Annotated in this window: 51 protein-coding genes and 1 riboswitch (2 of these 52 only partly in view); of the genes, 27 read left to right on the forward strand and 24 right to left on the reverse strand. The window is 45.2% G+C overall.

Features of this window, described 5'->3' with window-relative positions; translation table 11 throughout:
- Nucleotides 1-1,675: the 5' portion of a M16 family metallopeptidase gene (locus JCM16456_RS05495; protein WP_068713117.1), read on the reverse strand. It extends 1,061 nt beyond the left edge of the window; the window shows 1,675 of its 2,736 coding nt (coding positions 1-1,675); its start codon is at nt 1,673-1,675; its stop codon lies beyond the left edge, outside the window.
- A gap of 143 nt (nt 1,676-1,818) precedes the next feature.
- On the opposite strand from JCM16456_RS05495, the gene JCM16456_RS05500 reads away from it, so the two are divergent.
- Complete coding sequence (locus JCM16456_RS05500; protein ID WP_068713119.1) at nt 1,819-4,269, forward strand: TonB-dependent receptor plug domain-containing protein; 2,451 nt, start codon at nt 1,819-1,821, stop codon at nt 4,267-4,269.
- A 62-nt stretch (nt 4,270-4,331) separates the two neighbouring features.
- Here the strand turns inward: JCM16456_RS05500 and JCM16456_RS05505 are convergent, their stop codons facing one another.
- The 7 genes from JCM16456_RS05505 to JCM16456_RS05535 all read right to left on the reverse strand — a co-directional run bounded on the left by JCM16456_RS05505 (nt 4,332) and on the right by JCM16456_RS05535 (nt 10,368).
- Nucleotides 4,332-4,754 carry a hypothetical protein gene (locus tag JCM16456_RS05505; protein ID WP_068713121.1) on the reverse strand — a complete coding sequence of 141 codons (423 nt, stop codon included), beginning with the start codon at nt 4,752-4,754 and terminating at the stop codon, nt 4,332-4,334.
- 223 nt (nt 4,755-4,977) lie between these two features.
- Nucleotides 4,978-5,859, reverse strand: coding sequence for an L-ribulose-5-phosphate 3-epimerase (locus tag JCM16456_RS05510; protein ID WP_068713123.1), 882 nt, complete (start codon nt 5,857-5,859; stop codon nt 4,978-4,980).
- A 9-nt stretch (nt 5,860-5,868) separates the two neighbouring features.
- Complete coding sequence (locus JCM16456_RS05515; protein ID WP_068713125.1) at nt 5,869-6,519, reverse strand: 3-keto-L-gulonate-6-phosphate decarboxylase UlaD; 651 nt, start codon at nt 6,517-6,519, stop codon at nt 5,869-5,871.
- 4 nt (nt 6,520-6,523) lie between these two features.
- Entirely contained in the window at nt 6,524-7,345 is an 822-nt protein-coding gene (locus JCM16456_RS05520; protein ID WP_068713127.1) for a Cof-type HAD-IIB family hydrolase, read from the reverse strand.
- 5 nt (nt 7,346-7,350) lie between these two features.
- The gene (locus tag JCM16456_RS05525) at nt 7,351-8,043 is read right to left on the reverse strand and encodes an L-ribulose-5-phosphate 4-epimerase (protein WP_068713129.1); all 693 of its coding nucleotides are present in this window, start codon (nt 8,041-8,043) and stop codon (nt 7,351-7,353) included.
- 9 nt (nt 8,044-8,052) lie between these two features.
- Nucleotides 8,053-8,532, reverse strand: a complete 480-nt coding sequence (locus JCM16456_RS05530; protein WP_068713134.1) for a PTS sugar transporter subunit IIA — start codon at nt 8,530-8,532, stop codon at nt 8,053-8,055.
- Nucleotides 8,533-8,607: 75 nt separating this feature from the next.
- Nucleotides 8,608-10,368 carry a PTS ascorbate-specific subunit IIBC gene (locus tag JCM16456_RS05535; RefSeq protein ID WP_068713137.1) on the reverse strand — a complete coding sequence of 587 codons (1,761 nt, stop codon included), beginning with the start codon at nt 10,366-10,368 and terminating at the stop codon, nt 8,608-8,610.
- A gap of 362 nt (nt 10,369-10,730) precedes the next feature.
- Between JCM16456_RS05535 and ulaR the strand changes: the two genes are divergently transcribed.
- The 3 genes from ulaR (at nt 10,731) to JCM16456_RS05555 (ending at nt 13,510) form a co-directional block, all read left to right on the forward strand.
- Nucleotides 10,731-11,486 (forward strand): HTH-type transcriptional regulator UlaR, encoded by a 756-nt coding sequence (gene ulaR / locus JCM16456_RS05545; RefSeq protein ID WP_068713141.1) that lies wholly within the window; start codon nt 10,731-10,733, stop codon nt 11,484-11,486.
- A gap of 135 nt (nt 11,487-11,621) precedes the next feature.
- Nucleotides 11,622-12,689, forward strand: coding sequence for an L-ascorbate 6-phosphate lactonase (gene ulaG / locus JCM16456_RS05550; protein WP_068713143.1), 1,068 nt, complete (start codon nt 11,622-11,624; stop codon nt 12,687-12,689).
- A 188-nt stretch (nt 12,690-12,877) separates the two neighbouring features.
- The gene (locus JCM16456_RS05555; protein WP_156430453.1) at nt 12,878-13,510 is read left to right on the forward strand and encodes a sugar O-acetyltransferase; all 633 of its coding nucleotides are present in this window, start codon (nt 12,878-12,880) and stop codon (nt 13,508-13,510) included.
- Here the strand turns inward: JCM16456_RS05555 and JCM16456_RS05560 are convergent.
- Entirely contained in the window at nt 13,504-14,277 is a 774-nt protein-coding gene (locus tag JCM16456_RS05560; protein ID WP_068713147.1) for a BUD32 family EKC/KEOPS complex subunit, read from the reverse strand. The two genes, JCM16456_RS05555 and JCM16456_RS05560, sit on opposite strands and share 7 nt — an antisense overlap.
- Nucleotides 14,278-14,685: 408 nt before the next feature.
- On the opposite strand from JCM16456_RS05560, the gene JCM16456_RS05565 reads away from it, so the two are divergent.
- The 3 genes from JCM16456_RS05565 to JCM16456_RS05575 all read left to right on the forward strand — a co-directional run bounded on the left by JCM16456_RS05565 (nt 14,686) and on the right by JCM16456_RS05575 (nt 17,139).
- The gene (locus JCM16456_RS05565; protein WP_068713149.1) at nt 14,686-15,150 is read left to right on the forward strand and encodes an Lrp/AsnC family transcriptional regulator; all 465 of its coding nucleotides are present in this window, start codon (nt 14,686-14,688) and stop codon (nt 15,148-15,150) included.
- 135 nt (nt 15,151-15,285) lie between these two features.
- Nucleotides 15,286-15,927: a YitT family protein gene (locus JCM16456_RS05570; RefSeq protein ID WP_068713151.1), complete on the forward strand. Its 642-nt coding sequence runs from the start codon at nt 15,286-15,288 to the stop codon at nt 15,925-15,927.
- A gap of 18 nt (nt 15,928-15,945) precedes the next feature.
- On the forward strand, nt 15,946-17,139 hold the full coding sequence (locus JCM16456_RS05575; RefSeq protein WP_269450965.1) for an amino acid aminotransferase: 1,194 nt from the start codon (nt 15,946-15,948) through the stop codon (nt 17,137-17,139).
- A 322-nt stretch (nt 17,140-17,461) separates the two neighbouring features.
- On the opposite strand, the gene JCM16456_RS05580 is transcribed toward JCM16456_RS05575, so the two are convergent.
- Together JCM16456_RS05580 and JCM16456_RS05585 are read right to left on the reverse strand one after the other, a co-directional pair.
- Entirely contained in the window at nt 17,462-18,424 is a 963-nt protein-coding gene (locus JCM16456_RS05580; protein ID WP_068713155.1) for a transposase, read from the reverse strand.
- A 232-nt stretch (nt 18,425-18,656) separates the two neighbouring features.
- Entirely contained in the window at nt 18,657-19,586 is a 930-nt protein-coding gene (locus JCM16456_RS05585; protein WP_068713157.1) for a LysR family transcriptional regulator, read from the reverse strand.
- Nucleotides 19,587-19,900: 314 nt separating this feature from the next.
- On the opposite strand from JCM16456_RS05585, the gene JCM16456_RS05595 reads away from it, so the two are divergent.
- The 8 genes from JCM16456_RS05595 (at nt 19,901) to JCM16456_RS05630 (ending at nt 28,406) form a co-directional block, all read left to right on the forward strand.
- Entirely contained in the window at nt 19,901-21,427 is a 1,527-nt protein-coding gene (locus tag JCM16456_RS05595; RefSeq protein WP_068713161.1) for an ABC transporter substrate-binding protein, read from the forward strand.
- Nucleotides 21,428-21,459: 32 nt separating this feature from the next.
- A complete protein-coding gene (locus tag JCM16456_RS05600; RefSeq protein ID WP_068713163.1) occupies nt 21,460-22,377 on the forward strand; it encodes an ABC transporter permease in 918 nt (305 codons plus the stop codon).
- 14 nt (nt 22,378-22,391) lie between these two features.
- Complete coding sequence (locus JCM16456_RS05605; protein ID WP_156430456.1) at nt 22,392-23,294, forward strand: ABC transporter permease; 903 nt, start codon at nt 22,392-22,394, stop codon at nt 23,292-23,294.
- A gap of 16 nt (nt 23,295-23,310) precedes the next feature.
- The gene (locus tag JCM16456_RS05610; protein ID WP_068713165.1) at nt 23,311-24,318 is read left to right on the forward strand and encodes an ABC transporter ATP-binding protein; all 1,008 of its coding nucleotides are present in this window, start codon (nt 23,311-23,313) and stop codon (nt 24,316-24,318) included.
- Nucleotides 24,318-25,145 carry an ATP-binding cassette domain-containing protein gene (locus JCM16456_RS05615; RefSeq protein WP_068713168.1) on the forward strand — a complete coding sequence of 276 codons (828 nt, stop codon included), beginning with the start codon at nt 24,318-24,320 and terminating at the stop codon, nt 25,143-25,145. Before JCM16456_RS05610 ends, JCM16456_RS05615 begins: the two co-directional genes overlap by 1 nt.
- Nucleotides 25,146-25,245: 100 nt before the next feature.
- Nucleotides 25,246-26,658, forward strand: coding sequence for a M20 family metallopeptidase (locus tag JCM16456_RS05620; protein ID WP_068713170.1), 1,413 nt, complete (start codon nt 25,246-25,248; stop codon nt 26,656-26,658).
- Entirely contained in the window at nt 26,655-27,821 is a 1,167-nt protein-coding gene (locus JCM16456_RS05625) for a M20 family metallopeptidase (RefSeq protein ID WP_068713172.1), read from the forward strand. Before JCM16456_RS05620 ends, JCM16456_RS05625 begins: the two co-directional genes overlap by 4 nt.
- A gap of 114 nt (nt 27,822-27,935) precedes the next feature.
- Nucleotides 27,936-28,406: a YhcH/YjgK/YiaL family protein gene (locus JCM16456_RS05630; RefSeq protein WP_068713174.1), complete on the forward strand. Its 471-nt coding sequence runs from the start codon at nt 27,936-27,938 to the stop codon at nt 28,404-28,406.
- Between the two features lie 106 nt (nt 28,407-28,512).
- Here the strand turns inward: JCM16456_RS05630 and JCM16456_RS05635 are convergent, their stop codons facing one another.
- The gene (locus JCM16456_RS05635) at nt 28,513-29,604 is read right to left on the reverse strand and encodes an ABC transporter substrate-binding protein (RefSeq protein ID WP_068713176.1); all 1,092 of its coding nucleotides are present in this window, start codon (nt 29,602-29,604) and stop codon (nt 28,513-28,515) included.
- Between the two features lie 160 nt (nt 29,605-29,764).
- On the opposite strand from JCM16456_RS05635, the gene JCM16456_RS05640 reads away from it, so the two are divergent.
- The 5 genes from JCM16456_RS05640 (at nt 29,765) to JCM16456_RS05660 (ending at nt 35,245) form a co-directional block, all read left to right on the forward strand.
- On the forward strand, nt 29,765-30,817 hold the full coding sequence (locus tag JCM16456_RS05640; RefSeq protein ID WP_068713178.1) for a FecCD family ABC transporter permease: 1,053 nt from the start codon (nt 29,765-29,767) through the stop codon (nt 30,815-30,817).
- On the forward strand, nt 30,818-31,594 hold the full coding sequence (locus tag JCM16456_RS05645) for an ABC transporter ATP-binding protein (RefSeq protein ID WP_068713181.1): 777 nt from the start codon (nt 30,818-30,820) through the stop codon (nt 31,592-31,594). It begins immediately after the preceding gene.
- Nucleotides 31,595-31,712: 118 nt separating this feature from the next.
- Nucleotides 31,713-32,897, forward strand: a complete 1,185-nt coding sequence (locus JCM16456_RS05650; RefSeq protein ID WP_269450966.1) for an MFS transporter — start codon at nt 31,713-31,715, stop codon at nt 32,895-32,897.
- 410 nt (nt 32,898-33,307) lie between these two features.
- The gene (locus JCM16456_RS05655; RefSeq protein WP_068713183.1) at nt 33,308-33,850 is read left to right on the forward strand and encodes a glutathione peroxidase; all 543 of its coding nucleotides are present in this window, start codon (nt 33,308-33,310) and stop codon (nt 33,848-33,850) included.
- 204 nt (nt 33,851-34,054) lie between these two features.
- On the forward strand, nt 34,055-35,245 hold the full coding sequence (locus JCM16456_RS05660; protein WP_068713185.1) for a sugar transporter: 1,191 nt from the start codon (nt 34,055-34,057) through the stop codon (nt 35,243-35,245).
- A 264-nt stretch (nt 35,246-35,509) separates the two neighbouring features.
- Here JCM16456_RS05660 and JCM16456_RS05665 read toward each other — a convergent pair whose 3' ends face one another.
- From JCM16456_RS05665 to JCM16456_RS05690, 6 genes are all read right to left on the reverse strand, one after another.
- Nucleotides 35,510-36,514 carry a LacI family DNA-binding transcriptional regulator gene (locus JCM16456_RS05665; RefSeq protein WP_068713188.1) on the reverse strand — a complete coding sequence of 335 codons (1,005 nt, stop codon included), beginning with the start codon at nt 36,512-36,514 and terminating at the stop codon, nt 35,510-35,512.
- Between the two features lie 163 nt (nt 36,515-36,677).
- Complete coding sequence (locus JCM16456_RS05670; RefSeq protein WP_068713190.1) at nt 36,678-38,111, reverse strand: 6-phospho-beta-glucosidase; 1,434 nt, start codon at nt 38,109-38,111, stop codon at nt 36,678-36,680.
- Nucleotides 38,112-38,368: 257 nt separating this feature from the next.
- On the reverse strand, nt 38,369-39,064 hold the full coding sequence (locus JCM16456_RS05675; protein WP_068713192.1) for a pirin family protein: 696 nt from the start codon (nt 39,062-39,064) through the stop codon (nt 38,369-38,371).
- 146 nt (nt 39,065-39,210) lie between these two features.
- Nucleotides 39,211-40,125 carry a hydroxyethylthiazole kinase gene (locus JCM16456_RS05680; protein ID WP_068715912.1) on the reverse strand — a complete coding sequence of 305 codons (915 nt, stop codon included), beginning with the start codon at nt 40,123-40,125 and terminating at the stop codon, nt 39,211-39,213.
- 5 nt (nt 40,126-40,130) lie between these two features.
- Nucleotides 40,131-41,003 (reverse strand): bifunctional hydroxymethylpyrimidine kinase/phosphomethylpyrimidine kinase, encoded by an 873-nt coding sequence (gene thiD / locus JCM16456_RS05685; protein ID WP_068713194.1) that lies wholly within the window; start codon nt 41,001-41,003, stop codon nt 40,131-40,133.
- A 91-nt stretch (nt 41,004-41,094) separates the two neighbouring features.
- Nucleotides 41,095-41,192: riboswitch (TPP riboswitch) on the reverse strand.
- Between the two features lie 114 nt (nt 41,193-41,306).
- Nucleotides 41,307-41,906, reverse strand: a complete 600-nt coding sequence (locus JCM16456_RS05690) for a TetR/AcrR family transcriptional regulator (protein ID WP_068713196.1) — start codon at nt 41,904-41,906, stop codon at nt 41,307-41,309.
- 105 nt (nt 41,907-42,011) lie between these two features.
- Here JCM16456_RS05690 and JCM16456_RS05695 point away from each other — a divergent pair, with 105 nt between their 5' ends.
- Genes JCM16456_RS05695 through JCM16456_RS05705 form a run of 3 tightly spaced genes read left to right on the forward strand, consistent with a single transcriptional unit; the run spans nt 42,012 to nt 46,225 of the window.
- Nucleotides 42,012-43,463: an AdeC/AdeK/OprM family multidrug efflux complex outer membrane factor gene (locus tag JCM16456_RS05695; RefSeq protein WP_068713198.1), complete on the forward strand. Its 1,452-nt coding sequence runs from the start codon at nt 42,012-42,014 to the stop codon at nt 43,461-43,463.
- Nucleotides 43,464-43,483: 20 nt separating this feature from the next.
- Nucleotides 43,484-44,674 (forward strand): HlyD family secretion protein, encoded by a 1,191-nt coding sequence (locus JCM16456_RS05700; RefSeq protein ID WP_068713199.1) that lies wholly within the window; start codon nt 43,484-43,486, stop codon nt 44,672-44,674.
- 15 nt (nt 44,675-44,689) lie between these two features.
- The gene (locus JCM16456_RS05705; protein WP_068713201.1) at nt 44,690-46,225 is read left to right on the forward strand and encodes a DHA2 family efflux MFS transporter permease subunit; all 1,536 of its coding nucleotides are present in this window, start codon (nt 44,690-44,692) and stop codon (nt 46,223-46,225) included.
- A gap of 101 nt (nt 46,226-46,326) precedes the next feature.
- Here the strand turns inward: JCM16456_RS05705 and JCM16456_RS05710 are convergent, their stop codons facing one another.
- A complete protein-coding gene (locus tag JCM16456_RS05710; RefSeq protein ID WP_068713203.1) occupies nt 46,327-46,578 on the reverse strand; it encodes a helix-turn-helix domain-containing protein in 252 nt (83 codons plus the stop codon).
- Nucleotides 46,579-47,237: 659 nt separating this feature from the next.
- On the opposite strand from JCM16456_RS05710, the gene JCM16456_RS05715 reads away from it, so the two are divergent.
- A complete protein-coding gene (locus JCM16456_RS05715) occupies nt 47,238-49,253 on the forward strand; it encodes a fibronectin type III domain-containing protein (RefSeq protein ID WP_068713205.1) in 2,016 nt (671 codons plus the stop codon).
- Between the two features lie 247 nt (nt 49,254-49,500).
- Entirely contained in the window at nt 49,501-49,959 is a 459-nt protein-coding gene (locus tag JCM16456_RS05720; protein ID WP_231894421.1) for a DUF3574 domain-containing protein, read from the forward strand.
- Between the two features lie 149 nt (nt 49,960-50,108).
- On the opposite strand, the gene JCM16456_RS05725 is transcribed toward JCM16456_RS05720, so the two are convergent.
- The 5 genes from JCM16456_RS05725 to JCM16456_RS05745 all read right to left on the reverse strand — a co-directional run bounded on the left by JCM16456_RS05725 (nt 50,109) and on the right by JCM16456_RS05745 (nt 55,713).
- Entirely contained in the window at nt 50,109-51,293 is a 1,185-nt protein-coding gene (locus tag JCM16456_RS05725; protein WP_068713207.1) for a NupC/NupG family nucleoside CNT transporter, read from the reverse strand.
- A 200-nt stretch (nt 51,294-51,493) separates the two neighbouring features.
- On the reverse strand, nt 51,494-52,120 hold the full coding sequence (locus JCM16456_RS05730; RefSeq protein ID WP_068713209.1) for a PqiC family protein: 627 nt from the start codon (nt 52,118-52,120) through the stop codon (nt 51,494-51,496).
- Nucleotides 52,120-53,775: an intermembrane transport protein PqiB gene (gene pqiB, locus JCM16456_RS05735; RefSeq protein ID WP_068713211.1), complete on the reverse strand. Its 1,656-nt coding sequence runs from the start codon at nt 53,773-53,775 to the stop codon at nt 52,120-52,122. Before pqiB ends, JCM16456_RS05730 begins: the two co-directional genes overlap by 1 nt.
- Nucleotides 53,768-55,084, reverse strand: a complete 1,317-nt coding sequence (locus JCM16456_RS05740; RefSeq protein WP_082712227.1) for a paraquat-inducible protein A — start codon at nt 55,082-55,084, stop codon at nt 53,768-53,770. The genes pqiB and JCM16456_RS05740 overlap by 8 nt, the downstream gene beginning before the upstream one ends.
- A 344-nt stretch (nt 55,085-55,428) precedes the next feature.
- A complete protein-coding gene (locus JCM16456_RS05745) occupies nt 55,429-55,713 on the reverse strand; it encodes a putative quinol monooxygenase (RefSeq protein ID WP_162266528.1) in 285 nt (94 codons plus the stop codon).
- 533 nt (nt 55,714-56,246) lie between these two features.
- Between JCM16456_RS05745 and JCM16456_RS05750 the strand changes: the two genes are divergently transcribed.
- Together JCM16456_RS05750 and JCM16456_RS05755 are read left to right on the forward strand one after the other, a co-directional pair.
- Nucleotides 56,247-56,912, forward strand: a complete 666-nt coding sequence (locus tag JCM16456_RS05750) for a response regulator transcription factor (RefSeq protein WP_068713218.1) — start codon at nt 56,247-56,249, stop codon at nt 56,910-56,912.
- Between the two features lie 9 nt (nt 56,913-56,921).
- Nucleotides 56,922-57,671, forward strand: the 5' portion of a protein-coding gene (locus JCM16456_RS05755) for a sensor histidine kinase (RefSeq protein ID WP_068713220.1). 567 nt of this gene lie beyond the right edge of the window; the window shows 750 of its 1,317 coding nt (coding positions 1-750); it begins with the start codon at nt 56,922-56,924; the stop codon falls past the right edge of the window.

Here is a 57,671-nt window from a genome sequence, read left to right on the forward strand (position 1 = left end):
TTAAGGTAGCAGCCGTTGATTGAGAAAGTAGACGAAGATAAATTTTGCCCTGTGCGCTTTGATCTAACCAAGTCACAGTATCGCCATTTTTTAAAGTCCAACGCGTTACATGATCACTTGACCACGTTTGTTTGCTGGCGATGTTTAGCTCCGATTGTTTAAGATCTGGCACAGTAGGTAATTGTTTCGCCTGTTTTGGCGCCGCCTTTTTTGTCACCACAGTTAACGCTGGCGCTTTTGCTAATTTCGTGTTGCTCAACGCTCGCTGTTGGTGACGAACTTGCTCTTTGCTTGGTAGCTCTGCGTTGCGATTTCCTGGAACTTGATAAAACAAAAACTGATCTTGGCTTGCAAGTAGCTCACGCATACGAGTGTTTAAGCTTTCAACTGTTTGTTCGGAAATGATTTTGCGTAGTAACGGTTCGTTATCTTCATAGCTGGTCAGTACGCCATTTTGCATCACCGCAGAGGTAATTTTATCTTCCCATTGGGTGTATGTACGATGAGCACTGGCAATGCGATTGTTATCCAGCTTGCGTAATAAAGAGTGTTTGAGTTTGGCTAACTCTTGTTCATCTACGCCATTTTGCATTAAACGTTGCCATTCGGTTAGAGCAATAGTTAATCCACGTTGATGATCAGACGTACGCACTTGGAACGCAATAATTCCACGTTCAGGGGTCGGCTCTTTTGAGGTCACCAAAATCGATTTGATGTTCGTTTCATTTTTATACAGTTCTTTTGCGCGTGACAGTTCTGCTTTCATTAACTTACGTAGCATGTTCTGTTGTAATCGCTGTTCGATGCCTGCATCGGTTGCTCGACTTAATAGGGGAAATCTTAGGCCAAATGTGGTGAATGATGAGGTGCCTTGTGGGTCTTGTACTTTACCAATATAAAGATCGTTAACTAGCGGAAAATTTACATAATCTCGCTTGGCTACCTGAGTTTCTTTACCTTGACCAAATGTCTTTTTAATCGCAGCTTTGACGTTTTCTGCAGTAATGTTGCCACTCACAATCAAGGTCATATTGGCCGGGACATAATAGGTATCATGAAATGCGCGAATATCGTTAGCGGTAGTTTTTTTTATGGTTTGGGCGAAACCAATCGTAGGTCCATTGGTATATTGAGAGTCGTGACGAATAATGGCTTTCTTTTGATCGTTGATGCGGCTTGCCACACCTTCACCAAGGCGTAACTCTTCTAAAATAACTTTTTTCTCAATGTTCCATTCATCTGGTTGAATACTTGGATGCAACGTCAAATTTGCTAATAGCGCAATCGATTGTTCCAAATTTAATACATCATTAGGGCGGGTTCGCACCATAAATTGCGTTTCAGTTTGGCGAGTTAATGCATTTATTTGCAGACCGGATTTCCAACCAATCTGATTTAAAAATTGATGGATACTCATGTCATAAATGTCATTATGACGAAACACCATATGTTCAACAATATGCGCAATCCCAGGAATAGTGTCGTCAATTGAACCTGCGTGAACAATCAGGCGTAAATTAAAGGGTTCGCTGCTGTTTTTACTCGGATAAATAATATAGTTGAAACCGTTAGGCAGTTCGCCGACGGTTAATTTTTCATCCCATTGTTGGGCTGAAAACACGGTAGCAGAGAAAAAGTAGCAGATGCTAATCAAGCATATCGATAGAGTGCGCATTATTTTAACCGATTAAAAAAAGAGTATTACAAAATGTAACTATGAATTGCTGATGAGAATTAATTTCATTATCATTGCTGTTTACTTCATGTGAATAATACAGAGTTCTTGCTCTGAAGAAAACAAAGAAATAATCACAAATTATGAAATTCACTCATTTTAGTTTGGCAGTGGTAGCCATAACTCCTTGTTCTAATATGGTTTATGCAGAACCAATTGATTTAGGAGAGTTAGAAATTGTTGAATCAACAGTGCAGGATGAGCCGGCAGTACAACAGCACAAAGCGGCCGACATTTATAAAAGTTATGACCCGATAGACTCTGGCAAGTCTGTCATTGGCAAAGAGATGATCAGTCAAAGTCAAGCGGGGGATAATGATACAACGCGACTTATTCAAGATTTGCCTAATGTGCAAATTGATATTGACCAAGAAGAAGTCAGTCTGCAACGAATTCAGTCGGTAAGACCATCGGATTTTTCTATTTCTGGTGGTGCTACGTTTGAAAACAATATCATGATTGATGGAATAGGCGTCAATTCAGTTCAAGATACATTGAGTAACTCCTTTTCTGATGATGACCAATTAGAGTTTAATGCGGGCGTGACTGCTCAATCCGTCTATGTTGACCCATCTTTACTTGAATCAGCGGAAGTAATGGACTCGAACGTTTCTGCAAAATATGGGCAGTTTTTAGGTGGGGCGGTGAACTATAAAATTCGCACCCCTTCCAAACAGTTTCATATGAATATGAGTGGTGGTTATCAAGCCGATGAAATGGTTCATTACAAACGTGATAACTCTGATATGGAAGAGGGGGAAGAGCCAAGTAGCAAACCTAACTTTTATAAATACAATGGTTCAATTAGTTTTGACTTGCCACTCACTGAAAATCTATTGACATTAGTTTCATACAGTCGCTCCGCTTCTAAAGTGACTTACACTAATGATGAAACCTATGGTGGCGATAATGTTCCTAATCGCGATATCTCAGAAAATTACCTTATTAAAGGGGTTTATACCTATAGTGATAATCTCTCCTTTATTGGTCAGTTAATCTATAGTCCTTATATTCATCAATATACGTCGAGTAATGTAATCAATAGTTTTCAGGAAACCAGCTCATCAGGTATGCAGGGATATATTGCTGCCGAGGGCTATCAAGGCTTAACTACATGGAATTCTAAGTTTTCTATCACCACAAATGATTCAAGCAGAGATGCTGCAGACACTAAGGTTCGCTATGTAGGTTCTTCGGTTGATTGGTGTTCTAAGTCTAACTGTTATGAAGGTTCATTGGGTGATTTAGACTTTTTGCAAAAGGATTATCGTTGGTCATTTGATATGACCACGCCACTATGGTCTGGGGATTTTCGTTGGGGGGCGGATCTAAGTTATACCCAAGCTGAGCGTAATCGTCCTAATGACGTATATTCATACACCACTAGTAAGAAATGGACAGGAACCTGTGAAGATGGGGATATTACATGTAACGGCGGGAGTATAGGGACCGGTTATACATACTATCCAGCCAATTTTGCCGAGGTCACCTATTCTAGCCAAGCACTTTGGTTAGAATATGAACGCCAGATTGCGAACGTGAATATTCGTGCTGGTTTGCGTGGTGAACACAATGAATTTCTCAATAATTACAACGTTGCACCAAGGCTAACTGTGAACTGGGAGTTTTTGACAGATACCTATCTCACTATAGGGGCGAACCGTTATTACGCGAATAATATGGTGAGTTATGCGCTACGTTCTCAAGATGCCAGCACCTATGCTTATAAACGTACTGTCAATTCATCCACCGGTGAGGTCAGTGACTGGGCACTCAAGAAAACGACATCTGCCTATTTGTTTGATACTGATACATTAAAGACACCTTATAGTGATGAATTGACTGCAGCGTTGACGTTCCCTACGCCGTTGCAAGGAAATTTGAGGCTTAAAACTGTATATCGTCAAAATCGTGACCGATTTTCTGTTTCTGATACCAATACTGGGACTGATTATTACCGTAACATGGAAAACGAAGGGAAGTCAGATTACTTGGCTTATACCTTGGAATGGAGTGGCGGGTTTGAGCATCATCGATTTAATGCTAATGTGACTTGGTCAGAAACGCATTATTTTGGTCAGAAAACATATACTGGTTACGAAGATACTTCTGATGAGGTTTATTACAAAGGCTCAGTGATGACAACGGATGAAATCAATGAGTTGAGTGACATTGACAACTACGCAGCCCCTATCAAAGCTTCTATCGGATGGAGTGCAGATTGGTTTAATCGCCGTTTGGTTACGAATACTAAAGTGAACTATCGCGGTAGTTATAGCTATATCGGAGATTCTCAAGAGAATATTGAAATCGATAGTTCAACCTACGATGTGTATGAAGATTTGAAAAAAGAGTCATTTCTTACCATGGATTTGAACTTGCTATACAAGCTAATTAATAGTGAAAAACAGCAGCTCAATCTAAAAGCCAGTGTTAAGAACGTATTTGATAGTTCTCCTAATGCGACCACATCGGAAGGTAAACGTTATCAGACTGGACGAACATTATGGTTAGGATTTAACTACGCTATGTGAGCAGAATTGATGACACACATATAGGAATAAATATAACCGCCCGACACCCCATCGGGCGGTTTTTATTTGGTTTGAACAAACTTACTGTAGGTACTGACTTGGTCGTTAATGTATTCAATACCGCAGTGAATACTCTCTTGCGCATTGCCGACAATTTGGTATTCGACAATAAACTCGCCGCTGACCACTTTAATAAAGAGAAAACCGTCGATGACTTTCCAAACGCCTTGCAGCGAACTGGCGCTAAATAGGTCAGATTCCGTTACCTTGCCATTGGGCAAGAGTCGCAAACACGACGAACCGCCCTCGATATTGACTTTGACCCAAGGATGCTGATGCACTTCAAAGTTAAGAATTTTGCGGCGTCCTTTGACCCAATTGGCTAACTCTTCATGCTGCGCAGGCGAAAGCTCTGGAAGGTCTTCCATTTCCAATAAAGTGTGGTGCTTTTCATACCAGAACAGTTGTAGATGGAGTAATTTCATTGTCAGTCATGGAGTTAAGGTGGATTGTAGGGTTAGTTAATGTGCGCCTTGCCATCGGTAAAGTCAATCTAGAACGGGATACCCTATCGAATGCTAATAGGTAAGAAAGCATGTGATGTCCTCGGGGGAAGACACCACACGTCCCAAAGGGAGTAAATCCACGGCATGAGAAGCATGCGGGATAGAGGAGATTCATCGTATTTATTATGGTTGAAAGGAGTACTTATGCTGCAAACAACCGTGGCAACTGCGCATTATCACACGCTTGGTTGAGCCTGCTTTTTGCCAACTTAATGTTCTCTTTCCAGTTTTTATCTTGGGCCCACATTTCAATCACCATGGGGACCACACAATCCGTCTCTTTGAGGGTTTGGAAAATCGCATCAAAATTCACCTCACCATCACCAATGACTAAGTCACGAAATTGCCCTTGATAACCGGGGCTCACTTTGTGTGTGTCCTTTAAATGGATTTGGGTAATATGCGCTTTACTCAGCGCCAGTTCGGTACACACATCGTAATTCCAACCAGAGATATTGCCCACATCCGGATAGGCGGTGAAGTAAGGGGAATTGATTGCCCGATTGAGAATTTCAAACTTACTCAATGAGTTGAGATAGTTCGTATCCATGATCTCAACCGCTAACATCACGCCAGCACGTTCTGCCATTTTCGCCGCTTGACGCATACCCTCAATAAAGCGCTCATGGGTCTCTTTATTCGCGGGCTCATAATAGACATCGTAGCCAGCGAGTTGAATGGTGCGAATGCCCAGTTTAAAGGCGAGGGTAATCGCTTTTTCCATGTGCAACACGGCTTGATGGCGAATTTCTGGGTCAGCAGAACCAAACGGATATTTGCGATGCGCACTTAAGCACAACGATTGCAAAGGTAACCCTACTTTTTCACACAGGTGGCGCAGTGAATAGATGGTTTCATCGTCCCAATCTAAACGGCTACGGCGCTCATCGGATTCATCTACCGAGATTTCCAGAAAATCAAAACCCAGCTGTTTGGTGGTGGTGAGTTTCTCTTCCCAACTCAGGTCGTTAGGAAGGGCTTTTTCATAAAGCCCGATCCGTTGACGTTGCAGAGGCTGATACATAGGCGCTCCTTATTCGTTCCAGTAGCGGTCGATTTGTGCACGTAGCGCCGCGGCGACTTCTGCGCCTTTGTCACCGGCGAGTGCGCGCCCAGCGATAAAGGTTTTGGCTTGAATGCCTTCAAATAAGTGAATGTCTTCAGGAACAATGCCACCAGTAATAGAGAGTTCGATGCCCATGTCAGACAGCTCGCGCATTTTGGCAATATCGGCATCGGTCCAACTCACACCAGCCAATTCAGCGTCGCGTGAGCGGTGATAAATGGCTTGTTTGATGCCTAAATCGACCCAAGCTTGCGCATCTTCCATGGTCCAACGACCGTAAATTTCGATCTGAATTTCGCCACCGAATTCATCGGCTACTTTTTTACACGCGGTGATGGTGGCAATGTGGGCTGCGGCGGAAACGGTAATCCAGTTTGCACCTGCTTCAAATGCCATACGGGCAAGGATGGCACCGCCATCGGTGGTCTTCATATCACACACCAAAATATGGTTAGGGTGATTGTGGCGCAGAGTGCGAACCGCGTTCATCCCTTCGGCGAAGGCCAAAATGGTGCCCACTTCAATCACGTCGACAAAGCCTTGCACGTTATGTGCAACATCAATAGCAGGAGCAAGAGAAGTTTGATCTAGGGCGATTTGAATAAGAGGTTTAGTCATGATGTTATCCTTGAATTTTTTCACGTATAAGGCGGGCAAGACCGTCTTGGTTATTATTGGTTGAGCAAACGAGGTTAGCGCCTTGTTTAACAAGGTCAGATGCGTTCGCCATCGCAACGCCAAGGCCGGCAAAACGAATCATGGAGAGATCGTTTTCGTTATCGCCGACTGCCATCACATGGTTGGCGTCGTAACCCAGTTCACTCACATATTCGGCAAGGCGTTTGCCTTTGCTGTTGCCTTGAGCAGAGAAATCGATGCGATTGGACCATGAACGCTCGCCATTGAAGGTCTTTTGAATCCACTCTTGCTGAGCAAAGCGTTCGACAGAATGGGGCTGTCCTTCAACGACAAATTTCCAGATATAGTCGGTTTGGCGAGCCAGTTCAGCAAAGGAGGCAATTCGTTCAATGCGCGGCTGTTGCTCTGGAGGAAATTGCTGTGCCCAATGTTCGAGCGCTTGCATGTAGGCGATGGGGTTACATTTGGAGTAAGTCATGGCGTTAGTGACGTACATGACTAACTTCATCTGGTATTGTTGCGCCAAGTCGATAAAGTCGAGCGCATCGTCTTTTGCAATCGCGTTGTGTTTCAGCACTTGTTGGTGAGCATAATCATACACATAGGTCCCATTGCAGCAGATGATTGGGGTAGTCAGCCCTAGTTCATCATAATAAGGCTTGGCTGCGGTATGATGGCGACCCGTAACAATCACCACATGACACACTTCTTGTGCGTCGTGGATGGCTTGCTTCACGGCAGGATGGATGGTTTGTTGGTCATTAAGAACCGTACCATCTAGATCAAGTGCTAATACTTTGTACATAGAGATTACCTTTGTCCGTAATAGGCATTAGCGCCATGTTTTCTTAAGTAGTGTTTGTCTGACAATTCACGCTGAATGTGTACACCGCTATTGATGGTACGAGTGGCAATTGCCATTGAAGCGACTTCTTCTAACACCACGGCGTTGTGTACTGCATCCATGCCATTTTTACCCCAAGAGAAAGGTCCATGGCCTGCGACAACCACGCTGGGTACAGCAAGAGGATCGAGATCGCGACGTTGAAACTCTTCAATGATCACTGCGCCTGTGTTCTTTTCGTACTGCTCGGCAATTTCTTGTTTTGACAGCAGTCGCGTACAAGGAATGTCGCCGTAGAAGTAGTCGGCGTGAGTGGTGCCGAGTGCTGGAATGTCACTTTCTGCTTGGGCCCAAACGGTCGCAAAATGAGAGTGGGTATGAACGATGCCACCTAATTGTGGAAACGCACGGTACAACTCTAAATGCGTCGGCGTATCACTAGAGGGATTGAGTGTGCCTTCAATAATGTTGCCATTAAGATCTAGTACTACGATGTCGTTGACCGTCATCACATCGTACTCAACGCCTGATGGTTTAATCGCAATCACACCGCGTTCGCGGTCAATTTCAGACACATTACCCCAAGTGAAAGTAACTAAGCCGTAATCGGGCAGTTTGAGGTTAGCTGCGAGCACGCGTTCTTTTAATGCTTTATACATGATGAACTCCTACGCCGTAGCTTCTTCTAGAGCGGCATCAATAACTTGATAAACCTCTTGCGCGCTCTGGCAGCGACGTAGCTTGTCCAAATCGACCCCCGTTTCACTCTCATCGTCATCCAACACTTGAGTCACTTCCATCAGGCCTTCCATGTGTTGGTCAGAAGTGCTACCGGCTAAGGTAATCAAGACGTCTATTGGGCTATCTTCGCCTTCAAAGAACACCGGTTCTTTTAAGGTGACTAAAGCAAAAGCGGTGCGTACCACGCCATTTTCTGGGCGAGCATGAGGCATAGCTAAACTTGGGGCGATAACGATATAAGGCCCTAATTTTTCGACACTGCTAATGATGGCGTCGTGATAAGAAGGCTTAATTGCGCCTGATTTGATCAACATGTCGGTGCCAATTTTGATCGCGGCTTTCCAGTCACTGGCTTCTGCTTGCAGGCAGATAGAGTTGTTTTCGATAAGAGATTGTTTTAATGCCATGATGTGTCTCTCCTATGGGGCCGGTAATTCCGGCCCTTTTTAATTACATTGCTTACGTTATGAAAATTTGGAAGATTATTTGGTTGGAATAAAATTCTTGTTGATGATGTCGAGGAGCTCATCGCCAAAGGAGTTTGGATTGAGCATGTTTTGTACCCCAAGCACAAACTTACCTTCGCCAGCGTCCATTTCACCGGACAAGTGTTTAGATGAAACAATGATGTCGGTCGTGGCCAACTTGGCTTTGTAATCGGATAGGGCACAAGAATCCATCACATGAGGGATGCCTTTTTTCTCAAGATATTTACCAATTTTCATCTTCATCATCATCGATGATCCTTGGCCATTACCACACACGGCCAAGATGCTAACTGGGCGAACACCATCGCTTGCTGCGATAGCTTGTTCAACGGCTTGAATCACTTCAGGTTCTTCTGCAATATCAACAAGACCTGCCGCATCTTCTTCTGCGCGCAATTTTTTAGAGGCGAAGAACATGTAGACACAAGCCAAGGCGATCAGGACAAAGAAGAACAACTTAGAAATGGAGATACCTTGCATGACAACAGGGAAGACTAATGCCCAGTCCGCCATACCCATCCAGCCGTTAAATGATGTTCCGTACACAGAGAACAGATGAATTGCCCAAGCGGAACCAAGCACTTCGATAATACCCATCACGAAACAGATTTTCATCACAGCGCGCCAACCACCAAAGTGATTTGAGAACACGCCGATAGTTGCGTTGGAGAAGAACATTGGAATAAATCCAGGGATGATCATAATTGGAGCATTAAAGGCAAGCAGCGCAAGTACCGCTGCAAATTGACCTAATGCGCCCCACATAAAACCAAATACCATCGCGTTAGGCGAGAAGGCATAAATAGCCGCACAGTCAATCGCCAATACCGCATTAGGAATCACACGTTCGGAGATGCCTTTAAACGCTTCAGACAGCTCGGCAACGAACATGCGTACACCAACGACGATTACTTGCACAGCAACAGCAAATTTCAAACCGGTTTCTAAGATATAGATAGACCAATGGGTTGAACCTGCCATGGTTTGTAAGTTGTCCAGACCAAACGACAACAAAATAATGCCAAAGAACAGGGTCATAACGATGGCTGTCGAAGCAATGCTGTCGTGAAAAATATGCAGCCATTTAGGTAAGTTTAAGTGATCTACGCTTTCGTTTTTGTCGCCCAGCTTCGGCGCAACTTTGGTCGCAATCCAAGACGCTACTTGCTGTTGGTGACCGATAGAGAAGCCGGCACCACCAGTCACTTCTTCTGTGGCCTTGAACATGATATTGGAAGAGATCCCCCAATACAGCGCCATGATCACGGCAGAATAGATGATGGTTTGCCACATGCCAACGCCCATCACGTAATAGAACACCGCAATCAAACCTGCTTGCTGGAACATAATGTGCCCAGTCAGCATGATGGTGCGAATCCCGGTGATACGGCGAAAGAGTACCAAAAGAATGTTGATGGCAAGTGCCAATAATACGGTGTATCCCACCCATGAATAGTCGTCACCCATGGCATCCATGGTCGCCATCATAGTGGTGTAAGGGTCGATGACCGAACCGGTCAATTGATGGTATTCCGCCAGTTTTTCAATGACGGGTTTAAAACCTGCAGTTAGTGTTCCAGCGCCGACTTGTACCAGCATAAAACCAACAATGGTTTTAATGGTGCCTTTTAAAATGGTGGTGCCGTCTCGTCTCAGTAGCCAGTAGCCTATTAGTGTAACTAGCCCCAAAAGTAGCGGCGCTTTGGTCATCACTTGGCTGTAAAAAATATAGAAGATGTTATACAAGGTCTCCATATCTTTACCCCTGAATAAGTTGTCGTTGTAATCGTTGTAGGTCAGAGAGGTTCTCGTAAGATGCAGCGAGAAAGACTCGTTAAGTGCTCACGCAATAAACAATACCAATCAAAAGTAATCATTCAATGCGCATTTGTGATTACTTTGAGCTGCATCAAATTTGTCCTTTATTTGGCCGCTATTTTGATAACCAGATCACTTGTGTGGTTTTAAAATTCAATAAAAACAGTTACTTAATTTTATTTGTGATCGAGGTTTTGTTTTTCTTTGTTGATTGTTTGACAATCATTTTTGAGATTAATACAATCAAATTAAATCAAAACTAATCAAAAATAATCATGCGAAATCATGAGGGTGATAAAATGAATGAAGTTCAGAGACATAATGGCATTCTGTCGTTGTTGGAAGAGAAGCAAGCCATCAACGTCAACCACATTATTGAGCAGTTCCATGTCTCTCCTGCAACTGCCCGTCGTGATATCGCAAAGCTCGATGAACTTGGCAAGTTAAAGAAAGTGCGTAATGGGGCTGAGCGTATTGAAGGGAAAAAGCGCACTTGGTCACCGCTTAATATCGATAGCACTGAGCATTATGAAGAGAAAGAACGCATTGCCGTACAAGCTGCGCAGCTGTGCCAGCCTGGTGATAGTGTGGTGATTAACTGCGGTTCAACCGCGTTTTTGCTCGGGCAGCAGCTTTGCGGTCAGGATGTGCAAATAGTGACCAACTATTTTCCGCTGGCAAGCTATTTGATTAACGAAGATCACGATGATGTCATCATCATTGGTGGTCAATACAACAAAGCGCAGCATATCTTTCTTAATCCAGCTCCAGATTCACTGGGCAGTTACGCTGGTAACTGGATGTTTACCAGTGGTAAAGGATTAACAGAAACCGGTTTGTATAAAGCGGATATGTTAACCGCTGTGGCTGAACAGCAAATGCTCGAGCAAATCGATAAGCTGGTGGTGGTCGTTGACAGTTCAAAAGTGGGGCAGCGAACGGGCATGCTGTTCTGTTCTGCAGAGAAAATCGACATAGTTATCACAGGTAAAGAGGCTGAACCAAGCGTGGTCGCCGCACTGGAGGCGCAAGGAACGCAAGTGATCTTAGTCTAAATCGCACCACCGTAATTCAACACTAACTTAATCACCTTAAATTTAGCCGCCTTGTGTAAAACAAGGCGTCGACTCCCTACATCTTAAATTTAATAAAACGCGGTTATTCGCGGTGAAACAAAAAGGTATATGGTTATGAGCAAAGTAGATGAAATTACACGTGAATCTTGGATCTTAAACACGTTTCCTGAATGGGGAACTTGGTTAAACGAAGAGATTGAGAAAACCGAAGTACAACCTAATACCTTTGCCATGTGGTGGCTCGGTTGTACAGGTATTTGGTTGAAATCTGAAGGTAACACCAACCTCACTATCGATTTCTGGTGTGGTACAGGTAAGAAAACGCAGAAAAACCCATTGATGAAACATCAACACCAAATGATGCGTATGGGCGGTGTGCGTGCATTACAACCTAACTTACGAACTTCACCATTTGTGTTGGACCCATTTGGTATCAAACAAATCGATGCAGTCATGGCAACCCATGATCATGCAGACCATATTGACCCTAACGTCGCCGCTGCCGTTCTGCAAAATTGCGATAACCATGTGAAATTTATCGGTCCACAAGCTTGTGTCGATTTGTGGTTAGGCTGGGGCGTGCCTAAAGAACGTTGTGTTGTAGCGAAAGTTGGCGATGTGATTGAAGTCGGTGACATGAAAATTCATGTGTTGGATTCTTTCGACCGTACTGCGTTGGTGACTCTGCCCGAAGGTGTCTCTTCTTATAATAAAGAGATTTTGGATGGTATGGACAAACGTGCTGTGAACTATCTGATTGAAACGACAGGCGGTAACCTTTACCACTCAGGTGACTCACACTATTCAAACTACTATGCCAAACACGGTAACGACTACAAAATCGATGTGGCCTTGCTCTCTTATGGGGAAAACCCACGTGGTGTTACCGATAAAATGACCTCATCTGATATTTTGCGTGCCGGTGAATCGCTAGATTGTAATGTCGTGATTCCATTCCACCATGATATTTGGGCTAACTTCCAAAGTGACCCACGTGAAATCGAAGTGTTGTGGAATATGAAGAAAGATCGTCTCAACTATCATTTCAGCCCATTCTTCTGGCAAGTGGGTGGCAAATATACGTATCCAACCGATAAAGATACGATGCATTACCAACACTTCCGTGGTTTTGCTGATATTTTCACCGATGAGCCAGAGCTACCTTACAAAGCATTCTTGTAATGTTCGCTATTTGACTAGGCAAATCTGCTCACATTTGCTCAGTCTCTAGGGGGATGCGCTCCCATACCGATACAGCCCAACAGTTCGTTGGGCTTTTTTGGTGCAGTCTTGTTTATTGGGTCGCAAAGTTGCTATTCTGTTTCGCGTTATACTGCAGTTTAGATCGACAATGAGGTAGGAGATTTACCTTGAGTGAGCGACGAATTAATAGACAGCTTGGAGAGTTGTATTCGGCGATGGATCCCGAATTACGACGCTTACAATTCAAAGCCAAAGAGAGAACGTATCAATACAATCAGACCTTGCCAGGTCAATCATTACAGAGACAGCTTTTATTGGCGGAGCTGCTTGGCGATTGTGATGAGCAAACCCAAATTAAGCCAAATTTCGAATGTGACTATGGTTTTAATGTGCATTTTAAAGGATCTGCTGTGGTGGAGTCGGGCTGTGTGATGCTCGACAGTGCTGAGATCATGATCGGCAATAATGTCTATTTTGCAGAGCATGTCTGTCTTGCTTGTGCTAGCCACCCATTGGTGGTGGAAGAGCGGCAGAATGCCTTAGCGTATGCGCAAAATATCACCATTCAAGAGGATGTTTGGGTAGGTGAACATTGCACCATTTTGGGTGGGGTGACGATTGGCCGAGGAGCCATTATTCAAGCCGGTTCTGTAGTAACTGAGGACATACCCAGTGGTATGGTGGCGAAAGGGAATCCATGTAAAGCGATACGTGTGGTAACTCAATCTGATCGCGATACGTTTAGGTTGCCAGAGAGCAACATCCTTGCAGACTCTCCGGCAGTGGATATTCATCAATGATCTAACGCGATGTGGGTCGCTAAACGGTGTTTCTCTTGTTCAAAACGTTTGAGCAGTTGGCGTAATGCTAGTAGCTGCTCAGACAAGCGATTTTTTTTACGTACCATGAGTACTAATTTGGCAATCCAACTAAAGCGATTTAAAACCGTTTCTGTTAAACGAAATGCCTTTTCGGTGCCTTGACCAAATTCTTGATACCAGTGTAAAAGCGCACGTAAACGAGTCTCATCGCTTACTTGTTTTAGACGATAAGAATCAAGCAAAAATAAAAGGAAGTCGCGCGTACGCAGAGTGGGGTTGCTTGAAATTCTTGCTTCTTCTAAATCTAAAAATGTCACTTTCCCTTCTTCATTGACCACGATATCACGCATCGCTGGGCGTCCATGAATCATGTTATGACGATGGAAGTCACACAAAACGTCGGTCGCTTTCATAAAAAGGCCAGTGTGGCGTTTCTCATCTTGGCGATGAATCGGCTCACCTGCATTTTTGGTAATAAAAAATGAACGACCTTTAAAAATGAGATCGGGTGTCGATAAGCCATGTTTATTGGCGTAGTCCAGTAGAGTCACTTCTTTTTTAAAGCGCTCTTTTGGGCTTAAACCGCTGGTTAAAACAAGGTGAGACCGATTTTTCTTGTGTCTCAAATAAAAATTGATTAGCCGATTAATGGCATTACGCTTGTCTTCGCCACACTTTTTTAGCCAGTACGTTGAATTGTACTGTTCAAGCATGTAAACGAACACTTTGCGATGGTTATTACTCATACATTCCTCAAAGCCGATTACGAGTGCTTTATTTTATAAAAATATTAATTGCACACTGTTCATCATTATTCTGTCATCATACTCTGAAACACATTGAAACATATGTCAGGTTTTTGTCAGGATTTATGCAATCCAGTTGATACATAGCTCTCATCAATAAGTTGCATTCGTTTATATATCGAACGGTCAATCATTTAGCGGATGATTAGGATGCGTGTCCTTTTAACGGTGTTGATGATGAAGGTATTGATAAAGGTGTGTGTCCTTTTCCCGAGTGATTTTTCTAGCCAAATAGGGTTAGCGTATTGAAAAGTGATAACGAGTGTCGTCTAATCAAACAATACATAAGAACCGCGTTATAAAGGATATGGGCGGTGTCGTTCCTCAGGATGTACAGGAAAAGAATCTATGAGCTCTTATCAAATCGACGAATACGATATTAAAATGCTAACTCTTCTGCAGGAGAACGGGCGTTTAACCAGTCAGGAACTCAGCGAACTCGTGGGTTTATCACCATCACAATGTTCTCGTCGTCGTATTCAATTAGAACAGCATCAATTGATTTTGGGCTATCAGGCTCGTTTGTCCCCACAAGCGTTGAAACAAGAAGTGGTGGCAATGGTGGAAGTGAAATTACTTAGTCATGAAGAAGAGAACGCGGAGCGTTTTCTTGATTACATCCATACCGAAACTGCAATTTTCGACGCCTATAAAACCACGGGGGATGGTGATTATTCCCTGCGTTGTGTGGTATCGGATTTGGCCAATTTGAATGATTTGATTAATCGGATTTTTAGTACTCGCACAATTGCTCACATTAAAACGTCTGTAGTGCTTGATCGTGTGAAAGAAAATGGCATTGTGATTAGTTAGCTTTTATTTTGCTCATTTCATGCAAGATATTTTTAATAATGCATTTATTTTGCATGAATGAGCAAATAATCCTTGATTTTGCCTGTGTGCAGTGTTTAATGAACTGCAATGGAGAATTAACTAAGGATTGTTATTATGACTCAAGCGTCCGACGCTCAGAGCCTCTCTGCAGATGTTCCTGCTATCAAAATAGATCACCGCTGGTTTGAAGATGTTATTGCGATCATGATCGGTTCAAGCATGGTGGCATTTGGGGTGTTGTTCTTAAAACAGATTGGCATGATTACTGGTGGTACCGCAGGGTTATCACTGTTTCTGCATTACAAATTTAATATTGAATTTGGCACCATTTTTTTCCTCATCAATTTGCCATTTTATTATCTTGCTATCCGCCGCATGGGCTGGCAGTTCACCTTGAAAACCTTCCTCGCTGTGGGATTGGTTTCTTTCTTCACCAATATCCAGGGTCAGTTCATCGAGATATCGTCACTACAGCCGCTTTACGCCGCGCTGTTTGGTGGCGCGATTTTTGGCGTAGGATTTATTGTTCTATTTCGTCACAAGGCAAGTTTAGGTGGCTTTAATATTCTGGCTCTTTACATACAAGAGCGCACAGGATTGCGCGCAGGCTGGCTATTAATGGGGTGTGATGTGGTCATCATGCTAATTTCTCTATCGGTAATTGGGACCTACGCATTGCTCTTATCCATTGTTTGTGGCTTACTGCTCAACCTTATTATTGCGTTAAATCACCGTAAAGACCGTTACCAAGCTTAGTCAACAAGGAGTATGACTGTGTTAAACCATGTGAAGCCATATGCTGGCGACCCAATTTTGTCTTTGATGGAAAAATTCTTCGCCGATGAGCGCGAAGAGAAAGTCAATCTGAGTATTGGTCTTTATTACGACGCGGATGGTACGATCCCAACATTGGAGTCAGTACATGCTGCAAAAGAGCAGTACAACCAACAGCCTGAACAACCTTGTTTATACCTTCCGATGGATGGTATTCCAGCTTATCGCAGTGCCGTTCAGTCTTTGGTGTTTGGTGATGATCATCCTGCCTTAGTAGAAGGTCGTATTGCGACGATTCAAAGCCTTGGCGGCTCTGGCGCTTTGATGGTTGGTGGTGATTTTCTTCACCATTATTTTCCTCAATCAAAAGTGTATGTGAGCGACCCTACTTGGGAAAACCACCATGCCATTTTCCAAGGTGCAGGTTTTGAAACCTCAACATACCCTTATTACGACCCTGAAACCAATATGCTCAATTTTGAGGGCATGATGACGGCTTTACGCCAATTACCAGCAAAGGCAATTATTTTATTGCACCCATGTTGTCATAACCCAACAGGGGTTGATTTGAATAATCAACAATGGGATGAAGTGATTGATGTCGTGGTTGAGCGTCAACTGATTCCTTTCTTTGATATGGCATATCAAGGCTTTGCTGACGGTGTCGCTGAAGATGCATACGTGATTCGTGCTTTGGCTGAACGTACGAATGCGACTTTTTTGGTCAGTAACTCGTTCTCTAAAACCTTCTCTCTCTATGGTGAGCGTGTCGGCGGTTTATCCATCGTATGTGAAAATGCCGCTGTAGCTGCCAACGTTCAAGGCCAGCTAAAAGCAACGGTACGCCGTAACTACTCAAGCCCAGCGAAATATGGCGCGGTATTAGTCTCAAATGTTTTAAATAGTGATTTAAAAACAACGTGGTTGGCGGAAGTTGACACCATGCGCGTTCGTATGAGTGAAGTGCGTAAAGGTCTTTATGAGGCATTAAAAACCTTGTGTCCTGAAAAAGACTTTAGTTTCTTGATTAAGCAAAATGGCATGTTTAGCTATACGGGTTTTAGCGTAGAGCAGGTGACTGCGCTGCGTGAAGAACACGGTATTTATCTGATCAACAGCGGCCGCATGTGTGTGGCGGGCCTAAATGCTGCGAATATCGACAAAGTAGCGAAAGCGTTTGCTGCGGTAGCGTAAATACAGATTTCTCTCTTCTTATAAAGTGTTATCAATTTGATAAGTGTTATAAGTTTTGGCGACTCGTGGTAAGTCGCCTTTTTTCTTTTTAAGCGGGACACACACCGTTATTTTTGTTTTTAAACGGGACACACACCTTCGTTTTGACCTATTGGGTATGTTGGCAAGACCAAATAGCTTCATGCTTTTGATAAAAGAAAATGATAGGCGTGATGAATGGGTATTGCTATCGAAAAAGAGTGTTTATCTGGTTGATGGTAGGGATGGTAGGGATGGTAGGGATGGTAGGGAGTGAGGTGACTAAAGGTTGATGCTTTGGAAATTAGGCAATAACCAATGCAACCATACGTTTTCGTCTCAATGTTTCTTTTGCGTTCACTATCTTGCTTAAAGTGCCAATCCAAAGGCGTGGTTTGCTCTCTAGCGAAGTACATACGGAATAATATTCATTGTCCGACAAGGCCAATCTTTGCAATATTTTCGGCTGTTCTTTTTCAATATACCCTTGTTTATCATCTCGAATCTGTCGTCCTATCCAATCAACCAGCTCCAGATAATCAGGAAAAGTAAAAGGGATAGAATCGGATGGTTCTGAATGAATATCATCTAAGAAAGGACGCAGCTTACTTGCATGCTTTGACGAAGTTTTCAGGGAATCTAACCGGTATTTTAGTGATGTATGCTCAGAAGTTTCAGGCAGCTCTGACACTTTAGCTCGAACAGGATTAAGATCGACGTAAGCCATTGCAGCTAAGAGCGCCTTTTCATCAAGCAATGCTTGTGATTTAAATCTTCCTTCCCAAAATCGTCCTGTGCATTTATCTTCTTTGTTGGCTTGTACTGCTATGCCATGATTTAACTCTTTCATAAACCAGCTAATGGAAGATAATCTTTCCCTCCAAGCTGTAATGAGCTTAGAGAAAATGCGCTTTTCAGTGTCTGTATTTAATTGATTTAATTTAAACTTCTTGACAATTGCTGGAGTGTTATGTTCAGAACACCAGCGGTCAACCACTTCTTCATCTGTTAGAGAATGAGCTTGATTTTCATCGATATAAACCACGATATGATAATGATTACTCATCACCGCATAAGCACATACATCAATACAATACACCGCACTGAGAGTAAGTATCCTCTCTTCAATCCATGCTCTTCGATGTTCATACGATTGGCCCGTAAAGCTATCTTCGCCACATAGAAATGAGCGACGCACACAGCGAGAAACACAGTGATAATAAGGCGTAATGTCAGGATGAATTTGCTGTGAGCGGGCGGTTGTCACGTGATGTACTCCTATCAAGAAAACATCAGAATCATGCCGGATACTGTATAAAATGCCAGTGTGTCGAGCATTTGTTTGGAGCTGATTAGCACCCCGCTGTAAAATCGGTGTTGAGTGAGTATTAAGACTTGTGAATCAATAAACAGCAATAAACGGGACACACACCATTATTGTGGGTGTGTGTCCCGTTTAAAAAAGCTTATGTGTCGGTGTGTGTCCCGCTAAGGGGAATCTACTCAACCTCCTGCTCTAGGTTACGATTCATCTCATTAATCATGAAATCACAAAACGATGCGACAGCTTTAGGCAGGGTGCGCCCTGCTAACACTTGCACTTCTAAGTTTCTGATGCCCATGCCTTTATCGCTGATTGGGATTGATTTAAACCAATGTTGGCGAATCATTCTACGTACTGAAATTTCCCCAGAGAGCGAAATTCCTGCGCCGGAAATGGTGTATTGATTCAGTGCCGACATGTAGTTACTCACCAGAGCTGGCTCGTAGCTCAAGCCTTGCTGACTGGCGCAAATATCGAACAGTTGGCGCACCGTGGTGTCTGGATAAGGCAGAGCCAACGGATAAGCGCAAATTTGGCGAAGTGAAACACGCTTTTTATTGGCAAGAGGATGCCCGATGGGAATAAGGGCGCGAATAGGCGCTTGCTGAGAGTGCACCACGCGAATGTTTGGAGTGGGGCTAAAACTAAACGCCAGCCCAATATCGGCATCGCCGTTTTGTACCGCTTTGGAGACTTCTTTGGGTGGGAAAACATCAACTTGAAAGTGAATGCCTGGAAATTGCTGTTGGAAGTCTTTGATACAAAAAGGCAGAAATTCCATGCTAAACCCTTCGGTTGAGGCAACGATCACTTTGCCTTTTTGCAATCCCTCTAATGCATCGATTTCGCCAATGACACGGTGTGTGTCCAGTTGAATTTTACGGGCGTAGGCGGCGAGCAGTTCTCCGGCGGCGCTTAAGGTCATTCCGCGAGGTTTTCGCTCAAATAATGGGGTGCCAATTTGGCCTTCCAGCGCGGATATTTGTCGGCTGATGGCACTGCTTGCCACATTTAGGTGCGTGGACGCTTCGCTGATCGAACCGAACTTAGCAACGGCGAGAAAGTAGCGTATCGCAGGTGCTGTGAGTTGATAGAGAGATGCCATGGCTTTGATTCCTTTCCTTCACCAATTTGGTGCCCAAAAATGAAGCAATTGCGTTGCTGGTTTGGCAATGCTTTGTTGCTGATTTACTAATTGTGGCAAGGTTTTTAATAACATAGTATGAAATCAAAGTGAATGATTTTTGGTCAACGCTTGCTTGCATCAACTGACTGTTTTGTCGCAAATTTTTCGGCCCAGTCATTCACTTTTACGCTCCCGGTTAGCGTAGTCTTATTCAAGAAGTGCACTGCTATACACGGCTTGAATATGTGCAGAAAGGGATGGATTAACGAGTACTCAAGTATAAGGAAATGCTTATGACTCTGGTTAAACATGGACTCTCTCTTGTTATCGCTTCAACTCTTGCAGTGGCATCGGCCAGCGCGTTTGCTGGTAAATCAGATGACACATTGACTTACGCCTCAAACAGTTGGCCAGAAAATATCAGTCCTTATCACAACAACTTACGTGAAGGGGTAATTCTGGGACACTTAGCGTGGGACACCCTAATTTACCGCGATCCAGCATCGGGCAAATATGAACCAATGCTGGCGACAGAGTGGGAATGGAAAGACCCAACGCATTTAGTGGTCAAACTGCGTAACGATGTGAAGTTCCAAAATGGCGACCCGTTTAGTGCTGATGATGTGGCTTTCACCTTTAATTATGCCCTCGACCCAAGTTCAAAAGTGGTCACACTGCAAAACATCAACTGGATTGATCACGTCAATAAAATCGATGATTACACCGCTGAGTTTGTACTAAAACAACCTTTCCCTGCTGCAATCGAGTACCTCTCTGGTCCGCTACCTATCTATCCTGAAAAGTACTTTAAAAAGGTCGGTCTTGCTGGCTTTGATAAAGCGCCAATTGGCACTGGGCCGTACAAAATTGTCAAAGTCATCAGTGGTCAAGAAGTAGAAATGGTAAAAAACCCAGATTACTTCAAAGAGAGCCCAATTGGTCAGCCTAAGATCGGCAAAATTAACTTTGTGATGGTTCCCGACCCAGACACCCGCGTTGCTCAGCTCATGACGGGCCAAGTAGATTGGATTTGGCGTGTTCCTTCCGACCAAGCCGACCAATTGAAACAGATGCCAAACGTTTCTGTGCTCAGCAGTGAAACTATGCGTGTGGGCTTTTTGACATTGAACAGCCGTGGCACTGACCAAGCTGATTCACCATTTAAAGATTTGAAAGTGCGTGAAGCGGTTAACTATGCAATCAAGCGTGATGCACTCGCTAATGCCTTGGTTCGTGGTGGTAGTCGCCCATTAGATGCCCCATGTTTCCCTGACCAATTTGGTTGCGCCGTCGATAAAGCCGTGTCGTACAAATATGATCCTAACAAAGCCAAAGCGTTACTCGCAGAAGCTGGCTATCCCAAAGGGTTTGATACCGATATCTACGCCTATCGCGACCGCGATTATGTGGAAGCGGTTATTGGTGACCTGCGCAAAATTGGCATTCGCGCCAAATTGCATTACCTCAGCTACGCCGCACTCCGTGACCAACAACGTTCAGGCAAAGTGCCAATGGCTTTCCAAACTTGGGGCTCTTATTCCATCAACGATGCTTCGGCTATCGTGAGTGTCTACTTTAAAGGTGGTGCAGACGATGAAGATAAAGATCCACAAGTGATCAAATGGTTAGAGCAGGCTGATACCTCGGTTGATCCAACTGAACGTAAGAAGCTCTATGGCGAGGCGATTGAGAAAATCACCAAAAACGCCTATTGGGCACCGATGTTTACTTACTCAAGTAACTATGCCTTTACCTCAGACCTGAACTTTAAAGCCTATCCAGACGAGCTGCCACGTTTTTGGGAAGCTAGCTGGAAGTAATCACTCGTTATCTCAGGGAAGGGAGGAACACTATGCTTAAATATCTATTGCGTCGATTGTGCATGGCCATTGGAGTGGCCTTCACTGTCTCCATCGTCTGTTTCATGTTGCTGCACTTATCCGGCGATTTAGCTACCGCCATTGCTGGGCCAGAAGCAACAGCAGAGCAGGTTGAGCAGGTACGGATTCAATTTGGATTAAACGATCCGATCATGATTCAGTATCTGCATTGGTTATGGGGAGCGTTGCATTTTGATTTTGGCAACTCCTATTACTTCCCCGAGTCGGTCAGTGATTTGATCAGCACACGTTTACCGATCACCATGACGCTTGGTGGTATTGCATTAGCGGTTGCTACGCTGATTGCCATTCCACTGGGAGTGATTGCGGCGATCAAACAGGACACATGGATTGACCGTTTGGCACTGATGATTGCGGTGTTCGGTCAAGCCATGCCAAGTTTCTTCTTTAGCTTAGTGCTGATCATCATCTTTGCGGTGACGCTGCACTGGCTACCGGTTGCGGGTAACCAAACATGGCAACACTTTGTTTTGCCAGCTATTGCTTTGGGCTACTACGCAACCCCTTCGATTATGCGCTTAACCCGCACAGGGATGCTGGAAGTGCTTGGTTCTGACTATATTCGTACCGCGCGCGCCAAAGGCATCAGTGAAACCCAAGTGGTGCTCAAACATGCGCTGCGTAATGCGGTAATTCCGGTCGTTGCACTGCTGGCTGTGGAATTGGGCTTTATGTTGGGTGGCTCAGTGGTCGTGGAATCGATTTTTTCACTACAAGGGCTAGGGCAGCTGGCGTGGGATTCTATCTCCCGTAACGATTATCCAGTGGTGCAAGCGATTGTTCTGCTTATCGCGCTGTTTTATATCGTATTGACCTTTCTTGCCGACATGCTGAATGCGGCGCTTGACCCTAAATTGCGCATCGCTTGATAAGGAGATTGACTATGAACGCAACCGTGATGAGTTCTGCTCATGCTGCATTACCGGAAGTTCCTGCGTGGCGTAAAGGGTTAAATCAAATCCTTGGTCATCACAGCTTAACGCTGGGTGCGGCAGTATTACTGGTGGTGGTGCTCGGTGCTCTGCTCGCCCCCATTATCGCCCCGCATGACCCTTATGCCCAAGATGTTACCCAACGTATGATCCCGCCGGTATGGCAGGACAAAGGTTCGTGGGTCCACGTTCTTGGCACCGATAAACTCGGGCGCGATTACCTAAGCCGCCTACTGTATGGCGCACAAATCTCCATGACGATTGGCCTGGCAACAGCGATGCTGTCAGGGTTAATTGGTACCACACTTGGCATTTTAGCTGGTTACTTTGGTGGCAAAACCGATGCGATCATCAGCTATTTGATTACCACTCGTCTCTCTATGCCGGTGATTTTGGTCGCGTTGGCCATGGCTTCTTTGGTTGGGGGCTCGTTGCAGATGGTGATCATATTGTTGGGGGTGTTGCTTTGGGACCGCTTTGCGGTGGTCGCGCGCGCAACCACTCAGCAGTTGCGCGATGCCGAATTTATTGCCTCTGCCAAAGTGCTAGGCGCTTCCACACCTTACATCTTAGTTAAAGAGTTATTACCCAATATTTTAAGCCCTTTGATTGTGGTGGTGACCTTGGAAATGGCGCACGCCATCTTATTGGAGGCGACCTTGTCTTTCTTGGGTCTTGGCGTTCAACCTCCTTTGCCATCATGGGGATTGATGGTGGCGGAAGGCAAAGCGTACATGTTTTTCCAACCTTGGGTGATTGCGATTCCTGGGATTGCCCTGATGGTGTTGGTGATGGCGATTAACTTGGTTGGTGATGGTTTACGTGACCTTAACGCGCCACAAAACCGTAGCTAAGGCTCAAGGAGGAGTTATGCAAGAAGAATATGCGCAAGAGACCTTACTGGAAGTCAAACAGCTCAAAGTCTCCTTACCAACAGCAAACGGCCCTTTAAATGCGGTGCGTGGTATCGATTTTTCGGTCAAACGAGGGGAAATGCTGTGCATCGTTGGGGAATCGGGTTGTGGTAAATCGATGACATCAATGGCGCTCATGGATCTCCTACCGAAAAAGGCCAAGTGCCAAGCGGAGAAAATCGAGTTCTTGGGTCATGACCTGCTCACCATGTCGAAAAAAGATCGCAATAAGTTACGTGGTCTTAATATGTCGATGATTTTCCAAGAGCCTATGACCTCGCTAAATCCCTCTTATAAATTGGGTGACCAGCTAACTGAAGGGATCATCAACCACAAAAAAGTGTCACGTAAAGAGGCCAATGAACGGGCACTTTATCTGCTCAAGAGGGCGGGTGTCCCGTTCCCAGAAGAGCGTCTTAATCAATATCCCCATGAATTATCAGGTGGGTTAAGACAGCGCATAATTATTGCGATGGCCTTGATGTGTGAACCGGATTTGATCATCGCCGATGAACCGACCACGGCATTGGATGTGACCATTCAAGCGCAGATACTCACTCTGATTCGTGAGTTGCAACAAGAGTTTGGTACGGCGGTTATTTTCATTACCCACGATCTTGGTGTAGTGGCGCGCATTGCTGACCGAGTTGCTGTGATGTATGCCGGACAAATTGTCGAAACGGCAACCGTCAAAGAAATCTTCGCTCAACCTAAACACCCTTACACTCGTGGCTTATTAAATTGCATTCCGGTTCCGGGCAAAACCAAACCGGGTGAAGCGTTAGCCACCATTGATGGCGTTGTGCCAAGTTTGGTCGGTGAGACCTTAGGTTGTGCATTTGCCAATCGCTGTGAACAAGCGAACAGTCGCTGCCAAGAGTGTCAGCCACAACTTGAAAAACGTGGGCAACAACATTGGGTTCGTTGTCCTATCACTGTTTACCCAGTACAGGAGGCGTCGTAATGGAATATGCGTTAGAACTGTGCGATCTCACTCGCCACTTTGAAGTGAGTAAAGGCTTGTGGAAAGAGAAAAAACGCTTCACTGCGGTCAATAAAGTCAATTTGCGTCTGCGTCCGGGAGAAGTGCTTGGGCTAGTGGGGGAATCCGGTTGTGGCAAAAGTACCTTATCGAAAATGATTTTGGGCTTATTGGCACCCAGTGAAGGGAACGTATTGATTCACGATAAAGAGATGGATCTCAGCGATCGCATGGCGCTGGCAAAAGTGATTCAGCCTGTGTTTCAAGACCCTTACTCATCGCTCAATCCGCGTAAACGAGTCAAAGATATCATTCGTTTACCTTTGGTTTTGCATGGCGTCGGTAACCGTGCGGAGCAGGAACGTATGGTGGTGGACATTGCGCGCAAAGTCGGCTTGCCAGATCGACTGTTAGAGCAGTTTCCTGGGCAGCTTTCTGGTGGGCAGCGGCAACGTGTTGCGATTGCTCGCGCCTTGATTCTTAAACCCAGCATTCTGATTTGTGATGAACCGACGTCCGCATTGGATGTGTCGGTGCAGGCACAGATTCTTAATTTGCTGATGGAGCTGAAGCAGGAGCTTGGTTTGACCTATCTGTTCATCAGCCACAACTTAGCCGTGGTGGAGTATCTCTCTGACCGAGTGGCGGTGATGCATCAAGGGCGAATTGTCGAGCAAGGGGAGCGGAAGCAGATTTTCCACGATCCGCAGCATCCTTATACCAAAACCTTATTGGCATCGATTTTAACGCCCGACCCAGATCTCGGACTGCCCAATCCCCAAGATTTGGTCTGGTCGAAAGCCAGCTAGTGCGATAAGCCAAACCCCATAATTAGCCAAAATAATAAGTAGAGACGCCTTGCATCAAAGCCAAGGACGGCGTCTCTCGTCTCAAAAAAGGAGATTACCCATGACTCGTCAACTTGCCATCGACAGTGTGACTGAATATTTTGAATCAGGAGCGTTTTTGCGCCTGCTGACTGAACGTGTTGCAGTGCACAGTGAAAGCCAAACCCCAGCGGGTTACCCAGCGCTAACCGATTATCTTAAGTCGCAAATGATCCCTTATTTGCAGCAGATGGGCTTTGCGTGCGAGATATTGCCCAACCCAGGGGCGGATGACCCGATGGCATGGCCACTGTTACTTGCTGAACGGATTGAAGACCCCGAAAAAATCACGCTACTCACCTACGGTCATGGTGATGTGGTGCGCGGCTATGATGAGCAGTGGCGGGAGGGTTTAAAACCTTGGCAACTGACTGTGGATGGTGATTTCTGGTATGGCCGCGGCACAGCGGATAACAAAGGCCAACACAGCGTGAATTTAGCCGCGCTGAAAAATCTGCTCGATGTGAAAGGTGAGCTGGGCTTTAACGTCAAAGTGTTGCTAGAGATGGGGGAAGAAGCCGGCTCTCCGGGGCTCGACCTTTTTTGTCAGCAATACAAAGATCGCCTAGCAGCGGATCTCTTCATCGCCTCGGATGGCCCGCGGGTAGGCGCTGATTATCCCACTCTCTTTTTGGGCTCACGTGGCTCGCTCAATTTTGATTTGACCGTCAAAGCTCGGGAAGGCTCGCACCATTCAGGTAACTGGGGTGGATTGCTCTCGAATTCGGCAACGCGATTGATGAACGCGTGGAGTTCCATGGTCGATGCCAACGGACGTATCTTAGTGCAAGATCTTTTACCAAGCTCTCTGCCTGACGCGGTGCGTGAGGCAGTGAAACACATTCCTGTTGGCGCTGGTGCCAATGACCCTGAATTATCAGCCCATTGGGGCGAACCTGGCTTAACACCTGCCGAGCGTGTGTTTGGTTGGAATACGCTGGAAATCTTGGCCTGTCATGCCGGTAACCCAGAGGCGCCAGCCAATGCGATTCCGGGCAAAGCCAGTTTGCATGGTCAGTTGCGTTATGTGGTGGGCAGCCAAGCGGATCGCTTTATTGATATTATCCGCGAACATTTAGTGACACACGGTTTTGACGATGTCGCAGTGACCACCAGTGGTGTGGTGCAGATGGAGGCGACCCGTCTTGATCCTACCGACCCATGGGTTGAGTGGGCGATGAGCTCAATTGTAACCACCACTGGCCAACCCGCCTCACTGATTCCTAACCTTGGTGGGTCACTACCGAATGCGAGCTTTGCCATTACCTTAGGCCTGCCTACTTTGTGGATCCCGCACTCTTATCCAGCGTGTTTGCAGCACGGTCCGAACGAACACTGTCTGGGATCGGTGATGAAACAGTCTTTGCAAATCATGACCGGGGTATTTTGGGATCTAGCAGAAAATGGTCAACAAATTAAGGAGATGCGTCAATGAGTGACACCAATAAAATGATGACCTTCGTTAGTGAATGGTTGCAAGAGCAGTACGAACCAATGCGCCAGCTACTGCAAGAGTTGGTGGATATCGACTCATACAGCCTTAATGAACTGGGGCGTCTTGCCGTGGCGCAACGGGTGATTAAGCAGTTAACCGATGCTGGGATTGATGCTGCATTGCTTACCGATCATGAAACCTATGCGGTCAAAGCGTGTGTTGGCGACCCAAGTGCGGCTCCTGTGGTACTTTCTGGGCATATGGACACGGTATTTCCGACTGGTGAAGTATTAAAACGCCCTTACACTGAGCAAGATGGCAAGGCGATGGGGCCGGGTGTGACTGATATGAAAGCAGGCATTGTGATGAACTGCTTTATCTTGCAAGCCTTTCACCACTACCAAATGGCCAGTGGTAAAACCCTGCCATTGCAATTGATGCTGCTGGCAACTACCGATGAAGAGATTGGTTCTCCACAAGGGCGACATGTTATCTATCAACACGTGGAAGGGGCTAAGGCGGTGTTTAATGCTGAACCGGGACGTATCTCGGGTAACGTGGTTAACGCCCGTAAAGGTGGAGCAACGTACACATTTGAAGTGACGGGAAGAGCCGCACATGCGGGGGTAAGTCACCAAGATGGGATCAGCGCCATTGGTATCTTGGCTGACCTGATTCAAAAGTTACATGCCTTAACCGATTACGATGCGGGCATCACCACCAACGTGGGGGTGATGAGTGGCGGCACAACACCGAATACGGTAGCGCAATACGCCAGTGCGAAATTGGATGTCCGGTATCTCACCGCTACGCAAGGGGAGTGGCTAGAAGATCAAATTACCCAATGTGTTACTGCGGCACAGCGAGCAAATTCAACGATTGTGTGGCATAAAATCGCTGGTTTTGTTCCCTTTGAGGAGCCGATGAGCCGTTCATTGTTGAGCCTGTACAAAGAAGAAGCGCTAGCGCTCGGTTTTACCGTAGATGGCGAGTTTACCGGTGGCTGCTCCGATGCCGGCTGGACCTCCTCGATGGGCATTCCCACGCTCTGCGCAACGGGTCCGGTGGGCGGTTATGCTCATACAGAGCGAGAATTTTGTGACTTGACTACCTTTGTGCCTCGCGCACTGATTGTTGCGCGTTGCTGCTGTGCTATTGGTTAAGTCGTTAAGCTGGATAGCTTATCACGTAATTAGAAACACTGTTTCAAAACCAGTTTACCGGTTGCGGTAAGCTGGTTATCATGCTTAGTAATCATTGTTGCTAAGGAAGAAGTTATGTTTATCGCGACCCAAGCGGAGTTGTCTTTTACTCGCGCCTTGCATCCTAAATTGGTTTCTCTCATCACCCAAGTTTTCGACAAAGTAAATAGCGGTTTAGAAGATGGACGTTATGCTCTCGAAGGTGATAACGCCTTTTTTATGCTGGTGCATGACCAAACTCACCCTATCAGTGAACGCATTCCAGAGTGTCACCGCCAATATCTTGATGTGCAATGTCTTTTGGAAGGTGAAGAGACGTTTGGTTACAGCACCCAACCCTTTACTGGTTTAGATAACGATATGTTGGCTGAGAAAGATTTGGCGTTCAGTCTGCAATTGCAAAACGAACGTTTTGTGACTCTTGGTGCGGGCGATTTGATTGTGTTCTATCCAGGCCAACCTCACCGTCCTCTCGTGGCTGTGAATGACACGCCAGCACCGATTCGTAAAGCAATTATCAAAGTTCATAAAGACATTCTCGTCTAAAGAACCGTTGCTAATGATGCGCGTGTTCTGATAATAAGGCGAGCTGCTGCTCGCCTTATTTATTGTTGCTATCGATGGGTTTAACGACAGAGACGTTGTTTGTCGACTATTCCGACAGAGCAACAGCAAAGGTGCCTTGTGGTTTCACTGGCAGGTATTTTGCGTAGAAATCTAAGTATTTCTGTTCTGGATTAAGATCTTTAAATAGCTCAGGATACATGGATTTCGCCATAAATTGCAGCATGCTGGCATCCATAATTGAACGAGAACCGTAGTGGTAAATCCCGTAAATACGATGATGTTGCACAGCTGGAAGGCTGCTCCAACCCAGTCGAGATTCAAACCCTTTGAGGCGAGCTTTGGCGGCTTTGCGGTCAATGCCTTCGCCCATCAATGTCGAACGGCTGTCTTTACCAAATTCAGTACCGGTTAAGAAAATAACGTCAGGACGTGCGGCAAGTACCTGTTCAGGATTGAGATGTCCCCACCATTTAATGAAGGGCGCTGCAATGTTCTCACCGCCAGCCAAGATTGCCATTTTGCCCCACATGTTTTTACCAAAGGTGTAGCCATATTCGTCAGGCCCAGTGAAACCATATTCCACATACACCTTAGGTTTAGGTAGGTTCGCTTTTGCAAGGCGATCTAACACCAATTGTGTGTCGCGAACGTAATTATCGGCAATCTCTTTAGCACGTTTTTCTTGGCCAGTTAGTTGACCAATGATCAGCGTGCTTTGCACATGGCGTTCCACGGTTTGTGCGTTGTAATCCACCACAACCACTTTGATGCCAGCTTGTTCCATGCGAGGAATTTCAGCGGTCAGTGCTTGGTATTGCCACTCAGCAAGCAGGAGCACGTCCGGCTTAAGGCTGATCACCTTCTCGACAGAAAAGGTTTGTGTGTCTACTTTGCCCACTTCAGGCAGAGTTTCTAGCGAAGGACGGTGCTTAACGTACATCGCCCAGTTGTTTGGGCGCCACTGCTCCCAAATGCCTTTGGACATGCCCACGACATGATCGTAAGACGCTTCACCACCAATTGCCATATAGTCTTCGCCATAAAAGCCGATGACCACACGTTGTGCAGGAAGATCGAGTTGAATTTGACGGCCCAACACATCCGTAATAGTAGTGGATTTTGCGTTGGTAAAGGCAGAGAAAAAAAGCGTAGTAATAACCAGAAGTAACTTTTTCATTTCATATCTGTTATGCGGATAATAGTAATGATTATCATATTTATTAATGTATAATCGCGCAACTTATAATATTGATGTTATTACATTCATGAGATGTTTGAATTGTTGCGCCGAGTTGTGCAGTGAATCAACCATAAATGGAACCTGATTAGGAACGTGCATGTCTTCATCTACCATCAGTAACGCGATTGCATTACAGCGAAAAAGCGAGCAACGGCGTTGGAAAACTTTGTTGTTGATTGGCGCTTTACTGCTGCTCACATTTGTTATGGATATTGCTACCGGACCCTCTATGCTGGACGTGACCAGTGTGACGTACGCGCTACTCCATTTTGTCGGTTTCCCTTTGCAAGTTGACCCAACGACGGTCGTGATCGTAGAAAACCTACGTCTGCCTATCGCTGTGATGGCGGTAATTGTGGGCGGAAGTTTAGGCATGGGCGGCGCTGAGATGCAAACCTTGCTTAACAACCCGATGGCAAGTCCTTACACCTTAGGTATGGCCGCGGCGGCGGGCTTTGGTGCTGCGCTAATGTTGTACATCGGTTCGTTAGGTTTGAATTCGGATTACGCGGTGCCGCTTGGTGCATTTGTCTGCTGTATGCTTTCTGCCAGTTTTCTGTTTATGTTGGCAATGATGCGCCACATCACTTCAGGCCAATTGATTTTGGCCGGGATTGCTTTGCTGTTTTTGTTTCAATCGCTTTTGTCACTGGTGCAGTTCATCTCCTCTCCGGAGCTGAGTCAACAGATTTTGTTCTGGCTATTTGGCAGCTTATCGAAAGCAACGTGGACCAATCTGGCGATTATCGGTACGGTGATTTTTGCTAGCTTTACGGTGCTAATGGGCGATGCGTGGAAACTGACCGCGCTGCGGATGGGTGAAGAGCGAGCCAAAAGCTTGGGGGTTGATGTTGCGAAGCTGCGCATGAAGATTTTGTTTATCGTGGCCTTGATGACGGCAACGGTCACCAGCTTCGTGGGCATCATCGGTTTTATCGGAATTGTGGCACCCAACATCGCGCGCATGATCGTGGGTGAAGACCAACGCTTCTTTTTACCACTCTCCTTTTTGGTTGGTGCATTTTTACTTTCCAGCGCTTCTGTGCTGTCAAAAGTGATTGTACCGGGAGCGCTGTTTCCAATCGGTATCGTTACGGCCATCATTGGCGTGCCGTTTTTCTTTTGGCTGATTATCGCAAGGAGACGCTAAATGCTGACTGTTCAAGATCTTAATTTGAAAATTGACCAGCTCACCTTGGCCGATGAGATGAATTTCTCACTTCAGCCTGGGCAAATTAATGTGATTATCGGCCCAAATGGCACTGGGAAAAGTACGCTGCTCAAGACCTTGTTTGGCGATTTAAAACCCCAGCGTGGCACGATTCAATATCAAGGCAACGCGCTAGATTACAAACGGTTAAGCCAGTGGCGAGCGCAGATTGGTTATATGCCGCAAGACATCCGTTTGGATGTCAACTTATCGGTGATTGAAGTGGTATTGCTGGGGCGTTTAGATGCGCTCAGTTGGCGAATTGATGAAGCGATGTTGCGCGAAGCCGTTAATGCGCTGGAAGAGATAGGTTTAGCCCATCTTGCCGATCGCGATGTGCGCACGTTGAGTGGCGGGCAATGTCAGATGGTACTGTTTGCCCAGGCGATTTTGCGTCAGCCACCGTTTTTGATGTTGGATGAACCGGTTAGTGCACTCGATCTACATTTTCAACATGTACTGCTCGATCACTTGGTGGATAAGACCAATCAACACGGTTGGACATCACTTTTAGTGCTGCATGATCTTAATCTTGCAGCGCAGTATGCCGATAACCTTTTGGTACTGAAAGCGGGTAAAGTGGTGGCTTCTGGAAAGCCTTCAGAGGTGCTAACGCCTGCCTTGATTGATGAGGTCTATGGGGTTAATGCGCAAGTCTCGTACGACCAGCAAGGAATTCCTTTCGTCAGGACTTTACGCCGACCGCAAGTTGCTTAATAATTCAACTATTATTTGCCTATCGCGCTGTTTCATCCAGCGCGTTTTATTCCGAGGTTACACCGTGTTCTCTTTGCGTCGCTTAAGCGCGTTTTCACTTTTAACAGCGCCATCTAAGGTGCTGATACTCAATTCATTTTCGTTTAATCTCGGCTTCTATATGCTCCTGCCATATTTGGCGGACCATCTGTATCAGTTGGGACTCACCAGTTGGCATGTGGGGATCATCATCGGTTTAAGGGTGTTGAGCCAGCAAGGACTGTTTTTGATTGGGGGAACGCTGGGGGATCGCTTCGGCTATAAGCCTTTGATTTTGTCTGGCTGCGCTGTGCGTATTGTGGGCTTTATTATGCTGGGCATGGGCGAAACTTTTTCTTTGCTGATTTTAGGAGCATTCTTAACCGGTTTTGCCGGAGCACTCTTTACGCCAAGCAGTGATGCGTATTTAGCATCAGAGTATCCCGATGCGCGGGTGCGTAACCAAGTTTTTTCCTTGAAAAAAATGGCAGGGGAAACGGGCATGCTACTCGGTCCGCTAGTTGGTTTAACTCTACTGAGCTGGAGTTTTATGTCAGTTGGTTTGACCGCCGCTGCACTTTTTGCCGCACTGTTGGTGTTGCAATGGTGCTATTTGCCAGCACAGGCAATCAATACCGAGAGTGAAGGGGAGAGCGCAGATTTCGTTTTCTGGCGCCAATGGGGCAGCATGTTACGTAAGCCAGTGTTTGTGAAATTTATTTTGGCTGCGTCGGTTAACAGTATCTTATTCCATCAGCTCTATTTGAGTGTGCCACATCAAATTCATGTGATGACGGGCAACGAATCGATTCTGACTTTGGTGTTTATGACCACCTCGATTTTGGGGGTGTTCTGTCAGTTACCGATTAGCCGTTGGGTTGTCGCTGCTTTTGGCGATGCTCGTTCAATGGGGTTAGGCATGAGCCTCATGGGTTGCGCTTATTTTCTATTGCAATGGCATTATGAACCTATGCCTGCATTACCGTTTGTTCTTTATGCTGCATTATTTAGTTTTGGCACCATGCTGTCATTTCCTGTGATGTATTCCTATATTCCGAACTTCGCCCCTCGCCGTGAGATGGCCAGTTACTATGGGCTGTACTCTTGTGTTGGTGGCTTTATGGCGTTTATGGGCAACTGGGTAACCGGCTGGTATTTGAGCCTCGATACGTTTTCGATCGGTACGCTCACCTCCGGCCTTGCCCTGTTAGGTGCGGTTTCTGGGCTGAGTTTGTTTGCGATTGTTTCATCACATCAACGCAAAGAGAAAGCGATGGCTCATTGATTTTCTAAGCAGGACATGATCTTCTAAGCAGGACACACACCGTAAGTCTATGAACTAAGCCACTGCAATTGCAGTGGTTTTTTATTTCCCCGTTTTTCTAAAGAAACTGTTAACGGGACACACACCGTAATGTTAAGGGGACACACACTGTTGGGGTTGTGGTATGTGTCCCTTTAAGAACTTGGCATTATGTGTGGCGATTAGGGTGTGTGTCCTGCTAACAACACCGTTAACAATGAGGTGGGCGTTTGCAGTGAAATCTTCTGTCAAAGTGTGAGGACCTCCGATAATTACCCATAAGGGTTAGATAATTAGTTGCACGCAATATAGTTGTGCGCTATCTTGTTGTCAGTTGAGTTGGCGACCACGGTTGCCTAGCCGAGATAAAAACGAAGCAAAAGGAAGATAAAATGAGTTCTCTATACGATATCGAAGTGGTTTCAATTGAAGGCAAAACGCAAAAATTGTCTGAATTTGCTGGTAAAGCACTTCTGATTGTTAACACTGCATCTGAATGTGGCCTGACTCCACAATACGAAGCACTTGAAGCTCTTTACAACGCTCGTAAAGAAGAGGGTCTAGTGGTACTTGGTTTCCCATGTAACCAATTTGGCGCACAAGAACCAGGTGAAGAAGCAGAGATCAAATCATTCTGTAATGCTCGTTTTGGCGTAACATTCCCAATGTTTAGCAAAATTGAAGTGAATGGCGCAGGTCGTCACCCACTGTATCAAGCCCTATTTGCAGCGCAACCAGCACGTACTACTGCTCCAGAAAGCGGTTTTGTTGAAAAGCTAAAAGGCTACGGTTTTGAAGCAAAAGAGGGTGATATTCTATGGAACTTTGAAAAATTCCTAGTGAACAAAGAAGGCCAAGTGGTAGGCCATTTTGCTCCAGATATGACTCCTGACCACCCAATTCTAGTAGAAGCACTAGACAAAGTGCTTGCATAAACCTGATTTACATGACCATTAGTGGTCAATAAAGCAGCAAAAAACCGCGGTTGTAAGACCGCGGTTTTTTTTGTCGTGATTCTCACTATGCAAGAAAGTGAAATCTCATATTCCGAAAATTTTGTGATCCATCTATCTTTTTGTTAAAAAACGAGCGACAATCGCTCCGTTTCTGGAACCGTTTCTTTTTTCTACTGAGTCGTTATGAACCAAACTTTAGCATCGGCGCCACCTGTGTCGCGTCATAGCCAATACATGCGAGTGTTTGCACTCGGATTTAGTGGCTTTATTTTTAATACCACAGAATTTGTTCCTGTTGGTTTGCTCTCTGATATTGCAAAAGATTTTGATATCACAGCGGCTCATGCTGGCTGGATGTTAACTATTTATGCGTGGATCGTGGCATCTATGTCGCTGCCGATGATGATGATGACCAGTAAAATTGAGCGTAAAAAGCTGCTGATTGGCATTTTCATGCTGTTTATTGCTAGCCATGTGGCGTCGGTGTTTGCTTGGAGTTTTGAATCTCTGATCGCGAGCCGTGTTGGTATTGCTTTTGCGCACGCTGTGTTTTGGTCTATTACCGCCTCTATTGCCATTCGTGTTGCGCCTCCAGGAAAGAAAACTTTTGCTTTGAGTGTGCTGGCCACAGGAACGTCAGTGGCAATGATCCTTGGTGTTCCAATGGGACGAATAATTGGGCAATGGTTCGGTTGGCGAGCAACATTTGGTTTGATTGCTGCTGTTGCCTTCATTGTTATGTTGATATTGATTCGTCTATTACCGCAGATGCCGAGTCTGTTTAAAGGTACAAGTAAGACCTTGCCGCGTTTACTAAAAAACCCAATGTTGATGGGGTTGTACCTGTTCATTTTCTTGCTGTTTACTGCACATTACACGGCCTATAGTTACATCGAGCCATTTATGATGGAAGTAGGTAAAGTAAGTCCTAACTTTACCACTTTGCTGTTGCTCGCATTTGGTGGTGCAGGGATCATTGGTAGTATTATTTTCAGCTACTTAGGCGAGAAACATAATACCTCTTTATTAATGTGGAATGGCGTCCTGATGGTAGTTTGTATGGCATTGCTACTTGTTACGGTATTTAGTCCATGGGCAGTGATGACCGATGTAATTATTTGGGGTATTGCCCTAACGCTAGTGACACTAGCCATGCAGGTGAAGGTACTGAATATTGATGCAGATGCTTCGGATATGATTCAGTCCATGTACTCTGGCATCATTAACCTAGGTATTGGCTCGGGAGCTCTGATTGGTGCAAAAGTCATTCAATGGTTCGAATTAAGCTGGGTTGGCTTTGCTGGGGTGATTTTTGCAGCAGTAGCAATCATTTTCATGATGTTTTTGTTACGTCGTTATCCAGCGTTACGTTAATTCATTGAATAAAATAACAAAAAAGCGCCACATCCTGTGGCGCTTTTTTGTTGAGCCAGTGAAAGGCGATCCCGAATCTTGGGGAGGCTGGAATCACTTTCCAATAGCGGCATTTAGATTACCTATATTTTCTATAGATAGCAACGATAATGATTTATATTAACTTATGCTTATTTATCTATGACAAATGCATTAGTCGAGCATATAAAACACTGTTCCTATTGTGGGTTTTGCAACGCGAAATAAGTATAGCAGAAAACGATATTACGAAACTTGAAGTGTCGATTCTCGACTGACTAAAACCCCAGGATACGTCTTATGAATAATAGCGGTTGGTTGTTTTGTGCTGTGATGAATGGCCACTTGCATTGCATCGTGAGTTAGCACTGAGATAGGTAACGAGACGCTTGATAGGCTTGGCATTGCATAAGCTGCCGCGGGTTCATTATCAATTCCAATCACTGAAATGTCCTGTGCAACGTTGTATCCCGCATCGTGTAATGCGCGAATTGCCCCTAGTGCCATGTCGTCGTTACATGCGAAAATAGCGCTAAATGGCCGCCCAGAACTGAGCAGTTTTTTTGCGGCCTGATAACCCGTTTCAAGGGTGTTTTCGCCTTCGGCAAACCATTCTTGATAAGCTGGTAAACTAGCTTGTTTTAACGCTTCCAAATAAGCGTGATAACGTAATTTCCCTGTTTCACTTGCCAGTGGTGAGGAGATGCAGGCAATTGACTGGTGGCCCAACTCCAATAAATGTTGCATAGCGATAGCGGCTAATTGACCTTGTTCTAAACCAAAACTGTGCACGTTATTGAGCGTGAGTTGGCGGTTAAGAATAATCAAAGGCACCCCTAGCTCGTTTTGACAATCGTGCAGTTGCGCTGGAGTGAGGTGGCGACTGTACAACAAAATCGCATCGCAGCGTTGCATTGCGAGTGTTGACAACGCTTCTTGTTCGCCAATAGCACTATTTTTGCTGCTCACCACAAGCAGTTTTTTGTTGGCTTGTTGTGCGCATTGCTCAGCCTCACACAGAATAGAACCAAAATAATTACTTTGAAACTGCGGCAAAATGAGACCGATTGAATTAGACACATTAGTTGCGAGCGCTTGTGCAACAGAGCTTGGATGATAGTTGAGAGTCTTCATGGCGCTAAGAACCTTTTCACGGGTACTCTCTTTGACTTGCCCACTTGCGTTGATTACTCGCGATACGGTCGCTTTGGATAATCCGGTGAACTTACAAACGTCAGTGATGGTTGCCATGGCCTCTCCTAATTAATATCGCCACCCAAAGAAATAGGGTGGCGAGTGTAGCAGATTTTCTTCTTCCTTGAAGAAAGAGATCAATACCTTGCCGATCAATCGGTTAATAAAACGAAACTGAACTCATATGTTTGATGGCGGTAACGTCTTTTAATAACGGCAATTAGATTTCTTGACCGTTGCTACGAATGACGTTTTGGTACCAGAAGAAACTCTTCTTCTTCGAACGAGCCATAGTCCCTGTGCCGTCATCGTGTTTGTCGACATAGATAAAACCGTAGCGTTTTTTGTATTCACCGGTGGTGAAAGAAACACAGTCGATACAACCCCATGGTGTGTAACCCATAACTGGTACACCATCTAGCTCAACGGCTTTCTTCACTTCACGGATATGTTCTGCAAGGTATTCAATACGATAGTCATCGTTAATTGAACCATCTTCTTCTACAGTATCGACAGCGCCTAGGCCGTTTTCAACAATGAAAATGGGTTTTTGATAACGTTCATACAGTTCAGATAGGGCATAACGAAGACCTTGAGGATCCACTTGCCAACCCCAATCCGATGCAGGTAGGTGAGGGTTCAATCGGCTTTCGCCAAATAGACTATCCGACTGGCCTTCAACCGGTTGTGCAGACACGATATTCGTCATGTAATAGCTGATGGCAAGATAGTCGGAGCAGCCTTGACGAAGAATCTCAGCATCACCTTCTTCCATCGTCACTTCAATGCCTTTACGTTCCCACTCTTTCAGCAAATAAGTTGGGTAGTAACCACGAACTTGAACATCACTGAAGAGGTACTTTTGACGCATCATATCTTGCGCTTTTAACAAATCTTCAGGGCGGCATGATGCAGGGTAGAGTGGCATCATGTGGATCATGCTACCAATCTGCATGCTTGGGTTGATCTCATGACCGAGTTTGACCACTTGCGCGTGTGCCACAAATTGGTGGTGAGCGACTTGGTATAGCGTTTGTTCTGGCTTTTCATGATCAACGTAAATAACACCTGAATTACAGTAGCCAAACAATGGTGCGCGCCAGTTGGCTTGGTTATTGATCTCGTTGAAAGTGATCCAATATTTGACTTTATTTTGGTAGCGTTTTAGCACCACTTCAGAGAATTTAACGAAGAAGTCGATTACTTTACGGTTAGTCCAACCACCATACTCTTTTACTAAGTGGTGAGGCATTTCAAAGTGAGATAGGGTAATAACTGGCTCGATACCATGCTTTAGTAGTTCATCAAACATGTCGTCATAGAATTGTAGGCCAGCTTCATTTGGTGTTGCTTCATCACCCAATGGGAAAATACGAGTCCAAGCGATCGAAGTACGAAAACATTTAAAGCCCATTTCCGCGAACAGAGCGATATCTTGTTTATAATGGCCATAAAAATCAACGGCTTCATGGTTAGGGTAGAATTTATCATTTTCTACTGTTTCGGTGATAACTCGAGGAACGCCATGAGCACCTTTTGTTAATACGTCAACAATACTTGGACCTTTGCCTTGGGCATTCCAGCCGCCTTCTACTTGGTGAGCTGCTACAGCTCCCCCCCACAAAAAATCATCAGGAAAACCTAATTTCGACATTGAACACCTCTGTTACGCGATAATCGATCGCTATCTAGATTGGATTTCTTATGATTGTAGATCATTTTTACGATTATTGTAACCGGTTTCTGTAACCGGTTACAAAATGAATTAATACTATTGATTTGAGCAAACGGGATTCAAGAATTTTGGCTAATTGTGTTGTGATTAATGATAAAAGTGCCCAAGGATATAGAGCACTTTTGATGAATGTAGTAGATTGGCGAGTGTAATGATGTCATCTTTGACAAGATGAATTATGGCAAATCAAATAGTAGCGCAAGTACTGGTTTCGTTCCCATATTGACCAGATCGAGTGCAAATTCATCGGTCACTTTCGCACCATCACCTGGGTTTAGATTGATGCCATTGATCTCAAGCATGCCTTCAATTAAATGAAGATAAACACGACGACCATTCTCTACGGCAAAGCGCTGCTGAGTTTCTTGTGCCAATGTCACTTGGTAAATCGTGGCATTTTGTTTAATAACAAATGAGCCACTATGACCATCGGGCGAAGCAACAGGGACTAAACCTTGTCTGGCTTCAAATGGTTTTTGTTGATACCCCGGCGCTGTGTCGTGCTCGTGCGGTTCAACCCAGATTTGCAAAAAATGCAGAGTCTCTTTTTGTGATGGATTGAACTCACTGTGATAGATGCCACGACCAGCAGACATCAATTGAAACTCTCCACTAGGTAAGGTCTCAACATTACCTGTACTGTCTTTGTGTGCGATGGTCCCATCTAACACAAAACTCAAAATTTCCATGTTGCGGTGCCCGTGAGTAGCAAAGCCAGCTCCGGGTTGAACCGTATCATCGTTAATGACTCGTAGCGCAGAAAATCCCATGTGGTGAGGGTCGTAATATTGACCAAATGAAAACGAATGGTGGCTATTAAGCCAACCCATGTCGACATTACCTCGGTCATGTGCGGCACGAATTTCAATCATAAGATGTCCTTACAGTGTTCAAACGTTTTTGCTCAGCACTATTTATGGCTCAACAAAAGGATTAAGCACAGTTTAGTCAGTCCTTGTGGGGGATAACACTGTATTCCCCCGTTGAGGTTCATCAAAAAATTTGAACATGTCACCGATTAATATGGGTATCTTTCGATGTTCATTTTTAACCGTTTACTTAGTGTCGCCTCATCCAGATGATAGAGAATGTCTAACATCTCTCCGGCCAGAAAACCGGGTCCATCACATCGCTCGGCAGCAATTTCTCCAACGACGCCCCAAATTGCCGCAGCAGCTAAACCGCTGCACTCACCGACGGCAGCAAAAGCGCCAGTAAGTGAACTTAATGCGCAGCCTAAGCCAGTAACGTAAGGCATGATTGGCGAACCATTAGCTAAATAATAGTCGTGATTTTGGGTGACGATAATATCCGTTGCTCCAGAAATAGATACATCCGTCTGATATTGCTCACGAATGTGATGAGCTGCGCTAAGGGCACTCAGCGTTGAATCCTGGCTGTCCACCCCTTTATTACCGCGGGGTAACTCATCAATAGAAGGTGTGTGTCCCGCTAAGGGATTTACTTCTGTTGTGTTATCCAAAGGTGTGTGTCCTGCTAAGGGATTTACTTCTGTGGTGTTATCTAAAGGTGTGTGTCCCGCTAACGCAATCACTTCTGATGCGTTGGCTCGAAGTGTGAGGTGGCGGGCGAGTGAGGCGAAGTGGCGGCTTACTTTGGTGCGATAAGTGCTGGCGCCACAGCCTACTGGGTCGAGTACGATGGGGATGTGGTGTTGGTTAGCACATTCAATGGCGTATTCCATCTGCGCGACGCGTTTCTCATCGAGTGTGCCAATATTGACCACTAGCGCTCCAGCCAATGGTATTAGTTCGGCCATCTCTTGACGGGAGTGGGCCATGATCGGTGATGCGCCTAATGCCAAGAGGCTATTGGCACAAAGGTTCATTACGACATCGTTGGTCATGTTGATGACCAACGGACGTTCGCGGCGCACGGTTTCAAGAAAATTAGCGATCTGTTTGATGTTCATCGCGTTCATCGTGCCTCCGCATTATTGGTACTGGCCATTTGCGCGCTGTCTAGCGCATAAAAGTGATGAACTGGCCCATGACCTTGACCCACTTGGAGTCGATGGCTTTGGCGTAGTGCTTGGGTGAGATAAACCTTCGCTGTTGCGATCGCTTCTTCGAGCGTGCTACCCAGTGCTAACTGCGTTGCAATTGCAGACGAAAGCGTACACCCCGTGCCGTGAGTATTGTGGGTTGCGATACGTGGGCCGTTAAACGTGGTGATTCTGTTACGCTTAATCAGATAATCCTCAGCTTGATGAGGATCGTCGCTGTGGCCGCCTTTGAGCAAAACAGGATAATCAAAGCGCGCCAGTGCCGAGCGAAGGCGAGCGACGTTGGTGTAATGGAATGGTTGGTTGACCATGATTGCCGCTTCGTAAAAATTAGGGGTTACCAACGAGGCGAAAGGAAACAGAGTTTGACACAAGGTATCAATGGCATCAGGGGAGACTAAACGGTCACCACTGGTCGCGACCATCACTGGGTCAATCACCACATGTTGGATAGCATATTGGTTTAGTTTCGCCGCAACGGCTTCGATAATGGCGACATTGGGCAGCATGCCGATTTTAATCGCATCGATATGAATATCGGAAAGTACCGCATCAAGCTGAGCCGCCACATTCGCTGGTGGGATGGGGTGAATATCCATGACGCCGCAACTGTTTTGTGCTGTTACTGCAGTAATCACGCTACAAGCAAACCCACCATTTGCGCTAATGGCTTTGATATCGGCTTGAATCCCCGCGCCACCACCACTATCAGAACCTGCGATGGTTAGAATATTAGGTAGGGGAGATGAGGTAGATAAGGAAGAAATGTCTGTTTTAGAGTTCATGGTTGTGCTCCTCAACATGACATGAGGAACCAACCTAAGGCACAAACACCTTAGTGATTGTCGTTGGTAAATGATCGGTAAATGGATCGCGCCGCAGACACTCATAGTTCCCTACGTCAGTGTTAACTGAATCAGGTTCAACGGGTCTCGCAAAGCGATCTCAGCCAAATGGCACCCCGACTATCGGCTTTTATCCTAACAACTTAGATTAAATTAGCAATCAATTAATCACTCTAAGAGGTGAGTGTTACTCTTAAAGTCTCTACTGAGTTAGCGAATTAGTTCGCGAAGTAACGCTTGCTTCTATTTTTTGTAGAGACACAAAAATGCTTCGACTGCTTTATCAACCGTTTCGCGTATCTGTTTATCTGTTGGCATTTCAATCGCACGCAGCGCATAAGGTTCAAAGTGTTCTGCGGTTAATAATCCTTTCAGTTGCATGGCTGCATACCAAGGATCTGCGTGGCGCAAAGTGCCACGTTCCATTTGATGCTGCAAATAACCACTCAAATGAACCCAGCCTTTTTTGGGGCCATTTTCATAAAAATGTCGACCGATTGATGAGCGTTCTGCTTCATTAACCGCCATGCGATAAATAGCCATGATATCTGGCTTTAAAACGGATTGAAGAAAGTTATACCCAAATTCAGGCAAAGCAACATGCATGTCGTCTTGATGATCCAAAGAGACAAAAGCGTTCTCAATTTGTTCGGTCGCAGAAGATTCCATCACCGCAGCGAAGATCTCTTCTTTCGAATTGAAATAATTGTAGAGCGTTGCCTTTGAGCCACCAAGCTGTTTGGCAATGTACGACATGGAGGTTTGCTCAAATCCTTGCTGGGTAAAAGAATCCTTCGCTATATCCAAAATAGCTTGCCTTTTTTCTTCGCTTTTTACTCGCATCGGCTACTCGTGTCCTATCAAAAATTGTGAATAAGTTTCGCTTGACGAACGATCAAAGTCAAGAGTATAACTGTACGGTACGGTTTAGTTATAAGGTAAATTAGCGTGAAAAGCAATGCGTTATGTACTCGATGGCGAGCCATCCGTCCCCGCCACTTGGCCTTAACATTGGTCAGTGTGGCGGTTCTAAACGGATGTGTGGCGCCGGATGATCAAGCCACTCCACAATTGACAGAGATGAGTGAGCTTCATTTCCAACAAAGTTTTGCCAACAGCCAATTGGTCGATTGGCCAACAATGGAATGGTGGACTCGATACCAAGATCCACAACTCAACACCTTGATGCAAGAGGCATTTGCCACATCGCCTGATCTCAAAATTGCGCAGGCGCGGTTGCGAGATGCACGCGGTATCGCCGAACAAATTGGCGCAATCAAGCGTCCATCTGTGGGGTTAAATGCCAGCGCCTCTGAAAGCAAGGTAAGTTACAAGTATCAAGCATACAGTCCACCTTACGATTGGAACGACTATGGTTCTGTTACCCTCAACTTCCAGTATGACTTTGACTTTTGGGGTAAAAACAAGGCTGCAGTGGTGGCTGCCACAAGTGAATTGGCCGCAACGCAAGCTGAAACCGTTTCTGCCCAGTTGATGCTAGCGACTTCGATAGCCAATGCGTACGCCGAGCTAGCTCGTTTGTACAAAAACCAACATACGGTGGATGAAGCGGTACAACTGCGGTCAAAAACCGTTGAACTGCTACAAAAACGTTATGAGAACGGACTTGAGACATTGGGTTCGGTTAATCAAGCCAAATCAATTCGTGCCAGTGTCGAAGCTGAGTTACTGGGGATTAATGAATCGATCGCGTTGCAGAAAAACGCCATTGCAGCATTGATTGGTGTCGGGCCCGATCGCGGATTAACGATTACAGAGCCAAAGATTGCGCTGGATAAACGCTATGGGCTGCCAAGCCATGTCGGGGTGGGTTTGTTAGGGCATCGTGCGGATATTACCGCGGCTCGTTGGCGTGCAGAAGCAGCAGCTCAACGTGTAGGGATTGCTAAAGCGCAGTACTACCCTGATGTTACCTTATCTGCGTTTATTGGTTATCAAGCTTTTGGTTTAGATAACTTAACACGTAGTGGTAATGATGCGGGCAGTATTGGTCCTGCGATTTACTTGCCTCTTTTTACGGGTGGTCGTTTAGATGGACAACTCACCTCTGCTCGTGCGCATTATCAAGAAGCGGTCAACAGCTATAACCGCACCTTAACGAATGCACTGCACGAAGTGGCGGATGTAGTAACCAGCAGTTCTGCACTTGATGCTCGAATTCAGAAGACACAAGAAGCCGTTGATGCAGCTCAGCAAGCATACGATATCGCTAACAATCGCTACAACGGTGGCTTAGCGACCTATCTCGATGTATTGGTCGCAGAAGAAGCATTGTTGAATAACCAAAGGGCGCTGGTTAACTTGCAGTCGCGCGCCTTCAGTCTTGACCTCGCTCTAGTACATGCCTTGGGCGCAGGCTACCAACCACAAAAGTCATGATCGGTTAAAAGGTTTTCCAAATGAGTACTGAACAATCTCAACAAGAGACAAATAATGTCGAAAATGAACGTGTTACTCGTTCCCGTAAACGTGGTTTTACTGCTTTAGCAGCAGCGATTGTGATTGCTGCGGCGGGTTACGGTTCTTACTGGTACTTTTATGCATCACGCTATGTGAGTACTGATAACGCATATGCTGAAGCAGAAGTGGCGGCGGTGACGCCAGCGGTTGATGGTATCGTTGCAAAAGTGAATGTGGTGGATACCCAATTTGTGCACAAGGGGGATGTTTTAGTCAATATTGACAATACCGATGCTCAAATAGCGCTTGATCGCGCCGCTGCTGATTTGGCCTTGGCGAAGCGTCATGTACAAAGCTATCTGGCGAATAACGACGGTTTGACCGCGTTAGTCGATGCACAAGAAGAGAATGCCAAACGGGCAGATGCTCAACTGCAGGCATCAAAAGCAGACTTTGAACGTGCAACCATCGATTTAAAACGTCGTGAAGACTTAGTGCGGTCTGGTTCGGTGTCTGGTGAAGAGCTGACTAATGCGCAAACCGCATTTGAACAGGCGAAAGCAAATTTAGATGCTGCGAAAGCCGCCTCAGCACAAGCTCACGCAAGCAAACTTTCCACTCTCGGTCAAAAAGAAGCTAACGAGGCTTTAATTGCCAACACCACAGTTGAAAACAACCCAGAAGTGTTAGCAGCGAAAGCGCGTTTTGAACAAGCGCAAGTTGATTTTAATCGTACAGTGATTCGAGCTCCAATTGACGGGGTGGTTGCGGAACGTCGTGTTCAAATCGGTCGTCGGGTAAACATTGGTGAATCGTTGATGACGGTAGTGCCAGTGCAGAATATTTATGTGGATGCCAATTTTAAAGAAGTACAACTCAACAAGGTCAATGTGGGACAACCGGTAGAACTGGTCGCTGATTTGTACGGTGATGATGTTGTGTATCACGGTGTGGTGACAGGGTTATCAGGTGGTACTGGATCTGCCTTCTCTATGATTCCAGCGCAAAATGCGACAGGTAACTGGATCAAAGTAGTACAGCGTTTACCGGTGCGTATTCAGCTCAATCGTGCTGAATTAAAAGATCATCCGTTGCAAGTAGGGTTGTCCATGGAAGTCACTATCGATACCAGTCGCAAGGTCGATGATGAGACGTTGCAACAATACCGTACTGCGATGTTGGCTGAGTAAGCCTAGGGGAGTGTCATGAGTCATACGAATGACAATCAAATTCAGCCTTTAACGGGGGCCGCGCTGTTTTTTGGTGCCCTCTGTTTGGCGATGGCCAATTTCTTGGCTATTTTGGATACCACGATCGCCAATGTTTCCGTTGCCAATATTGCTGGAGCGCTTGGTACATCAACCAGTCAAGGCACATACGTTATTACCTCTTACGCTGTTGCAGAAGCGATTTCTGTACCGTTAACAGGTTGGCTATCTTCACGTTTCGGCTCAATTCGTGTGTTTGTGGTTTGTTTCTTGATGTTTGGGGTGTTCTCACTGCTATGTGGGATGGCAACCAGCATGAGTATGTTGGTGATGTTTAGGGTCTTTTTAGGATTTTCTGGCGGGCCACTTATGCCGCTATCGCAAACTCTTATGATCCGGATTTTTCCCAAAAACAAAGCGCATGCGGCCATTGGTATCTGGAGTATGACCACCTTGGTTGCACCGATTATGGGGCCAATCCTTGGTGGTATTTTGTGTGACCAATACAGCTGGCCATACGTATTTACCGTGAAAACACCGTTTGCCATTATCGCGGGTATTGCATGCTGGCAATTGTTGAAACGGTTTGAAACCAAAACCATTAAAGCCAAAATTGATAAAGTGGGCTTAGCTCTGCTGGTGGTCTGGGTCGCTTGTCTCCAAATTATGCTTGATGAAGGGAAAGATCACGACTGGTTTGCGTCTAACCGTATTTTGATTCTCGGTATCGTTGCTCTGATTGGCTTTATTGCGTTTATTATTTGGGAAATGACCGAGCGTAATCCGGTGGTGGACTTAAAAGTGTTCCGACATCGAGGTTACAGTGCCTGCATGATCACCTTGTCGTTAGCTTTTGGTGCCTTTTTTGCTATCCAAGTGGTGACACCATTATGGTTGCAAGTGTATATGGGATATACCGCGACCATTGCTGGTTACTCTACGGCAACGATGGGGATATTAGCGGTGTTTCTCGCACCAGCGGTGGCAAATTTGGCATCCAAAATAGATCCAAGGCCACTGGTATTTCTTGGGGTGTTGTGGCTCGGCTCGTGGACCTTTATTCGTGGATTTGCCAATTTGGATATGACCTTTGCCCAGATAAGTTGGCCGATGTTCTTCCAAGGGATAGGAATGCCGCTGTTTTTCGTGCCATTAACGGCTCTGGCGTTGGGGAGCGTCAGTGATGCAGAGATGGACTCGGCGGCGGGTCTTATGAACTTTATCCGAAGTCTAGCTGGGGCGTTTGCGACTTCTATTGTTAATACTTCGTGGGAAAACGAAAGTCGATATGTGCACGCGGAGCTTTCTGGGTTAACGGATAAGGCAGGTGTTGCGACACAGATGATGCAGCAATCGGGAATGTCGATGGGAGAGATCCGCAGTTCAATCGACTGGCTGGTGCAAAAGCAGAGTGTTATGGTGGCCACGAATCAGTTATTTTTCATGATTGCCGCTATTTTTATCGGCGCTGCGTTTCTGATTTGGTTGGCTCCAAAGCCTAGAATTGGCGTGGATACTAGCTCTGCTCATTAAATAACTGTTTCCAATGTTATCAACTCACTGAGTTTGATGTTTGGCTGATCAAGCGCAATAGGACACGCTCGTCAGCCTTTTTTATTTGCGCTGATTTCTACTCAGCTAATAAGCCATTTATTTTTTACATGAGTGGATGTCGCTTTTAATGATGGAGGGGAAGTGATGGTAATAGAGGTATGGACATCAAGGGAGTCTAGAATTTTCTTTAACGTAGAATATTTAGGATCGGTTCGGCCATTTTCTATCCGCTCTAACGTGGAAACCGCTATTCCTACGTTATCCGCTAAAGCTTCTCGAGAAATGCCTTTGTATTCTCGGATCTGCCTTATCATTTGATGTAACTCAGTCATAGCTGACCTTCCGTCCTGATAATGTGTATATACCCTAGTAACCTCAAGATACTGTTTCAGCGAGAATGTATTCGCTCATAGGCAAGGCACTGATTTGAATACCTAGTTATTCTACGTAGAAAATATATTACCATTATATTGACTTGTAAGTAATTAGCTCAAAGACGTTGGCGAAATAGCCGGATACTGTCTGTTGTTTGGTCAATATTCGTCCGGGTAATGTAGTCTATTTTTATTGCGAATTTTGGAATCACTAGCAAATGTTTAACTTTGAGGATGGTTGAATTTTATATTAAACGTAGATCAAATAATCTTTATTATTCAGTTTCTTTAAAATATAACATACATATTAGCGTTGTTGATTTTAATTGGAATACTGTTTTATTACTGATTTCTATCTATATTTATTCCGCTGTTGTTTTTTGTGTTAATTGTGGCGTATCTCAAAGAACTGAGGCATTAGAGCGTGGGTGCTCTGGAGAGCGAACTACTTTAATAGAATGATTTATCTATCAACATTACATGGAATAGCACACGGAATATCTCGATTTTTGTGCTGTTGAAAATGCTCAAATAACATGAAGACGACATCTATTGATATTGCAATGGCGTCTACAGGCTATTTGGGCGTGTCATTCTCAATAGGAGATAGATAAAACATGAAATTGACTCCCACTCCCCTTAGTCGCTGGATAAGACTTAGTTTAGTTGCATCTATGATGGCGACGCCGCTGGCTGCTTTAGCTGCAGATGTCACTCTTGATGGTACTGCTGGTAACGGTAAAGTTGTGCTGACTTGGGATAGCTCTGATACCAATTCGAATTACCAAATCTATTACGACACTGACAGTGATCCATCCGGTCGTGTACGTTTAGGTACTGTGAATTCCTCAACCTTGCATTACACTGCTTCAGGGCTGACTAACGGAACACAATATTGGTTCTGGGTGAAATACGAAAATGCCAGTGGTGAGTATGAAGATTCATCCACGTTTACCACCACGCCTCAATCTGTGGTATTAGCCGCGACTGCTGGTAATCAACAAGTCTCGTTAACATGGAATGACTCTGGTGCTGACTCTAACTATCAAATTTATTATGACACCGACAATGATCCTTCCGGTCGAGTTCGTTTAGGTACGGTTAACTCATCCACTACCAAATACACGGCGACAGGCTTAACCAATGGTACGCCTTACTGGTTTTGGGTGAAATACACCGATAGTGATGGTAACCAAGCCGACTCGACGAGCGTAACCGCAACACCTGAGTCGGTAGTGCTTACCGGTAGTGCGGGTGATGGTCAAGTAGCGCTTAACTGGACAGATTCAGGCACCGATTCGAATTACCAAATTTACTATGATACCGACAGTAACCCGTCAGGGCGTGTTCGGTTAACCACCGTTGGTTCTTCTACCTTGAGCTATACCGCAACTGGGCTAACGAACGGAACACCTTACTGGTTCTGGATCAAATATACCGATGCCAGTGGGGATAGTGCCGACTCCACCGCGTTTACCGCCACACCGGATAGCTCTACATCGGTTGACCCTGATGCAACGGTGGTTAGCACGGCCAGCGCCATCATTTCAGCCATCAATAATGCGAGTGCAGGTGATGTCATTTATGTTCGCGGTGGCACGTACTATTTCGACGAGCCATTGGAACTGGAAGCCAAAGGCAGCTCGAGTAAAAAAATCACGTTGCGTCAATATCCGACCGATTCTGCTCGCCCAGTGTTTGATTTTTCAGCCCAATCTGAAAAGTCTTCTAATCGTGGTTTGGAGCTAAGTGGTAACTATTGGTACATCTATGGCATTGATGTGCAATACGCCGGTGACAACGGCATGCACATTAGTGGTTCATATAACACAGTGGAATATTCCACCTTCTCTCATAACGCAGATACTGGCCTGCAACTCGACAGCGGTGCGTCTTACAACTTGATTAAGAATGTTGACTCCTATTACAACGCGGACTCCTCTTTGGAAAATGCGGATGGATTTGCGTCGAAATTGGGGGTAGGGACCGGCAATACCTTCTATGGTTGTCGCGCATGGAATAACCTTGATGATGGTTATGATGGCTATTTACGTGGAGCCGATGGTGTAACAACTACCTATCAAAACTGTTGGGCAATACGCAACGGCTATTTGGAAAGTGGAAAAGCCAGTGGCGGTGACGGCAACGGTTTTAAAACCGGGGGAAGTGACGACAAAGACCTCAAACACAATGCGGTATTCACTAACAGTATTGCGGCAGGCAATGCAGTCGATGGCTTCGACCATAATAGCAATCGCGGTACGGTGACCATCTATAACAGTATTGGGTATGCTAATGGACGTAACTTCGGATTCAGTAGTTCGAATGCGCTGCAAAAATTGACCATCAAAAATAGCATCTCTTATCAAGGTGACTCTTCTGACAGTTTAAAAGCATCAAGCACCAGTATTTCTAACAACAGTTGGAACGGTAGTGTGTCAGTCAGCAGTGGTGACTTTGAAAGTGTGAGCATTGATGCCTTAACAGGCGCTCGTCAATCTGACGGAAGCCTACCGGATGTGTCGTTCTTCCATTTGAAGAGCAGCAGTGATCTTATTGATGCCGGTACGGATGTTGGCTTGGATTATGAAGGTGATGCCCCCGATATCGGTGCATTTGAGTCGGATTATTAATCCCACTTTGAGTGAGCTCGAATAATTCACTATGCCACGACATACAGCGTCCTCATGGAGGGCGCTTTTTTGTAAGCAGGGAAGTGAGAAATTAGAAAAATAGGACACTCTAAGCCATGCTTTCCAAAACTGAGCGTAATGCACTCTTTTGGCTTATCAATGAATACGCTTATTTTATTGATGAAGCAAACGATAACTTACAGTATGCTGGTCGCTGAAATCACCATTAACAATAAATGGAGTTACCATGACCCCAACGATTTTTTTGCGTTCTAAGTGGATGCAATTAGGTGCAATTACTTTGAGTGCACTTCTTAGCGGATGCAGTTTCCAACCAGCACAAAGTGCCTCAGCGGCGCCGACATCAGCATGTGCTGTCGGTAATTTGATGGCAGAAACCACACTGTACTTTGGTATGAGCCGTTCTCACGGTCCAGACATTACCGATAAAGAGTGGCAAGCTTTTGTGGACAAAGAGGTGACTCCTCGTTTTCGTGATGGTTTGACGGTATTTAATGGTAAGGGACAGTGGTTAGGCGCTGACGGTAAAGTGGCAAAAGAGTCGAGCCATGCGTTGATGTTGATCCACTCAATCAAGGATGCAGAAAGTGAAAAGAGCATTGAAGCTCTACGCACGATTTATAAAGCCAAGTTTGCCCAAGAATCTGTAATGCGCGTTGAAACCAATAAGTGTGTGTCATTTTAAGACGTTGGTTTTAGGGTATTGTAGAGTGGGCAACACGCTTCAATAAACTAACTCAACGCTATTGATGTGAATAAACAAAAGCCAGCACTCATCATGCTGGCTTTTTCGTTGTTCTGGTCTAGAACTCGCTCCTTATTGGGTGATGCGAGTTACATTACTAAGCCGGCGATAGCGGCGGATAATAAGCTTACCAGAGTAGAACCGTACACTAAGCGGAAACCAAAACGTGAAACGATGTTGCCTTGGTTTTCGTCTACACCTTTGATGGCGCCTGCAACGATACCAATGGATGCAAAGTTAGCAAATGAAACAAGGAATACCGACAAAATACCTAAGCTTCGTGGCGCAAACTCTGCAGCAATCTCTTTTAGTTGCAGCATGGCAACGAACTCATTCGATACCAATTTGGTTGCCATGATGCTGCCTGCTTGCAGTGCATCTTGGCTAGGAATGCCGATGATCCAAGCTAGTGGGTAGAAGACATACCCCATTAACTCTTGGAAGCTAAGACCAATCACTGCTGAGAACAGAGCGTTTAGCGCAGCAATCAGTGCGATAAAACCGATCAACATCGCGGCAACAATCATCGCAACACGAAAACCAGCGAGAATGTAATCGCCAAGCATCTCAAAGAAACTTTGTTTTTCATGCAGGTCACTCAGTTCTGGTTCTGGCTCTTCGCTAGCATCGTATGGGTTGATGATCGATAGTAAAATAAAAGTGCTGAACATGTTCAAAATCAGCGCGACTACAACGTAGCGGGCTTCGATCATGGACATATACGCGCCAACGATGGACATGGACACCGTAGACATCGCTGTTGCAGCCATGGTGTACATGCGACGTGGTGATTGCTGACCCAATATGCCCTTATAGGCAATAAAGTTTTCTGATTGCCCCAGCAGCAAAGAGCTGACCGCGTTAAACGATTCCAGTTTACCCATGCCGTTAATTTTTGAGAGCACGGTACCCACGATACGAATGATCCAAGGGAGGATACGGAAATGCTGCAAAATACCGATCAAAGCTGAAATGAAGATAATTGGGCACAGTACGTTTAAGAACACAAAAGCTAGGCCTTGCTTGCTCATGTTACCAAAAACAAAATCTGACCCTTCTCCCGCGAATTTCATCAACTCATCGAATAGGCTTGCAAAAGAAGCAACAGCGACGACACCTGCTTTAGAATTCAACAGGAACCATGCTAACAGTACTTCAATAACAACTAACTGAATAATATAACGAATTTTAATCTGTTTACGGTCGTAACTAACCAATAATGCTAGGGCGAAAATCACCGCGATAGCCAAACAGAAATGAAAAACGGATTGCATAAAAATAATCCCTAAACAAAGTACAGCAAAACCAAGGAGCCGGAGTATACCATACGTCAAATGAATAACGACGAATGAGTGAGTTATTAATATTCGCGTGCTGTATGGATAGTCACTTAAATGGCTGTTTGAAGGTTGTTCGACAAGGTGTTAGGACAGGAAAAGAGAGCCTTCATACGTGTACGTATGAAGGCCAGAGGTTAACGACAATCTGTGGGTTCACTATCAGGCTTAATTAGGGATTGAGCAATGGGATCGATTACTTCATGAAGCCAGTTGTTGGCTAAGGCATTAGCCATGGCTTGGTAGCCTTGAGCCGCTAACGTATCACTGTGAGCAAAACGGCCACATTGGACGATATTCCCTGTGGAGCTTTGTAGCAACCATTGCCCATGAATGGTGATTTTTCCATCGGGACTGGCATCAAAACGCGCAACATTGATCAGCAATTGATTGGCTTGGGCTGAATTGAGGTCAAATGGTGTTAACCAGTGAGCCCCGGGTAGGCGTTGTTCTAGTCGATTGAGTGCCAACCGTTGTAACTGGCTGTCTAACGGTTCGGCCCAGAGATTTTGACGAGCACGACTGACTTGGCCCTGTTCGCTCACTAACACAATGCCGTTACCGGCTAAATAGAGTGGTATTTCCACTGTCGGCACCACAACCTTAGCGTGATAATCTGTTTTTAGCGCAGGCGCCGCTTGGCTCATCAGGAGATATTCCTGTGCTGGTGGTGCAGAAGTTGAACAACCTACAAGTGCCACAAGTAGTGCTCCAGTGGTGATGAAGCGGCTTATTAAACTCAAGCGGGGAAGCAAACGGCGCATTATTGTTCTCCTTTACTCGGAATGGTATCCGGTGCAGCATTGCTTTCAAAAATCAATGCATTCGGTTTTTGTTGTAATTGACGCAGTACTGGCTGCAGATCGTTTAACGTTCGTTCTAAAGTCCCTAAACTTTTTTGCAATTGCGAACCTACGGCGCCTTCTTCTTGATAGGTTTTCAACGTACGTTGCAGATCTTGCAGTGATAGTGTTAATTGCTCTGGTAGCTGCTGAGTATGCGGCTCTGCTAGAAGCGTATCAATCTGTTTACTGACTCGATTTAAGGTATTTAAGGTGTCGTTCGCACTTTGCAGCGTTTTATCCAACGAATTCATGGTGTCATTAAGTGGTAGCTCATTTAGCTTATCAAGTAGGGTAGAGAATTTTTGTCCTAGGTTATCAAAGCTATTAGGAACCGATGGGAAGACAGGAAAGCCCGCCACTTGCTGTTTGCTAACCGGTTTGGCATGCGTATCAAAGTCAACACTAATGATTTTGCTCCCGGTTAAAATATTGCTGGTAGTTAAGCTGGCGCGAAAACCGCGTTTAATCGCGTTATCTAGCAGTTGATGCCAATCGTTAATATTCATGTCATCACCTGTGCTGATGTTGCTTAAACGTTGTGGTTCAATACGACCGAGTACAGGTAACACAGGATTAAGCATGGTGGCGCTCCAATCACGAATGCTTATGCCTTGGAATGGTACTTGCTGAACCGTCCCGATACGAACACCTCGAAACTCAATCGGCGCTCCAGCTTCAAGGCCACCAATGTTGCCATCGAATAGAAAAATGAATGGGATGGCTTGGGTGTAGCGGTTATCAGTTGCTTGTTCTTTTGACCCGTAGAGTGTGAAACTGGTCATGTCTTTTACTGGTTTGCCGACAGCATTAGCTTCAGTTGTTCCAAACGAGATGCCGCCAGCTATGAGGGTTTCAAGTGAGTCCATTTTAACCGCGATACCTTTTGATGTGCTTTGAATGGCAAGCCCGGGAGTGACCCAAAACTGCACGGCATCATTTACCAGCGTATCAAACGGTGCCCGAATAAATAGGCGATAGGTGATGTTCTGTTTTTGTGGATCGAAATTCACATCTTCAATATGGCCAACGTCAAAACCGTGAAAATGCACCGGTGTTCCCACCGTCATTTTTGGAATGTCTTTGCTTACTAATTGTAATCGAAGCCCTTTGTCGTCGGCGGTGGCGAGCGGAGGTTGTGCCAACATGGTGTATTGAGATTTTGCATCGCCGTCAGTGCCTGGTTCAGCTTCAATATAAGCCCCAGACAGTAGTGTACCTAAGCCGCTAATCCCGGCTGTACCGACCCGCGGTTTGATCACCCAGAACTTAGTATCCTGGCGCAGCAATTTGTCTGAGCCTTTATGCAAATCAATGGTGATGATTGCGTGTTCAAAGTCGTCACTGAGTCGCACTTGAGTCACTTCACCAATATCGACATTATGCACTTTCACTTTGGTTTTGCCCGCTTCAATACCATCCGCATTGTTGGCTACAATGGTGACTTGTGGGCCTTGGCTATCCCAGTCTTGATAAAGCATCCAAGCGGCCACAAAGAGTGCCAGTAGGGGAACCACCCACACCGGATTAAAACTAAAGCGAGTCGTTGGACGCGACTGCAATGTAGGCTCAGTCAAGAGAAGTCTCCTTAGTTGAGTGATCCTCAGGCGAACGTGGGGTATCCCAAAATGAACGAGGATCAAACGATTGGGCTGCCAGCATGGTCAAAACGACAACGCTAGCAAAGGCGATGATAGCCGGGCCTGGAATGATGCGCATTAGGCTGCCCAGTTGGACTAATGCAGTCAAAATAGCGACCACAAAAATATCAATCATCGACCAACGGCCGATGAATTCAGTAAAGAAATAAAAGTGCTGTAACTGTTTTGCTGAACGCGGCTTTTGATGACGGCTTTGCCAGCAAAGCCAGCTCAACAGTAATATTTTAAAAATGGGTACCACGACACTGGCGATAAAGACCACTAATGCGATCGGATAAGAGCCTGTCGCCCAGAGTAAGATCACGCCGCCGAGAATGGTCGAGCCATGACTGCTGCCCAAAAACGCCGTATCCATAATAGGAAACCAATTGGCAGGAATAAACATCACGCAAGAGGCGATAAGTAAGGCAATTGTTTTTTGCTGATGGCCTTTTGTTCGTGATTGGACATGTGTGGAGCAACGCGGGCAATAACCCTCCAAGCCATGACTTACAGCGCCACAGCAGTTGCATACTGTCATCCCTTGTGTACGGGCAACGCCAGTTTGCAGTGACTCTGGATTGGCTTGTGGAAATAGGCTATTCCACAGCCAAACCCTATCGCACAGCAAAAGCGTTTTCACCAATAGCACAACAAATAGACAGAATGGCCAAAATGAAAGTCCAAATTCCACTTGTGCCATTGAATGTAATTTTATTAACGCAACCAATATACCGACAAGAAAAACATCCATCATTAACCATGGTTCGATTCCCCACAGCATTCTTAAGCTGAATTTAAGCCCTGGTAAGGTTCGCTTATGTTCGATTGATGCGCTGGCATAGATGGCAAACAGTAGGTAGATGACCGGCAATATCAGCAATAAACTGAGTAAAATACCCAAAGCGACGAAATGGTTATTCAGTAGTACCTCAATGGTGTCGGCAAAACGGATACGATGCTCTACGCCTTTAGCGGAAAAGCCCAAAAAGGAATACAGCATCGACATCGCTAGCATTAATAGTGCAGAAAGTGCGTACCATTTTAGTGTTACCGCTTGATGAACTATTTGATGGGTAATACGGTGCCCACATCGTTTGCAGCGAACGTCAATAGGCTGCTCAGAATCAGAGATAGCAGATGTGACCCAGTCACAATGTGGGCAGACATATAATGACTTTGCATTGAAGCCGGTTGTCGCACATAAAGTGTTAGGGTGCGGCGCGTTATGCGTTGACGAACAAATAGAACACCTCCCTTTGCCGACGTGCGGTCATAGTGCGATTGATAGCGTGGTCATGACTTACTGTTCTTAATACTAGCCTATTCCAAACCGGGTATTCCTATTGGTTTGAACGATGAGTTAACTCGACGGAAAATCAGAATGTTAGATGCCAGTAGCATACCAATGTATATCACAAAATCATGTAACGTAATGTCAGACTTTAAGCGTAGGTGGCGTGCAGTTAACGAAGAGTTAAGACGCTCAATTTGAAGAGTGAAAAGCAAAAGGGTTTCTGCGTACAGTGAGGAGGAGTCGCTGGATATAGAAACCCTATCGATTGATTCTCTTTATGTCGGTCAGCTTAATCAGTAAGTACGAATATCTGCTTCTTCAGCAAGCTTGGGTAGTTCGCGTTGCAGAGCTTTGAGATAAGGTGTGTTGGAGTGATATTCAAAATCCGCTTTGCTTTTATACAGCTCGTTAACCAAAAAACGTTGGTTGTTTTCCGTGCTCGTAAAGACTTCATAAGACAAACATCCCGGCTCTTTACGGGTATGAATAACAAGGTTGTCCAATATCTCTTTTAACTGCTGCGCTTTACCTTCACGAGCGGCGAAAACCGCAACACATGTTAAAGTTTTTTCACTCATTGATATTTCTCCAGAACAATGACGTGCTGTTAATGCATTTGGTACTTTATAAAGCGTTTGATGCGTTATAAACCAAAGCCCCGCCAGATGGCGTAAATAGATCATACTCCTAATCCATTGTTCTGTATTCAATTGCTTTAATAATGTTCACCTCAATTCGTGATGTAAAGACTCCTATTGCTTAACCCGACCTTAACCAAACAAAGACTACACTCACTAAGCTTAAATTTATTTGCTTTCGAGTGGCGTGCTACGTAAGCATCATTGAGCAAACTGGGTATAATAGCCCGATAATCGAAGCCATCTTGAGCACGCTTCTCGTCCGCCATGCAGTTTTTATAAAAGCCATTATTTTAATAAAAGAAGTTGCTGTTACTGGCACACAAACATGGTCATAGGTTGATTTTTTCGTTGATACTTTGTTCTCAACCTTGGACTGGTTATGCCGTAAGCGCACATGAATACAATCTCTCGGAGTAGGGAAGGCTAAGATTGCCTAAATTTGGTTAATTTTTTTGGAGTGGTAGGTTGTTATGTTTAAAGCCCTTTTAGTCGAGGATGATTTAGATTTAGCGACTGCGTTAATTGACTATATGTCTTTAGAAGACATTGAATGCGATTATGCAGCCGATGGTCAAGTGGGTTATAACCTCATTGTGAGTAATACTTATGATGTGATTGTTCTAGACCTGAATTTGCCGAAGATTAAAGGGTTAGCTGTTTGCGAACGTATTCGTGCTCAAGGTGTTGAAACGCCAGTGTTGATGCTCACTGCATGTGACACTCTGGATGATAAGCTGCAGGGTTTTAGTCATGGCGCGGATGATTACTTAGTTAAACCGTTCGCTACAGAAGAGCTGATTGTGCGTCTCAAAGCATTGTCGCGCCGTCGTAGCGGTCAAATCTCCAAGTTACGAGTGGGAGAGTTAGAGCTTGATCTTACCCACCGCCAAGTTACTCGCCAAGGCACTCCAATCAAACTTTCTCCAATCGCACTGAAAATTTTAGAAGTGTTAATGCGCGAATACCCTTCTGGTGTCTCTCGAGAAAAAATAGTTCAAACGGTGTGGGGTGATGAGCAGCCAGACAGTAACAGCCTCAAAGTTCATATCTTCAATTTACGCAAACAAATTGATAAACCAGGATTAGACCCCCTTATTCAAACCGTGCCCGGATACGGTTTTTGCCTCAAACCATAGTGATTTGCCATGAAGATCAGTCGTAGTCTTAAGATCTATTTTGTGTTGTCGGTTATGGCAATAGCTACCGTAACTGTGGTCAGTTTTTCTACCATTGCAGCCAACTATTTTGTTTCCGGGTTAGATATCAGCTTGCGTTATACCATGTTGGAAATTGCCAAGCAGGTGGATACCAGTGATGATAAGCCAGTTGAGGTCATCGGCTATCAGCTGGCCACCAAATGGGAAGATGTGCAGCCGGAAATTAAACGAAATTTATCACCTCCAGTGGGACCTTTAGGGTTTCAAAAGAAAATGGATAAAAGTGGTTGGTTTCAATCTCCCACAAAAGCTTACTTTGTTATGCGCTTTGATCGAGCTAATGGACAAACAGTCTACATCTCTAAGGTGTTTGAAAAACTGCAAAATGACCATTCGAAAGACCAGTTTCATAAAGAAGGGAACAGCTATGACATGATGTTGATTCTTTATGCATTTTTGGCACTAGCGTTTTTCGCGGTTGGTCTATATTTTATGTTTCGTCATATTGCTCGCCCCCAAGAAAACCTGGTTGAATGGGCAAAATCTTTAACGCCGGAACAACTTGAACAACCCACTCCAGATTTTTATTTTAATGAACTTAATCGGTTAGCAGGTATCATTAAAAACAGTTTGTCGTCGGTACAAGTGGCACTTAAACGCGAACAGAGCTTTTTGGCGAACGCGAGTCACGAACTGCGCACGCCCATTGCGGTTGTGCGCAGTAATGCAGAGTTAATG

Origin of the sequence: Vibrio tritonius (assembly GCF_001547935.1) — a bacterium.
GTDB classification, from domain to species: Bacteria; Pseudomonadota; Gammaproteobacteria; order Enterobacterales; family Vibrionaceae; genus Vibrio; species Vibrio tritonius.

Excerpts from the sequence above, each read along its gene's own strand:
- JCM16456_RS05500 (WP_068713119.1), top strand. The coding sequence starts at position 1,819 with ATGAAATTCACTCATTTTAGTTTGGCAGTGGTAGCCATAACTCCTTGT.
- JCM16456_RS05520 (WP_068713127.1), bottom strand. The coding sequence starts at position 7,345 with ATGTACAAAGTATTAGCACTTGATCTAGATGGTACGGTTCTTAATGAC.
- ulaR (WP_068713141.1), top strand. The coding sequence starts at position 10,731 with ATGAATGAAGTTCAGAGACATAATGGCATTCTGTCGTTGTTGGAAGAG.
- JCM16456_RS05570 (WP_068713151.1), top strand. The coding sequence starts at position 15,286 with ATGACTCAAGCGTCCGACGCTCAGAGCCTCTCTGCAGATGTTCCTGCT.
- JCM16456_RS05595 (WP_068713161.1), top strand. The coding sequence starts at position 19,901 with ATGACTCTGGTTAAACATGGACTCTCTCTTGTTATCGCTTCAACTCTT.
- JCM16456_RS05640 (WP_068713178.1), top strand. The coding sequence starts at position 29,765 with ATGTCTTCATCTACCATCAGTAACGCGATTGCATTACAGCGAAAAAGC.
- JCM16456_RS05655 (WP_068713183.1), top strand. The coding sequence starts at position 33,308 with ATGAGTTCTCTATACGATATCGAAGTGGTTTCAATTGAAGGCAAAACG.
- thiD (WP_068713194.1), bottom strand. The coding sequence starts at position 41,003 with ATGAACTCTAAAACAGACATTTCTTCCTTATCTACCTCATCTCCCCTA.
- JCM16456_RS05670 (WP_068713190.1), bottom strand. The coding sequence starts at position 38,111 with ATGTCGAAATTAGGTTTTCCTGATGATTTTTTGTGGGGGGGAGCTGTA.
- JCM16456_RS05505 (WP_068713121.1), bottom strand. The coding sequence starts at position 4,754 with ATGAAATTACTCCATCTACAACTGTTCTGGTATGAAAAGCACCACACT.
- JCM16456_RS05530 (WP_068713134.1), bottom strand. The coding sequence starts at position 8,532 with ATGGCATTAAAACAATCTCTTATCGAAAACAACTCTATCTGCCTGCAA.
- ulaG (WP_068713143.1), top strand. The coding sequence starts at position 11,622 with ATGAGCAAAGTAGATGAAATTACACGTGAATCTTGGATCTTAAACACG.
- JCM16456_RS05510 (WP_068713123.1), bottom strand. The coding sequence starts at position 5,859 with ATGTATCAGCCTCTGCAACGTCAACGGATCGGGCTTTATGAAAAAGCC.
- JCM16456_RS05515 (WP_068713125.1), bottom strand. The coding sequence starts at position 6,519 with ATGACTAAACCTCTTATTCAAATCGCCCTAGATCAAACTTCTCTTGCT.
- JCM16456_RS05665 (WP_068713188.1), bottom strand. The coding sequence starts at position 36,514 with ATGGCAACCATCACTGACGTTTGTAAGTTCACCGGATTATCCAAAGCG.
- JCM16456_RS05635 (WP_068713176.1), bottom strand. The coding sequence starts at position 29,604 with ATGAAAAAGTTACTTCTGGTTATTACTACGCTTTTTTTCTCTGCCTTT.
- JCM16456_RS05680 (WP_068715912.1), bottom strand. The coding sequence starts at position 40,125 with ATGAACATCAAACAGATCGCTAATTTTCTTGAAACCGTGCGCCGCGAA.
- JCM16456_RS05715 (WP_068713205.1), top strand. The coding sequence starts at position 47,238 with ATGAAATTGACTCCCACTCCCCTTAGTCGCTGGATAAGACTTAGTTTA.
- JCM16456_RS05705 (WP_068713201.1), top strand. The coding sequence starts at position 44,690 with ATGAGTCATACGAATGACAATCAAATTCAGCCTTTAACGGGGGCCGCG.
- JCM16456_RS05600 (WP_068713163.1), top strand. The coding sequence starts at position 21,460 with ATGCTTAAATATCTATTGCGTCGATTGTGCATGGCCATTGGAGTGGCC.
- JCM16456_RS05630 (WP_068713174.1), top strand. The coding sequence starts at position 27,936 with ATGTTTATCGCGACCCAAGCGGAGTTGTCTTTTACTCGCGCCTTGCAT.
- JCM16456_RS05745 (WP_162266528.1), bottom strand. The coding sequence starts at position 55,713 with ATGAGTGAAAAAACTTTAACATGTGTTGCGGTTTTCGCCGCTCGTGAA.
- JCM16456_RS05525 (WP_068713129.1), bottom strand. The coding sequence starts at position 8,043 with ATGTATAAAGCATTAAAAGAACGCGTGCTCGCAGCTAACCTCAAACTG.
- JCM16456_RS05615 (WP_068713168.1), top strand. The coding sequence starts at position 24,318 with ATGGAATATGCGTTAGAACTGTGCGATCTCACTCGCCACTTTGAAGTG.
- JCM16456_RS05610 (WP_068713165.1), top strand. The coding sequence starts at position 23,311 with ATGCAAGAAGAATATGCGCAAGAGACCTTACTGGAAGTCAAACAGCTC.
- JCM16456_RS05535 (WP_068713137.1), bottom strand. The coding sequence starts at position 10,368 with ATGGAGACCTTGTATAACATCTTCTATATTTTTTACAGCCAAGTGATG.
- JCM16456_RS05560 (WP_068713147.1), bottom strand. The coding sequence starts at position 14,277 with ATGAGTAATAACCATCGCAAAGTGTTCGTTTACATGCTTGAACAGTAC.
- JCM16456_RS05720 (WP_231894421.1), top strand. The coding sequence starts at position 49,501 with ATGACCCCAACGATTTTTTTGCGTTCTAAGTGGATGCAATTAGGTGCA.
- JCM16456_RS05620 (WP_068713170.1), top strand. The coding sequence starts at position 25,246 with ATGACTCGTCAACTTGCCATCGACAGTGTGACTGAATATTTTGAATCA.
- JCM16456_RS05645 (WP_068713181.1), top strand. The coding sequence starts at position 30,818 with ATGCTGACTGTTCAAGATCTTAATTTGAAAATTGACCAGCTCACCTTG.
- JCM16456_RS05710 (WP_068713203.1), bottom strand. The coding sequence starts at position 46,578 with ATGACTGAGTTACATCAAATGATAAGGCAGATCCGAGAATACAAAGGC.
- JCM16456_RS05585 (WP_068713157.1), bottom strand. The coding sequence starts at position 19,586 with ATGGCATCTCTCTATCAACTCACAGCACCTGCGATACGCTACTTTCTC.
- JCM16456_RS05565 (WP_068713149.1), top strand. The coding sequence starts at position 14,686 with ATGAGCTCTTATCAAATCGACGAATACGATATTAAAATGCTAACTCTT.
- JCM16456_RS05700 (WP_068713199.1), top strand. The coding sequence starts at position 43,484 with ATGAGTACTGAACAATCTCAACAAGAGACAAATAATGTCGAAAATGAA.
- JCM16456_RS05660 (WP_068713185.1), top strand. The coding sequence starts at position 34,055 with ATGAACCAAACTTTAGCATCGGCGCCACCTGTGTCGCGTCATAGCCAA.
- JCM16456_RS05730 (WP_068713209.1), bottom strand. The coding sequence starts at position 52,120 with ATGCGCCGTTTGCTTCCCCGCTTGAGTTTAATAAGCCGCTTCATCACC.
- JCM16456_RS05605 (WP_156430456.1), top strand. The coding sequence starts at position 22,392 with ATGAACGCAACCGTGATGAGTTCTGCTCATGCTGCATTACCGGAAGTT.
- JCM16456_RS05725 (WP_068713207.1), bottom strand. The coding sequence starts at position 51,293 with ATGCAATCCGTTTTTCATTTCTGTTTGGCTATCGCGGTGATTTTCGCC.
- JCM16456_RS05750 (WP_068713218.1), top strand. The coding sequence starts at position 56,247 with ATGTTTAAAGCCCTTTTAGTCGAGGATGATTTAGATTTAGCGACTGCG.
- JCM16456_RS05675 (WP_068713192.1), bottom strand. The coding sequence starts at position 39,064 with ATGATTGAAATTCGTGCCGCACATGACCGAGGTAATGTCGACATGGGT.
- JCM16456_RS05690 (WP_068713196.1), bottom strand. The coding sequence starts at position 41,906 with ATGCGAGTAAAAAGCGAAGAAAAAAGGCAAGCTATTTTGGATATAGCG.
- JCM16456_RS05625 (WP_068713172.1), top strand. The coding sequence starts at position 26,655 with ATGAGTGACACCAATAAAATGATGACCTTCGTTAGTGAATGGTTGCAA.